Source organism: Bartonella sp. MR110HLJHH, from assembly GCF_042194225.1.
In the GTDB taxonomy this organism is placed as follows: Bacteria; Pseudomonadota; Alphaproteobacteria; order Rhizobiales; family Rhizobiaceae; genus Bartonella; species Bartonella grahamii.
The window spans coordinates 1-57,671 of record NZ_JBHIMQ010000007.1 but is presented as its reverse complement, the minus strand read 5'-3'; the positions used below and the strand labels follow the sequence as shown (position 1 = coordinate 57,671).

Below are 57,671 nucleotides of genomic sequence, written 5' to 3'. Positions count from 1 at the left end.
GTTTTGATGATTTAGGTCTTTCCGCAAAGGTTATTAATGCGGTGAAATCAGCGGGATATACAACTCCAACACCTATTCAAAGTGAAACAATTCCGCATGTCCTTCAAAGAAAAGACGTTTTAGGAATCGCCCAAACGGGAACGGGTAAAACCGCTTCTTTCGTATTGCCTATGCTCACTCTCCTTGAAAAAGGTCGTGCAAGAGCACGAATGCCCCGTACGCTCATCTTAGAACCAACACGGGAAATTGCAGCTCAAGTTGAAGAAAATTTCGATAAATACGGAATAAATCATCGTTTAAATGTTGCTCTTTTGATTGGTGGAGTTTCTTTTGAACTCCAAGATCGCAAACTTGAACGGGGAGCTGATGTTCTTATCGCAACACCAGGGCGCCTTCTTGATCATTGCGAGCGCGGTAAACTGCTCCTGATGGGCGTTGAAATCCTTGTTATTGATGAAGCGGATCGCATGTTGGATATGGGCTTTATTCCTGATATTGAACGCATCTGTAAGCTAACTCCTTTTACGCGTCAAACTTTGTTCTTTTCTGCAACAATGGCGCCAGAAATTACAAAACTAACGAAACAATTTTTACATTCTCCTGTATCTGTTGAAGTTACAAAAGCATCCTCAACCGCAACCACAATTACACAACGGCTCGTCAAATCTGGAAGTAAGTCATGGGATAAAAGAGCTGTTTTGCGAGAACTTATTCATAATGAAGGTGCTGAGCTTCAAAACGCTATTATTTTCTGTAATCGAAAAAGAGATATCTCTGAACTTTTTAGATCTCTCGTCAGGCATAATTTTAGTGTAGGTGCACTTCATGGAGATATGGACCAATACTCGCGCATGAGCACATTGGCCGATTTTAAAGACAATAAACTCACACTTCTTGTTGCATCTGATGTTGCCGCCCGTGGACTTGATATCCCAGCTGTAAGTCATGTATTTAACTATGATGTTCCTACACATGCTGAAGACTATATCCATCGAATTGGTCGTACAGGGCGTGCAAATCGTAGCGGAAAAGCTTTTACAATTGTCACAAAAGCTGATCAAAAATATATCAATGCCATTGAGGAAATGAGTAATGAAAAAATTGAATGGCTCAATGGAGATCTCTCAACTTTAATAGCCGATGATCAAACAGAAGATATTGTTGTAAAGAAAAAATCTTCAAAATCATCAAAGAAAACTGCTCAAAAAGAGCCTGTTGCTCACACTAAAAAATCTGTAGAAGAGAATAAAACAGAATATATCAAAAATGCAAATAATAAAGAGAAGCCATCTGAGCAACAACGCCCACGAAAAAATAAGAATTACACGCCCCTTGGATTTGGTGATGATATTCCTGCTTTCATGCTTATAAAAACGTGTAAATAAACCCGTTCTTTACTCTCTTTAAGAGTAAAATGAACGAAATGCTTTTAAAAAAGCCGCTCTTATTTCCTAGAGAGTCTTTCTGCTACCTTTTCACATCCCAAGAGCGGCAAAATTTTTCCCATTTCAGGTCCATGATCCATCCCAGTAAGTGCCTGACGTAATGGCATAAACAAAGCTTTCCCACTACGTCCTGTTTTTTCTTTTAATTCTGTTGTCCAAATTTTCCAACTTTCCTCATTCAAAGCACCTTCAGGTAAGAAATCGAGTGATTGGCGCACAAAAGCACGATCCTCTAGTGCCACTGTATCAAAATTCTGTTCATCATGAATGATTTTCCACCACAAAACAGCATCATTGACTTTATTAATATTACTTCTTATCGCGTTCCAGAAATATTCCGCCTTATCTCCCCCAATAGAAAGTTTTTTAAGGCGCATTTTTACTTCCTCATAGTTTAACTCATGGACAAGATGACTATTCAAAGCAAGAAGATCAGCAATATCAAATTTTGCAACGGATCTTGACGTATCTTGGAGATTAAAATGCTCTAAAAGCGCTGCTTGATTGGGATAGGGATGCACATTTTGCGATGTCCCAATCAAAACGGCAAGGCATTGAACAGCTATAGATTCAAAACCTTCTTCCCGTAGAGAACGAATAGAAAGATCATTGTTACGTTTTGAAAGTCCTTTTCCTAAAACTGTCGCCAATAAATTGATATGACCAAAAACCGGTAATTCTGCATTAAGAGCTTTAAAAAGAGCAATTTGAGCGCCTGTATTTGTAATATGATCATCCCCACGAATAATATGCGTAATAGCCATATCTACATCATCAACAACAGACGGCAATGTATAAAGATAGCTTCCATCTTCACGAATGAGAACAGGATCTGAAAGAGAAGCCAAATCAATCGTCTGCTTTCCCTTTACTGCATCATTCCAACAAACTGCTGTTCGCTTTGTTTGTAGAGGATCATTTTCAAAATTAGGGAGAAGAAAACGCCAATGGGGTTTACGACCTTGTGATTCAAAGTTTTTTTTCTCTTCTGCTGTCAATTTTAATGCTGCACGGTCATAAATAGGAGGCAATTTGCGTGAAAGCTGGATTTTACGACGCCGTTCTAATTCTTCTGCAGTCTCATAACAGGGATAAAGAAGCCCGCGTTGTTTGAGAATTTCCGCAACTTCATCATATCGATTAAATCGCTTAGATTGGTAATAAATTGCATCTGGTTGAATACCAAGCCATTCAAGGTCAACAGCAATAGCATCGATATATTCTTGTTTAGAACGTTCAACATCTGTATCATCATAGCGCAAGATAAATGCTCCATTATGCGCTTGCGCATAAAGCCAATTGAAAAGCGCAATACGGATATTGCCAATATGAATATAACCTGTTGGAGAGGGAGCAAAACGAACTTTAACCATAAAATAATACTCAATTTTTATCGCGAAAATGATTGACTATGGGATAGCGACGATCGCGTCCGAAACTCTTGTAACTGATTTTTACACCGAGTGCAGATTGTCGTCTTTTATATTCGGCACCATAAAGAAGCTGTTCAACTTTCTCAACAGTTTCCCGTGAATACCCACGTTTAATAATATCACAAATACTCATGTCATTTTCTACAAGAGATTGCAAGATATCATCTAGAATAGGATAAGGCGGTAGAGAATCTTCATCTTTTTGATTTTCCCGCAGCTCTGCAGAAGGCGCTTTTTCTATAATATTGGATGGAATGACAATCCCTTCTGGTCCTCTCAAATTGTGCAAGTGATTTTTATTGCGCCACTCAGCTAATGCATAAACCTGCATTTTATAAATATCTTTAAGAGGATTAAACCCGCCATTCATATCACCATACAGTGTCGCATATCCCACAGCCATTTCCGACTTATTGCCTGTCGTTACCACCAATGAACCGAATTTATTTGAAAGAGCCATTAAAAGTGTACCGCGTATACGACTTTGAAGATTTTCTTCTGTTATATCAGGGGGTAACCCTAGAAAAACTGGCGCCATTGTCTTTAAAAAAGCTTCAACAGGTTGCTCAATCGGTATTATTTCATAATGACATCCTAGAAGTTGTGCACATTCTTTAGCATCTTTTAACGATTCTTGTGAAGTATAGTGATAAGGCATCATAATGGTGCGAACTCTCTCAGAGCCAAGAGCATCCACCGCCATTGCCGCACACAGGGCTGAATCAATTCCTCCTGAAAGACCAAGAATAACATCCTTAAAGCGATTTTTATTAACGTAATCTCTCAAACCTAAAACACAAGCTTGATAATCGGCCGCTAATCCATTGAGAAGACTTTCATTAGGACCTGAAATACAGTGCCATCCCGTCGTTATTTTTTGCCAATGGCTTAAAGCAATATGGCTATCAAAGTGCTTCATTTGAAATATCTTTTTTCCTTCTCCATTCAAGGCAAAAGACCCACCATCAAAAACGAGCTCATCTTGACCTCCAACTTGATTAGCATAAATAATTGGTACCCTAGATCGTAGAGCTTGCGTATGAACAACATCTATACGTTTTAAGGTTTTATTACGATAGTAGGGAGATCCGTTAAGGACAAGAATAATTTCCGCTCCTTTATTACCAAGCTCCGCACAAAGTGAAGAATCATTCCAAATATCTTCACAAATCACTATTCCTAGTCCTACCCCACGATAGATAAGAGGCTCAGGTCGTGGGCCTGAAGAAAATAAACGCTTTTCATCAAATTCAGCATAATTAGGTAAATCAAACTTCAAACTTTCGGCAATGACTCGCCCTTCATCAAGAAGCATGACACCGTTGTAAATATTGCCATTGCGTCTTAATGGAAGACCAATGACAATTCCTGGTCCGCCTACGGTTATCTTTGCTAATTTCTTAACAGTCTCTTCACATGTTTTTGTAAAAGCAGGTTTTAGAACAAGATCTTCCGGCGGATAAGCGCTTATAAAAAGTTCCGTGAATAAAACAAGATCAGCCCCCTCTTCTTTGGCCTTTTGATGTGCCATGACAGCTAAAGAAAAATTCCCCTCAATATCACCAACAATAGGATTTAATTGGGCAATTGATACCCGAAAATCATTTTTCATAAGCCTTTGTATCATTTCATCAGTTTAGCAAACACAACTTTACTCTTCATCATCAGTAAATATCACTTTTTAAAAATTCTCTTCTGCCATAATGACCTAAAAGTATATTAGGAAAAATTTTCCTACCCACCAGCAGCAACTCCTAACGAATCAGTCACACGATTTTTTTTAAGGAGTTCAGCAACAAGAAAAGCCAATTCTAACGCTTGATCTGCATTTAACCGTGGATCACATTGCGTATGATAACGATCAGATAAATCGTCTACAGAAATAGCATGCGCCCCTCCTGTACATTCAGTAACATCACGACCTGTCATCTCAATATGGATACCTCCTGGATAAGTTCCCTCTCCACGATGTACTGCAAAAAAATTCTCTACTTCTTTTAAAACATAATCAAAGGGACGCGTCTTATAACCATTGGCAGTAATCGTATTGCCATGCATTGGATCACATGACCATATAACCGCACGCTTCTCACGTTCAACGGCACGGATGAGTTTAGGCAGATAACTTTTAACTTTATCATACCCAAAACGCGTAATGAGAGTAAGCCGCCCCAGCTCGTTTTCTGGATTTAAAATATCAATTAATTTTAAAAGCTCATTAGACTCAATGGAAGGACCACATTTTAATCCTATAGGATTTTTAACGCCGCGACAATATTCAACGTGAGCATGGTCAATCTGACGTGTACGGTCACCAATCCATAACATATGACCGGATGTTGCATACCAATTTCCTGAAGTTGAATCAATCCGAGTCAAAGCCTCTTCATAACCAAGCAAAAGTGCTTCATGACTGGTATAAAAAGATGTTTCACGCAATGAAGAATGTGTTTTGGATGTAATCCCTATAGAACGCATAAAATCAATTGCTTCAGAAATACGCTCTGCCAATAATTCATAACGTTCCCCCTGCGGACTGTTAGAAACAAAACTCAACATCCATGTGTGTACATTTTCTAAATTAGCATAGCCACCTTGTGAAAAAGCACGCAATAGATTAAGTGTTGCCGCAGATTGGCGGTAAGCCATAGACATCCGTTGCGGATCTGGAATACGAGAATCGGCTTCAAACTCAATGCCATTAATAATATCCCCCCGATAAGCAGGAAATTCAACTCCCTCTTTGCTTTCGATATCAGAAGAGCGGGGCTTTGCAAATTGACCAGCAATACGACCAATTTTAACAACCGGTTTAGAACTACCAAAGGTTAAAACAATTGCCATTTGCAAAAATACACGAAAAAAATCACGGATATTATCAGCTTCATGTTCTGCAAAGCTTTCGGCACAATCACCACCTTGCAATAAAAAAGCTTGTCCTTTTGCAACAGCTGCTAATTCATTTTTTAAATCACGTGCTTCACCGGCAAAAACTAAAGGAGGATAACTTCTCAGTTTTCGTTCAACATCTTCTAACATAGACTTATCCGGATAAGTCGGAACTTGTTTAATTGGCCTTGTTCTCCAAGAGTCAGGTGCCCATTCTTTTATCATTACACTCTCTCTAAAGATTAATCTTACAGATTGGCATATCAAAAGCTTTTTACCGCAATATATGCTGTTTAACTTTCTATTTTCTTCCCATTTTCATATATATAACTTGGTTTATACATCGTTACCAATTCTTCTGCCATCGTTGGATGCACTGCCATCGTTTCATCAAAGATATCCTTCGTCAGCTTTCCTTTGAGAGCTATCCCAATAAGCTGTGCCATCTCACCAGCGTTTTCCCCTAAAATATGAGCGCCCACAACAATACGGCTTTCACCATCAACAATGAGTTTCATAAGCATTTTCTCTGAACTATCAGAAAAAACATTACGCATAGGACGAAAAACTGTACGATAAATTTCAAGACGCTTATAACGACGTACCGCATCTTCTTCTGAAAGACCAACTGTTCCAATCTCTGGCTGAGAAAAAACTGCCGTCGTAATTAAATCATAATCAGGTGTCGTGGGAATATTCTCAAACGCAGTCTTCACGAAACACATTGCATCATGAATCGCAATAGGTGTTAATTGAATATGACCTGTTACATCACCAACAGCCCAAATATGGGGTATATTCGTTGTCATTCTTTCATCAACAACAACTGCACCAAATTCATCCACTTGAACACCTGCCCGCTCAAGTCTTAAACCCGTTGTATTTGGTACACGCCCCGTAGCCAACATAATCTGATCGGCACTAATCGTTTGCCCATTTGATAAAATAACTTCATAACAATTTTCTGCAGCCTGCACTTTAGAAATTGTTGCGCCATAGAGAATAGAAATCCCTTTTTCAGTCATTTCATCGCTGAGCAATTGCCGCAAATCATGATCAAAACCACGAAGGATTAAATCACCACGATGGAGCAGCGTTGTTTTTACACCTAATTCATGAAAAATATTAGCAAATTCAACACCAATATACCCTCCACCAACAATGACTATTGATTTTGGGAGTTGATCAAGGTCAAAAATCTCATTAGAAGTGAGGCAAAATCCACCGCCTTCTATGGAAGTATTTGGTGCAACTTTTGCCCCTGTTGCAATCAAAATTTTTTCTGCACTTACCCGCTCACCCGTGGCAGAAAGCTCTAATGTGTGATCATCTACAAAAGTAGCACGACTTTCATAAATATGCACATTGTTATTCTCTAATCCCTTACGATACAGCCCTTCTAACCTTGATATTTCTTTATTTTTAGCTGCAACCAACTTTTCCCAACTAAAAATTGGATCCGCATATTTCCACCCAAAACCAATACTTTTCTTAAATTCTTTTACATATTGTGATGCATAAACATAAAGTTTTTTCGGAACACAGCCACGAATAACACAAGTGCCCCCTATCCGATATTCCTCTGCTATAGCAACACGCTTACCGAGTCCTCCAGCAAGCCGTGCTGCACGTACTCCACCAGAACCACTTCCAATAACAAATAAATCAAAGTCAAAAGAGCCCACGAATTATTCCTTCTTATGTATCTGCAAGAATAGGCTAAGATCATTTATTATCAAATGAAAGTCTTTTTTTCTTTTGAAGAAGCATTTTTTTATAAAGCCGTATTCTAAAAAGACCTACTCTCATTAAAATATTAAAAACGGCGGAAAAACCGCCGCTATTTAAAAAATCAGAAATTGCCCATTGGTTGTCATGATATCAATCAAGCTATTTTTTATTTTCTGAAGATTCTGATTTTATAGGCATATTTGTAGGCATAGTAGAATTATTCAAATTAACTGTTTCAGACATTTCTTTTTTCACATTTTCTACAAGATCCCGCATAAGCGCAGAACGCCATGCATCAAATGCTGAATAAGAATCACGTGCGATATTGGGGACCTCTGTCAAAAACTTTTTACCGGTATCAGAATTGTAGAATGCCGTTATTGCATCAAGCTCTTTTTGAGTAAAATATTTTGCATATACATGAGCAATCTCTTTTTCTAGATCAGAGCGCCTTTTAATTAAAGCAAACGCCTGCTTATCAACAATATCAGAAATAGTCTCTGCCAAATTTGGATCAGCCCTCATCAGTGCAGTTTTAAGATCATCTACCGCATTTGGTAAAAAACTATCAAACTGATCCGTTGCGTGAATGGCACTTATAGCCTTTCTAGCTGAAGCTAAATGCTGATCGCTCACACCTTGTGCATAAGCCATTCCAATATTCACAACGAAAACGGCAACTACACCTAAATATACGACAAAACGCTGAAAAGAAAATATTGTTTTCATTTAATGATTACCCCGATAATTAATTATAATTCAAATGCGTTATTTATTCAAAATTTCAATACTCTTTGATTTATTGTATTGTGCTAACATATCGTCATGAAACTGTCTTCTCTAAAAATCAAAAGATTCTAAAATTTTTGTTTGACCATCAGCCATAGCTACAATTGCACGTGAAGCCAATCCCAAAAAAAGTCCATGCTCAACAACACCAGGAATGGCAAGAAGTGCATCCGATAATGGTTTTGGTTGCAAAATGCAGCCCCAAAATGCATCAAGAATAAAATGGCCACCATCTGTTTCAAAAGGATTTTTTCCATTCATTCGCAATGCAATTTCTCCAGAAAGCCCTAAATCCTCAGCGACTTTTTCGATGGCTCTGCATGTTGTATGGATACCAAATGGATTAACTTCAATTGGTAGTGCAAAAGCACCAAGTCGTTTTACCACCTTTGTTTCATCAGCAATGACAAGCATTGCACGAGATGCCGATGCTACAATTTTTTCATACAACAATGCTCCCCCTCCACCTTTAATGAGCATCATCTCAGGACCAATTTCATCTGCTCCGTCAATATCAAGATCCAGTTCAGGTATTTGTTCTAAAGTGCTAACAGGCACTCCAAACTTACGACAGAGTTGTTCAGAATATCGTGAAGTAGCAACACCAGTCACTCGCAAACCATCCGCAACACGCCCACCAAGAAGACGAATAAATTCATTGACTGTCGAACCAGATCCAATACCAAGCCGCATATCATCTTCAATAAATTCAAGCGCTTTAATAGCTGCCATTTTTTTTAACTGCTGAACATCCATGAATGACTTTGCCTTTTATCCGTATAAGCAGCATTTATCACCCCTATTACCACCGATAATAATGATAATAAAAGATAACCTCTTGACGCAATCTATTTAAATTTACCATCATCTTTTGCTTGGAGAGATGTTACTCGTTATAGAAATATATGATAAGAATAAAATAGAATAATCAACAATTATCTTTTTTATTTCTTTGAGAAAATTTATTAGCATTTTTCTCATTCAATAAGAATTTTTGATTTATCTTGTGCTATCAATAGGATGCACATATCAATTTTTTTGAAAAATTTAAAATGATCAGATATAAAAATCATCTATTTCTAGAAAACTGTAGATTATTATCTCGTTTCAATAACTTTGATAAACTTACTAATTTAAATACCGCAAAATTTTATCAGAAGAGTCTTCTATTATTTTTTGTTTTGTCATTATCCAAATGTGAAGCAAAATATGATAGATTATATTTTTTATGAATGCTGTCTGTGCATATTCCATGGTCTATGAAACCCTAGCGAAGACCAAATAATATCTCCACCTTTGGTCATCATAACGCTTCCTCGTGATAACAATTGTTGAGGCGTAAATATTATTTTTGCCTTCTTATAACATGTTGGATTACGCATTACAAATGTATGAATGAGAATATCTGCCTCTACACATTGATCTATTTCTCTCTGTAAAACAACCACTTTTAATCCATTCTCTAATAATGACGTACATACATGATAATCACAAATAAATTGTCCGTGCAACGAAGGACCATATTTTGTTGGTTTAATCGTTTCATTCACACGAAATGACTTTTTCCATATGGATGTCGTGAACTTAGAAATATGGTAACGATCAATATATAATTTTTTATCATGGATAACGCCCACGAGACGCATATTATCTGCTATAATCAGTTGTACAGGTGAATGCATTACGCAAATAGAAATACCAGCCAAAATAAACAAACTAAAAAAGAGCCGGATGAGTGTTTTGCAAAAAGTCAGTCCAACCAAGCCTATACTCAATAAAACCAACGCAGATAACGGCATAAAACCAGGATTCAAATCAGGAGAAATAGCCTTGATAACATGCGCAATCTTTATCACAATATCAACACCAAACCCCATAATTTGAAGGGGGAGCCATTCGAATCCTCCTAACATTGCGAGGACTGCAATTAATCCAAAAGGAATGACGAAAATTGAAATGACAGGCAAAGCAAAAGCATTACTGATAATGCTCAAAGATGCCGTATTAGAAAAATGATACGCAGCATAAATTCCACTTGCACTCCCTGCAACAAGGGAAGAAGCACATGTTGAAAGCATCGATAAGAAAGCAAAATTTATCACTCCTCCTCCAACATAAGAGGGTGTTGTTTTTCTTTTACGAAAAAATGATCTTCCACTCCACCAATCAAAAAAAGCGATCAAAGCAGCAGTCGCAGAAAAGGACATTTGAAAGCTAGGACCTAATATTTCATGGGGTGTCATCGCCAGAGTTATCAACCCTGCAATAGAAAAATTACGCATTGTTATAGCAGAGCGATTACACAATATAGCAACCAACATAACAGCAATCATCACAAAACTTCTTTGCGCTGATATTGCTAAGCCCGACAATAACAAATAAAAAGCTGTTATCATAAACGCAACGATAGCAGCAAATTTTTTACTGGAATAATAGGAAGAAAAAACTGGAAAAAATGCTAAAAAACTACGGATACTCAAAAGAACTATGCCGCTTAACAACGCCATATGTAAACCGGATATTGATAAAATATGGGCTAATCCAGCCGTACGTAATGCTTCATTTGTCTCATTTGAAATGCCAGCACGCTGCCCTGTTATAAGAGCAGCAGCAACACTCCCCTTTTCTCCTTCAAGGGCTATACGGATTCTTTGTGTCATCTTCGTGCGTAAATTTTCAATTTTCTGTAGAATGATAGCGAATATTCCATCAGGCTGCGAAACCGATATTTTTCTTGGTTTTCCTAAATAAACGCCTTGTGCCCCAATTCTTTTAAAATAATTATGAAAACTAAAGTCGTAGCCTCCTGGACGCACTGGCCCAGAAAATGCACGAATCTTAACTTTCCCATATAGTCCATCACCAATTGCTAAGCCAGATGGCAAATATCTTGCCGATAAACGAATACGATGAAGACTATGGCATAATATGGGCTTTTCTGTACTCAAAACATCCAAAACTAAACGAAATCCCCCTTTGGTGCCTAACTCAATAGAAACAATTCTTCCCGTCAATGTGGTGACGATGTCACTGCTTAACATGGGTGTTGCAATACGCCACGTTTCTATTTTTGCCGCCAAAACACCCAATATAATACAAAACAAAAATCCCACGGGAATCCATATTTTTCGATAAAAACGTGCAACATAGAATATTCCCAGAAAAATACTGACCAACGCCCCCAATTGTCCCCAACTTGGCTCCCACTCTAAATGAAAATAAAAAATGATTCCTAGAGCAAAAAAGATTAAAATCAGCGAAAAAAGGATACCAAAAGAAACTTCTTTATTGATACAATCTTCTAGCCATTTGCGAAAACGAATGATTACTTCTTTTGAGAGTGTCAATAAAAAAAGTTTTTGTTGGTTATAACTGCCGTTCTTTGCATCATCATATCTAGAAAAAATACTCTGCCCTATTTGACATGGCTTTTTTCTTTCTGTAACAGATTTTTCGGATAAACCCTCTTTAACTTTACTTTGATAAAACATCCGCCCCCCACTTTAACTCGCAATATGGCTATTGCACACCCCATCACCTATGCTAACATGATTTTTCTATAAAGTTCTATAAGTAATATCTCAGTTTAAAGGAAAATATTTCGTGTCTGTTATTACTCGTTTTGCCCCTTCACCCACTGGCTTCCTTCATATTGGTGGCGCTCGTACTGCTCTTTTTAATTGGCTTTATGCAAAACATACCGGTGGAAAAATGCTTTTACGAATTGAAGATACAGACCGAGAGCGCTCAACAGAAGCAGCTGTAAAAGCTATTATAGATGGCTTACACTGGATGGGGCTTAGTTATGATGGCACCCCTATTTCGCAATTTGAACGTGCTGAACGTCACCGACAAATCGCCGAACAGTTGGTCAAAGACGGCAAAGCATATTATTGTTATGCTTCACCTGAGGAGTTAGCTGAAATGCGTGAAAAAGCCCGTGCAGAAGGGCGCCCACCACGTTATGATGGACGTTGGCGGGACCGTGATCGTTCTGAAGCTCCTAAAGGTGTTAAGCCTGTTATTCGCATCAAAGCCCCTGAAGAAGGAGAAACGATTGTACATGATCGTGTTCAAGGTGATGTTCGTTTTCCTAATAAAGATCTCGATGACTTTATTATTTTGCGTTCTGATGGTTCGCCTACTTATATGCATGCTGTTGTCGTTGATGATCATGATATGGGCATCACACATATTATACGTGGGGATGATCATCTTACCAATGCTGCCCGACAAATGATCATCTTTAAGGCAATGGGATGGGATATTCCTGTTATGGCACACATTCCTCTTATCCATGGTGAAAACGGTGCAAAATTATCAAAGCGGCATGGTGCACTCGGTGTTGATGCCTACCGAACAATGGGATATCTTCCTGCTGCTTTGCGCAATTACCTTGTCCGTTTAGGTTGGAGTCATGGTGATGACGAACTGATGTCGCTTAAAGATATGATTTCTTGGTTTGACATTGAGGATATTAACAAAGGTGCTGCTCGTTTTGATCTCAAAAAGCTCGATTCCATCAACGGACATTATATGCGCATGAGTAATGATCAAGAACTTTTTGATGCCGCTCTTAATATTCTACCAGAAACCGATAGGGGAGCACAAATTATTGAAAGACTTGATGAAAAACGCCGTGTTCAATTTTTAAAAGCAATCCCACATTTGAAAGAACGTTCAAAAACACTGTGCGAACTGATTGACAATGCCTCCTTCATTTTTACGCAACGACCTTTACAACTTGATGAAAAAGCACAAATGCTCTTAGATAAAAATGGACGAACCATTTTAAATGATCTTTATCTTGCCCTGAAAGCTTGCCCCTCTTGGGATACAAAAAACCTAGATGAAACACTTCGCTCTTGTGTACAAACACAGAATCTCAAATTTGGATCTATTGCCCAACCACTTCGCGCAGCTCTTACAGGATCTGCAACATCACCAGGTGTTTTGGATGTTCTTATTTTATTAGGACGCGATGAATCCCTTCATCGCATCAAGGACCAACTTATCACAACAATATGCTCATAATGTGTACTGAGTATATTTCCTCAAATAGGGATCTATACAGATATCTCAACGCGCCCTAGAAGAGTTTTTTATGTTATATCATTGAAATACATTTTTTATTGAGTAATAATGATCAATAAGGAAATATTTTTAGATTGCATGTACTCACTTTTAGAGGCAATCTACCATTAAATATAAGTAAGAAAAGCTTCAGTTATACATCCCCCACTCTGATGAAGCAGAGTCTTAATTTTTAGCAGTGAAGGATCTGAAAGGAATACCGAATGTCTGAGAATAACGCATATATTATTGTGAATGATAAAAAAGTAGAGCTTCCCTTGCGTAAAGGCACGAGTGGACCTGAAGTCATTGAAATTGCTTCTCTCTACAAAAAAGCCGATATTTTTACTTATGATCCTGGTTTTACTTCAACAGCTTCTTGTGAATCAAAAATTACTTATATCGACGGTGATAAAGGCATATTGCTTTATCGTGGTTATCCTATTGATCAATTAGCTGAAAAAGGAGACTTTCTCGAAAGTTGTTATCTTTTACTTTATGGTGAACTCCCAACACAGCAAGAAAAAAATGAATTTGATCGATGTATTATGCAGCATACCATGGTACACGAACAGTTTGCACGCTTCTTCCATGGCTTCCGCCGTGATTCTCATCCTATGGCCGTCATGGTTGCCTGCCTTGGCGCTATGTCTGCGTTCTATCACGACTCTATTGATATTACAGATCCTCACCAGAGAATGATTGCTTCTGTTCGTCTTATCTCAAAAGTTCCAACGCTTGCTGCTATGGCCTATAAATACAGTATCGGACAAGCATTTGTTTATCCACGTAATGATCTTAGTTATGCTGCAAATTTCCTCCGTATGTGCTTTGCTGTTCCTTGTGAAGAATATAAAACAAACCCTGTGCTTGCTCGGGCGATGGATCAAATCTTTATCCTTCATGCAGATCATGAACAAAATGCTTCTACATCTACGGTACGTCTTGCTGGATCCTCGGGTGCTAATCCGTTTGCCTGTATTGCAGCAGGTGTTGCATGCCTTTGGGGACCAGCACATGGTGGTGCCAATGAAGCATGTTTAAAAATGCTACAAGAAATAGGTTCTATTGAAAGAATTCCTGAATTTATTGCACGTGCAAAAGATAAAAATGATCCTTTCCGCCTTATGGGCTTTGGGCACCGTGTCTATAAAAATTATGACCCACGTGCAAAAATCATGCAAAAAACCTGTCATGAAGTTTTAAAAGAACTCAACATTCAAGATGACCCGCTTCTTGATATTGCAATAGAACTTGAAAAAATTGCCTTAAGTGATGAATATTTTATTGAGAAAAAGCTTTATCCCAATGTTGATTTCTATTCCGGCATTACATTAAAAGCTCTAGGTTTTCCAACTGAAATGTTTACTGTTCTTTTTGCATTGGCGCGCAGTGTCGGGTGGGTAGCACAATGGAAAGAAATGATTGAGGACCCTGCACAAAAAATTGGTCGTCCTCGACAACTCTACACAGGCCATGCTATGCGTGACTATGTTCCTATAGATGAACGTGCAAATTAAAAAAAGAAATCAATAAAGCTTCAGTTTACTGAAGCTTTATTGAGAATAATCCAAAAATATCCTTTAAGAATTTTTATAAAACGTGATTTTAAAACTCTTTCTACAGAGGTAACATCATCATAAAAATTTACTAAAAAATTCTAAGTTTTAAATTGAGAATACTCTTCTGCAAATTAGCCAAACATTTAGCAAAAAGAAATTGAAAATTTTACCTTATAATTCCCATTATCTTTAATGGAAGTGTATTCCCTGTCATTCCCTCATGTTTAAAAACCTTATTACATATTAAAATCTAGCAATGTCAGAATTTTACTTTCTATCTTCTCCAGATAAAATTGCAAAAGGCTTACATTAAGTGCTTCTTTAAAATGCCAAAAAATTCTTATCCCTTTTCAAGTAGATTAGAATAAAAATACTTTACATTTTATCCTGTTCAGAGCTGAAATTTTCTTTGTATTTAAGTTAATAGTTTTCCTTTTAAATATAACTTATTGATTTTTAAATAAAATTATTAAAAATCATCATATAATCAACAAGAGGTGTACTTCTTTCCTATATTTTTTATCCCCATACTTAATAAGAATAAATCATTTTTTTTGATAATGATATCCAGCATAATGATAGCAAAATGAACCCAGATAAATTTTTTACATTGCTCCAAAAGAGCTTACAGATTATAAAAATGCATGATGGTTTCATATTTGCCAGCTTATCTAATAGGAGAACATAATGAAATTATTAGCAGGAGCTCTTATAATAAGCGCAACACTGTTTACCCTATCGGCCAATTCTCAAACGCTGAAAATTGCAAGCGATGCCTCTTATCCGCCATTTAGTTATATTGACTCAAATAACGAACTTCAAGGGTTTGATATTGATATATCTTATGCGCTTTGTAAAAAAATGAATGTTGAATGTACTATTGTCACACAAGACTTCGAGGGGATGATTCCTGGTCTTCTTGCCAAAAAATACGATGCTATCGTTTCTTCCCTTTCTCCTACAAAAGAGCGCTTACAAAAAATTGATTTTACAGATCCTTACTACAATACTGTACTCGCTGTTATCGTTACCAAAAATTCGGGAATTAAAGAAATCTCAACACAAAACTTTAGAGGTAAAAATCTTGGAGTACAATCGAATACAACACAAGCTGCATATGCGGAAGATCATTATGCCTCTGAAAGAGTGAATATCAAACTTTATCCTACAGCAATAGAAGCTAATCGTGATCTTTTAAGCCATCGGCTTGATATCATTATCTTTGATAAATTAAAAGCATTGAATTGGCTTGAAAATGAAGGAAAAGATTGCTGTATCCTCCTAGGAACTCTAGAAGAAACAAAATTTCCTGTTGCAATTGCACTCCGTCAAAATAATAACGATCTTAAAAACAGTTTTAATAAAGCAATAGAAGAAATCCGCGCCGATGGAACCTATGAAAAAATTATGAAAAAATATTTTACTTTCAATATCGATTAGATATCACTATGAATTAAAATTCAGTTTTTATATTTAAGGAGTATTTTTTAACTCTTTATTGGACATGCAAAGATAATTGGAAATTCGGCAGTTTTATAAGAAAATTTACATTTATCAAAATAGTTTTTAATTGTTCCTCGATATCTAAACATTTTATAGAATATAATGACAACAATAAGGTTGTATTTTTATCGTATCAAAATCTAATTTTTTCTTTATGTTCAAATTGAATAGCCTTACTTTCAAGAAAAATCCTTAGTTTTTACTCATGAAATGATTCAAATCTATCATTTCGTGAAAATTAACCTATCATACAAGCAATAAGATATTTATTCTTTTTTTATCAATAAAAAAGATAATTTTTTTGATAATAATGTCCAACATAATGATCTAAAATAAACATCAATAAATTTTTGAATTGCTCCCAAAAAGCTTACAGATTATAAAAACATAGTGATTTCATATTTGCCCGCTTATCCAATAGGAGAACATCATGAAACTATTAGCAGGAGCTCTTATAATAAGCGCCGCACTATTCACCCAATTGGCTGATGCGAAAACATTAAAAATTGCGAGTGAAGGCACCTACCCTCCCTTTAGTTATATTGACTCAAATAATAAATTGCAGGGACTTGATATTGATATATCTTATGCACTTTGTAAAAAAATGAATGTTGAGTGTACTGTTGTCACACAAGACTTCGAGGGAATGATTCCTGGACTTATTGCAAAAAAATATGATGCTATCATTGCCTCCCTCTCTCTTACACAAGAGCGCTTACAAAAAATTGACTTCACAGATCCTTACTACGATACAGCACTGGCTGTTATTGTTACCAAAGCTTCGGGAATTAAAGAAATCTCAACACAAGACTTTAGAGGTAAAAATCTTGGTGTACAATCAAATACAACACAAGCTTTCTATGCAGAAGATCATTATGCTTCTGAAGAGGTGAAAATTAAACTCTACCCTTCCACAATAGAAGTGAATCGTGACCTTTTAAATCATCGACTTGATGTGATTATTGTTGATAAATTACAAGCATTAAATTGGCTTAAAAATGAAGGAAAAGATTGCTGTCTCCTCCTAGGAACTCTAGAAGAAACAAAATTTCCTGTTGCAATTGCACTGCGTCAAAATAATAATGATCTTAAAAATAAGTTCAATAAGGCGCTAAAAGAAATCCGTTTAGATGGAACTTATGAGAAAATTATGAGAAAATATTTTACAAGTGATATCTATTAAATATCAATATGATGTTTAAATAAAACCCGCTAGTTATTTCTAAAAAATATTATCTAACTCTTTCATGAGGAACACAAGAATGATTGAAAATTTAGCATTGCTATCATTTAGCAATGGTGGATGGGGAGCGGTTATACTTTCTAGTGCAGGAATGACATTGTCATTGGCATTATGTTGTGGACTTCTAGGACTTCCTCTAGGTCTTCTAAATGCAGTGATGATTCGATCCAATATTAAGATGGCCAAAGCGATGGCACGCCTCTTTTCAACGGTATTTCGTGGACTACCAGAGCTTTTAACTTTGTTTTTAGTTTACTACGGGTTACAAAGCCTTATTCAAAATGTCTTGGACTATTTTAATTTTGAAATCATGTTCAGTATCAATGCTTTTGTTGCTGGTGTTCTTGCGCTTAGTATGGTTCTTGCAGCTTTTTCTTGTGAAGTTTGGCTTGGAGCATTTAATATTTTTGATAAAGGCCAATATGAAGCGGCTAAAGCTTTAGGCCTTTCACGGTCAACCACATTTTTTCGTATTGTCTTCCCTCAGCTCATCCGAAATGCCTTGCCAGGACTTTCTAATAATTGGCTTACTTTACTGAAAGATACATCCCTTGTTTCAACCATCGCACTTGTTGACCTCATGCGACAAACGAACTTAGCTGTCGCTGCTACCAATAAACCCATGCTATTTTATCTTGTAGCATGCTTACTCTATTTGTTATTTTCAGCGGTTTTTACTGCAATCTTACGCCATTTGGAAACATACACTCAAATAGGCGATAAAAAGGTGCTACGTCAATGATTCCTGAGTGGCTTTATTTCCTTTTCAATCCTGATCTTTTAAGCCATTATGGACCAAAATTTATTAATGGCTTTATTGTTACTGTTGAGCTTGTTTCTATTTCTTGTTCTCTTGGTTTTTTTCTTGGTATGCTTATCGCTTTTGCACGTTTATCAAAAAATACATTTTTACAGTATTGTGCAAATGCTTATGTCTATTTTTTCCGTGGCTCTCCTTTATTAGTTCAACTCTTCCTTTTTTATTATGGACTTGGTTCAATGAATGACTTCTGGCAGCAGGTTGGTTTGTGGTGGTTTTTTAAAAACGCGTGGTATTGTTGTCTTTTTATTTTTACTCTCAATTCTGCTGCCTATCAATCTGAGATCTTTAAAGGAAGTTTTCTATCCGTAACAACTGGGCAACGTGAAGCATCAAAAGCTTTAGGTCTAAGCAACTCTGTCACATTTTTTAGAGTTATTCTTCCACAAGCAATGATTGTAGCATTACGCCCCCTAGGAAATGAGTTGACTTTAATGATTAAATCCAGTGCTCTTGCCTCACTTATTACTGTTTATGATTTAATGGGGGTTGCTAAACTCACTTATTCACGGACTTTCGATTTTCAAGTTTACGTTTGGGCTGCTCTTATCTATCTCTTTATCGTTGAACTCATTCATCGTTTTATTGTTTTTATCGAACAGCGCCTCACTCGATATTTACGGTAAATAAAATGATCATAAAAAACTTTACAAACAAAAATGTTGAATTAATCAAGTTATTCATCAATGAAAGAATAAAATAAGATGAATTTGAAAAATAATAAATCGATCTCTCCCTGTAAAAACCCTGTGATCTCTATTCGAAATCTAAATAAATGGTATGGAAACTTTCAGGTCCTACATGATATCAACTTTAATGTTCAAGCTGGTGAACATATCGTTATTTGTGGACCATCGGGATCAGGAAAATCAACGTTAATCCGTTGTATTAATCAATTAGAACAAGCACAAAAGGGTTCAATCTGTATCCATAATGTTGATATCCATACCGCTCCTATACAACAGCAAAAAAATGTTCTTCGTAAGATAGGAATGGTCTTTCAGAACTTTAATTTATTTCCCCACATGAGCGTTATACAAAATTGTATTTTAGCACCTATGACAGTTCAAGGACTTTCCAAACAACAAGCACAAGAACGGGCAATTCGCTACTTAACGCATGTTGGTATTGAAAAACACTGTGAAAAATATCCTTTACAACTTTCTGGTGGGCAACAGCAACGTGTTGCAATTGCCCGTGCACTTTGTATGGAACCTGAAGTCATGCTTTTTGATGAACCAACCTCTGCTCTTGATCCAGAAAGTGTGGGAGAAGTTTTAGACGTGATGGCTCGATTGGCCGATACAGGGATCGCAATGCTTTGTGTTACCCATGAAATGGGCTTCGCACGTAAAGTCTCAGAAAGAATACTCTTTCTAGAAAATGGAAAAATTGTTGAAGATACAGCCTCTGAAGAATTTTTTACTAATCCTAAAAGCCAACGTGCTTGTAATTTTCTTGCTAAAATTAAATATTAATCATTAACATATTGCTTTATTTATACAATTTTATTCCTGCTTTTTAAAAGAGTGATAATTATTTGTGCGCCAACAACCCCCGATGGTACTTCAGTTTTCATTTTCTGTTCTACCATCTCAAAGGCATCGAGTTGTGCCTGTCGTATTAAAGGATTAAACAAAAGTTGTTCTACTTGTCTTGCTAACATACCAGGGCGTAAAAATTCATCAAAATATTCCGGTACAATAGGCTTATCAGAAATAATATTGGGAAGAGCTGCACTCCATAAAATTATTTTAGGGAAAATAAAGAATTTAGAAAAACGATCAAGTTTATAGCAAAGGACTGTTGGAATTTTAGCTAATGCTAATTCAAGTGAAACCGTTCCAGATGCTGCAAGTGCAACATCTGCTTGTGCAAAAGCACGCCATTTTGCATCTTCACCAACTATAATTTCCACTTTGCTTTTCCAGCCTTGTACAAAATCACGAATTTTATCCGCTAAACGTGGTAATGTTGGTAAAATAATACGTAAATGAGGAATCCGTTGTACAAGAATCTCTACTGTTTCTCGAAAAATAGGCATTAAAGAACGAATTTCTAAATTGCGTGATCCTGGCAAAATAACTAATGTAGGCGATGATGTTTGTGTATCGCTCAAATTTCTTTGTTCTAATTGGCATTTTTTTTCTGACTGAACTATCAAAAGGGGAGGATATGTCAAAAGACGATGTCCAACATAAGTCGTGGGAGGACCACCCAAATCTTGCATAATCTTTTCTTCAAAAGGAAAAACCGCTAAAACATGGTCAACAAACTTGCGCATAGCTTTAGCGCGCTCTGGACGCCATGCCCAAACGGTTGGTGCAACATATTTAATGATAGGAATAGAAGGCGCTAAAACGCGCACCTTTTTTGCAACACGATGCGTGAAATCAGGACTATCAATAATAATGAGGCAATCAGGTTGTTCTTGTGCAATAAATTTGGATAAATTGCGAATATGTAGCAACAATAATGGTAGTTTTTTCAACACCTCCTTTAAACCTATTAAAGCAATATCATGGGAATCAAAAAAGCTTTTTAAACCTAATGCCTTTAAATGCCTCCCCCCAACACCAATCAAATGAATATTGCATCCTGTTTGTTGTGATAAACAAGAAATTAAATCGGACGCAAGTAAATCACCAGATTCCTCCCCTGAAACCACAGCAATCTTTAAGAAACAATTATTCATGAGCAAACTTTTCAAATGTCTCTATAAATAGAGAATATTTATTGGCTTTTTCTATTGTTGTTTTCACCGATAATATTAGACTTCTATTTGCCTCCACTGCAACACCAGATAAACCACTTTTTGCAATATTCATTATTGTCGCGGGCCCAATTGATGGTAAATCAACGCGATTATCCTGTTGTGGTTTTGCACATTTTACAAGAACGCCACCTTTAAGGGGAATTTGCCCTCTTTCTCGCATTTCACAAACACGCCATAACATATTATCAGTTCCCTCAGCGCCCTCCAGTGCAACCACCCTTCCTTGGACAACAACAACGGCTTGCCCGATATCTAATTGACCTAAAAGCTTTGCTGCTTCTGCTGCTAAAAAAATATCTTTTTTCTCTTTTTGCGTAGCACGCCGCACTGTTAAATCAAACTCCATAGGAGCTAAAAGATCTGCGACTATCTCGTGAGCACCAACAACACGAAAACCATACGTTTCAATAATCCGTATAAAAGCTTTTAATAACGCATCATCCCCTCTCTTCAAAGCTCCGATTAACTTAGGAAGAGCTAAAAATGTTGTCCAGTCCAGTCGCAATTGTTTAAGAAGTGGGCGCTTTTTCACACCACCTGCCAAAACAACATTATAAACTCTAGCCTCTTTTAAGATTTTAATGAGTCGCGCTAACTCTACAATTGATAGCTCGCAATGCTCATAGCGAGAAAGAACAGAATCTGCCTCACCACGCAAAAGCACAAGAAAAGGATTCTCTCCATTCTTCTCAAGAGCCTGCGCAACAGTAATCGGCAGAACACCATTTCCTGCTATAATAGCAGTACGGCCGGAAAGAAAACCTCTGGCTCCCCAAATAGGCATTTTTAATCCTTATATTCTTTTATTCTATCACCTTCAAATTTTGGTGTACAATAAAAACGTTTTCCTTCTTCCTTAATAAAATTAACTATATCAAGAACAGCCTGAGAAAAAGAATAGAAAGAAGCAACATCACTGACACGCTCTTTAAATGGTTTGCTATGATCAAAAAGCATGGCAACCGCATGACGGAGTGCATGAATATCTTGACGCTCAAGTCCTGCACGCTTCATGCCAATAATATTGAGGCCAGCAAGTTTTGCCTGTACCCCAACAGCTGTTCCATAGGGAATGAGATCACCAACCAATGCCGATACACCACCAATAAATGCATGATGCCCAACACGAACAAATTGATGCACAGCAGCACCCCCACCAATAATCACATAATCACCAATAATAACATGACCAGCTATCATCGCATTATTTGCGAATGTTACATGATTCCCTACATGACAATCATGAGCGATATGCGCATAACAAAAAAATTGGCAATTATCACCAACAACTGTCATTCCTACACTCGAATCGGAACCCCTATGCATTGTTACGCCTTCACGAATCGTACAGTTTTTACCAATCGAAAGAGTCGTAGCCTCTCCCTTATGTTTATTATTTTGCGGATCTCCCCCCAAAACTGCATGAGAAAATACTTTACTCTTGGCTCCTAACGTTGTCTTCCCCATTATCACAACATGACTCATCAAACTGCATCCATCACCAATAACAGCATCTGAACTAATATGACAAAACGGTCCAACTTGTACATTCTCACCAAGCTGCGCTCCCTTCTCCACAAGAGCAGTTGGATGGATTTTTGTACCGGACATTTTTAAATTCCCATCAAATATCGTTTATTCTTCTTCGACAATCATCGCAGCAATTTCTGCTTCAGCGACGCGGACATCTTCTACTTTTGCAACGCACGAAAAACGTCTCATACCAGATCTTTTTTTTAAAAGCTGAACATGAATCTTGAGCTGATCACCAGGCATAACCGGCTTACGAAATTTCGCATTATCAACCGTCATAAGGTAAACTAAATTTGTTTGCTTATTGCCTAAATTTAAAAGTGCTATTGCTCCTGCCGTTTGTGCCATAGCTTCTAAAATCAAAACTCCAGGCATAACAGGCTTTGCGGGAAAATGTCCCGTAAAATGCGGCTCATTAATCGTTATATTTTTAATACCAATAGCTCCTTGTTCACCATCAATATCAACTATACGATCGATTAATAAAAACGGATAACGGTGCGGTAATATTGATAATAGTTTTTCAATATCGACAGCCTCTAAGTTTTTAGTCTTTTCACTGCTGATCATATCAGCGTTTCTCCTTTTTAACTTTTCCCATACTGCGCAACGTCGCTACTTCACGAAACCATTGTTTAAATGGTCGCGCTGGACTACCTCCCCATTTTTCGCCATCCGGAATGTCATTCATAACACCACTACGAGCAGCAATCTGAACACATTTACCTATTATGATGTGATCGGCTACTCCAACACCCCCGCCAAGCTGAGACATATCCCCTATCGATGTACTTCCCGCAATGCCACATTGAGCAGCAATAAGACAATAGCGGCCAATTTTTACATTGTGGGCAATTTGTACAAGATTATCAATCTTGCTTCCTTCACCAATAACAGTATCTTGAAATGTCCCACGATCAATTGTCGTGTTCGCACCAACTTCTACACCATCCTCAATAATAACGCGACCAAGCTGTGGAATTTTCTCGATTCCAGAAACGCCCCCAACATAACCAAAACCATCTTGCCCAATACAAACACCAGGATAAAGCTGAACCTTATCACCTATTATAGAACACTGAACTGTTACCTTAGGAGCAATATAGCAGTCACATCCAATACGGCAATTTTCACCGATAACAGCTGTGGATGAAATGAGAGTTCCTGCACCAATCTCAACATTTCTACCAATAACAGCTCCCGCTTCAATACACACATCATGTGCCAACTTAGCCGTTGGATGAATATGCGCATGCGATGAAATCCCCTTCGATCCTAACCAAGGCATTGGCTTGACAGAATCTGGAAACAAAATACGACCAATCTGAGCAAAGTCACGCTGTGGTGTGGATGTTACCAAAATTGCCATAGTTTCGGGAACTTTAAAAACAATCTCATTCGTACAAAAAACAGCAACAGCGGAACTGTCCAGTAAAGCATCAGAAAACTTCCGATGCTCTACAAAAACAAGAGAACCTTCCACAGCACTCTCAAGTGAAGAAAGAGTATTGATAACTTTATGAGAAAACTCTGGATTAAGAAGCTTTGCACCCGTCAACTCAGCAACATTTGCAACTGTCAATTGCCGGGACGGCGTAAAAAAAAATGTATCCGCCATCAAAACACTTTCTCTCCCAGCTTAAGCTATTCTCTTCAAGTTTTTCCTTCTTAAAATCACTCAAATCAGAACTTCGTAGAAATACCAAAATTCAATTGTTGCAAACGATCACCTTCCTGCTTCGTTATTGGCCAAGCATAATCAAAACGCAAAGGACCAAACGGAGAATCCCACATCAAACTCACACCTGCAGATGAACGCCAAGCACTTTTGGTATTGGTAACAGACGGTTCACCCTTAAAAACGGCTTTATAATTATTGCCATAAAGCGTGGCAATATCCGCAAATAAAGCACCGCGCAACCCGAACCCTTCAGGCACAACAGGGATAGGAAACTGTACTTCAGCAGTCGCATTCATATATGTTGTTCCCCCCAAGAAATAAACCTCACCCTTACTGGAAACCTGACGCGGACCTATTCCATTATATTTGAACCCTCGAATCATATCAGTATTCGCTTTAAACATATCGAAAATACGAACACCATCTCGGCCCATTCCGTGGATATAACCACCCCCAAAGGAAAGCAAACCAACAATATCCTTCTGGTCAGAAAGAGTCTTGTACATCATCGCCTTACCCGTGGTCTTCAAGAACTTTGCACTTCCACCAAGCCCTGCATATTCCTGAAGAAGATGCACGTACCATCCATCATGGGGGGATCTCATATCATCAATCGTATTATAGGTGAAACCATAACTAATTGATGAACGTTTCCAAGGGCTTTGTTTTGCAGCTTGAACAATCGCACCAGAATATTTCCCATATAATTCTATTACGTCACTCTCTTTGTCAAAATCGTACTCTCCGCCAAAATCATATTCTTCCTGTACATAAGAATAAGCTACATTAGCAGATAATTGATTATTAATAGGTAATGAAAACCGTAGCGATCCACCTGTCTGTCGTACATCATAGGCCTTATCAGCACGGTAAGTACTACGAAAAACATCAACGCCAGCAGATAAACGATACCCTAAGAAATAAGGATCAACAAATGATAAATTATAATTACGAGATTTTTCTTGCCCCGCACCTAATCCTAAACGAACATATTGACCACGTCCCCCAAGATTACGTTCGGTAACAGAAACTTCAAGTGACATACCAGGACTTGTCCCCCCTGTTGTATATCCTCCAGAAAGAGAGAGATCTCCTGTTGAAGCTTCAACGACATCTATTACCAAAATAACTTGGTCAGATTGATCTGTGGGAACCATTGAAATATTAACGGCTTTGAAGAAACCTAAACTTTCTAGACGACGTTTTGCCCGCTGTAATAAAGTTTGATTGTAAGCATCCCCTTCGTTTAAATCAATCTCACGGCGAATGACGTAATCACGCGTTTTCTCATTGCCACGTATATCAATACGCTGAATATAAGCACGTGTACCCTGTTCAATATTATATAAAATTGAAATTGTATGATTTGCTAAATTACGATTTCCCCGCGGCTCAACTTTAGCAAAAGCATATCCCGAATCAGCAACCTTGTTATTAATAATTGCAACAGACTGTTCAATATCTTCTGCGCTATAAACATCACCTGGCTGGGTTTTAAGCACCCTTTTCACAGATTGAACGTCAATTCCATCAACATCACTTTCAACCTGAATATCACTAATTTTATAGCGCACACCCTCATCAAGAACGAAAGAAATTTTATATGTATTGCTTGCTGCATCAAAAGTCGCTTTAGAAGAGACTACACGAAAATCTGCATAACCACGATTATAATAAAAGCGACGTAAAGCTTCTTCATCAGCAGCGAGACGCTCTTCACTGTAAACATCACCTCCCAATAACTTCGAAAAAATTCCTGAAGTTTTTGTTGAAATCACATCACGCAAACGACGACTTCCAAAGACACTATTCCCCTTAAAAGTGATATCACCAATCTTTGTTTTTTGCCCTTCAACAACATTAAATACTACATTAACCCGCCCTTTTCCAAGGTTAATCGTTTGAACGTTGACAGTGATATTATTACGACCAAGAGTTTTATAAGCTTCACGAATTGTATTTATATCAGCAGAAAGCTTAGCAGAATTAAAAGGCTCATTCGGTTTTAAAGAAATAAACCGCTTAAGATCTGGGTCTTTAAAAGATTTATTTCCCTGAAACAATATCTGATTGACAACCTCATATTCTTTTACGAATACAACCAATTTATCACCTACCGGATTTATTTTAACATCATAAAATAAACCCAATTCGAAAAGATTCTTCACAGCATTATCAACATCAGCACTGGAAACCCCTTGTCCAGCCTTAATCCCCATATTGTCTCGAATCGCCTGAGAACTTACAAACTTATTCCCACGAACCTCAATAGAACGGACTACAGACGCTTGCATTTCTCCAACCGCAGCAATTGACATAAAAACCGTTGCTGGGGCAATCATCCCCATCTTTAACACCAATACAGATGCTGCATTTAAAAACTTTGAATTTGTAGTCATTGGCTTTTTTACCTTACTCTTGTTCCTTGGACATGATGCCTTAAAAAGCTAACTGCCATAACAACCTTTTTACAGCGAGACTTTTCATTCCTTAATTACTCATTATAATGTACGACGCCACAACATTTTGCAGACATGGTAAACAACCTTCAATTTGTTTTCGCTATTATTACTCAATTTATAAAGCGTTTTCCATAATTTAATTAGCTAAACCAACAAAAATAATCATTAAAAAAGACAAAGATCATAAAAAGGAGAAGAATGGAAAAACCTAAACGAAAAATAATTCCCTGAATTTTAGCAGATATTTTCCTCCTAGTAATGACCTCAATGACATGCAATAAAAGATGCCCACCATCAAGCGGTAGAATCGGAAAAAGGTTAATAAGCCCAACACTTATTGAAAGAAAAGCTGCCAAATTCAACAAAGAGACAAAACCTGTCTCGCTCACTTTCCAAGCAATTTTAACGGTTTTAGAAGGTCCACTTAGCCGACAACGGTCCTCTTTTCCTCCTATTAAACGACTCATAAAAAGAACGGTTTGAGTGACGATAAACACAGTACGATCTGACGCTTCTCTTACAGCTGTTACAAAACCATAGCGAATATGTTTTATATAAGTTGGATCTAAATGTGCAGGATTATTTAAATCAATAGGAACACCTACACCTATCATAGCACTTCGTGTTCGATTACCAAATCCATCATCTCGCTCAACGATTTTCGGGGTAATCACCGTTGTAAAGAATCGCCCCATGCGTTCTATTTTAAACTCTATGGGTTCTCTTCCGTGAAAAGCTACATAATTCATCAAATCTTCAAAACTTTCAACCCGTCGTCCATCCATTTCAACAAAACGATCACCTAACTCCAAACCGGACTGAAGAGCAGGGCTATCTTTTACCAAAGAACCAACAACGGGCTCAATGGCTACACGACCATAGATAAAGAAAAAAAATGTTAGAATAACAACAGTAAAAAGGGCATTGAAAAAAGGACCGGCAAAAACAGTTGCTGCTTTTTTCCAAGCATGCGCACTAGCAAATGAACCATCAACAATCAGAGATGATTGGGATGATACCATATCGATTTTTTCCTCATCCCCAACAAACTTTACATACCCTCCTACGGGGATAAGTGCTAAGCGCCACTTCGTGCCATGCTTATCTGTATAACTCGCTATTTCTGGCCCAAATCCAAGCGAAAAAACTAACGCCTTAATACCACACCACCGACCAATGAGATAATGCCCAAATTCGTGCACAAAAATGATAATCATAATGATGAAAAGAATACTCAAACTTCTTAAAAGAAAATCACCCATAGTGACGATATAATTTAAAAGTCCCAAACTACCTTCTCCCAATTAGATCATACTAAAAAGATTAAAAGGTGCATCCATATCAGACATAAATGAACCAATTAAATAAAGAAGAAAAGCTGCCCCTACCAATCCATCTATACGATCCATAAAACCACCATGTCCAGGCAATAAAGAACTAGAATCTTTAACAGAAAACCGTCTTTTGAGCCATGATTGCCCTAAATCACTCAATTGTGAAACAATTGACAAAACAAGTGTAAGAAGTGGCACAAAAAAACTTGCTAAATTTATATCAAAAAATCCAAAAGAAACCCATATACCACCGAAAACTCCGACAAATGTACCACCAAGTGCTCCTGACCATGTTTTATTAGGAGAAAATTGTGGTGCTAATTTAGGTCCCCCTAATGCACGTCCGATAAAATACCCACCAATATCTGTTCCCCACACTATCGTAAATAAGAAAATAACAACTTGGAACCCCAACATTTCATGATCCCGTAGAAAGCATAAAGCAACAACAGGAAAAGATGCATATAAAAAACCACAAAAAACCCAACCACTCTTTTTTATAGATATAATAGCCAACACCGCAGCCAAAACGATTAAAACACAAAAAATCAATGAAGCAGATACACTCAACACTAAAAAAAAGCCAAAGATCAAATAAAAGGTACTTGCTAATATTTTTTGTAAAATACACCATTTCTCTTTAGTAATACTCATCCACTCATAAAGAACAAAACCGCCAATACACCATACAAATAAAAAAAAGAAGATTCCTCCCAACCATGTTAGATACAACGCAATAACGCCAAACACAAAAGCTGTCAGAACACGATAAACCAAATTAGACAAAACAACATCCAAACAATAAAAATAGAAAATACAAGCTCTAAAATTGACGCAAGAAAAACTTCCCTACGCAGTATTTTTATTTCATACTTGTATAAATTTCTCTTATAATTTATCATAAATAATTCAGTCTACAAAGATAGCGCTTTTGAGACCAATAATCAATGAAACCAACTTCAAAAATCTCCGTCAGGATTAATCCTAAAATATTTTTTTTAATATTTTCTCAAATATAAAATGAAAAAGCAGCTATCTATCTCCCATATGAATTAACTAATATAGCTTTCGTATAACAACACTTCTCTATCAACTATTCGTCATTGAAAAACGAATTACGCCACATAACATCTGCTTGATCGATTATACTCACATGTTTTATAATGGGAAAATAAGAGAAAGGTTAGGCTTATTTTTTGCGTTATATTCTTTCCCCAACCCTCATCTTAGAATATTTGAATAATTTCTAATAATACTTTCATTATGTAGTTTAACAAAGACATGCTAAACTAAAAGCCCTCACCATGCTGCTCAATAGTGTCTTCCTGCAAAGAGCTTGATTTACCATGCAGATTAAAAAATAAAAACATCTGCCCTTTCAAATCAATCCCTCCCATATCAAGATGATAAAACGATAAAATACCTTCCTGCATCACACCTTGCTATCACAGAGCACTCTACTTCCTACTATTATCCATAGAAACAATTTACAGGCTGGAAGTATAACATCTTTCTCTAGCGACAAAACCGTCTTAAACGTGCATAATTTCAGATTCTTTTACGGCTAAAATTTTATCAATATCAGCAATCGTTTCATCTGTGAGTTTTTGAACTTTTTCAGACAAACTATGGGCTTCATCTTGTCCAATTTCACCATCTTTTTCTAACTTTTTCAAATTGTCCATACCATCCCGACGAACATGACGTGTAGCAACACGCGCTTGCTCTGCATAGTGATGTGCAATTTTTACAAGTTCTTTACGGCGCTCTTCATTCAACTCAGGCAAAGGAATACGTAAATTCGTACCATCAGTTATGGGATTTAAACCAAGACCAGAATCGCGAATAGCGCGCTCTACAGCTCCTACCATCGTTTTATCCCATACAGAAACAGAAAGCATCCGAGGTTCGGGAACAGAAATATTAGCAACCTGATTTATGTGCACAACAGAACCATAAGATTCAACGGTCAACGGTTCTAATAAACTGGCCGATGCACGTCCAGTCCGCAAACCACCTAATTCATGTTTAAAAGCCGCAATAGCACCATCCATGCGACGTTTCAGATCATCCATAATTGATGTAACATTCATATTTCTGTCTCCTTCAATTGTCCTTTGAAGCTTACCCTTATTCCGATACTATTGTAAAGCGTCCTGTTCCATTCAAGACCTTAGCCAAACCGCCTTTTTCATGAATGGAATACACAATAATCGGTACATTGTTCTCACGTGCTAAAGTGACCGCCGTTGAATCCATAACAGATAACCCCCATTGTAAAACTTCAACATGTGTTAATTGGTCAAAACGCTTAGCCGTAGGGTCTATCTTTGGATCTGCTGAATAAATACCATCAACTTGTGTTCCTTTAAGAAGGACATCCGCACCAATCTCTGCTGCACGTAAAGTAGCAGCAGAATCAGTGGTAAAAAATGGGTTTCCTGTACCACCCGCAAAAATAACAACTTTTCCCTGATTCATATAAGCTATTGCTTTACGTTGCGAGAAACTTTCACAAATTTGTGGCATAGCAATCGCAGAGAGTACAACAGTTTCAACCCCTAATTTTGTCAAAGATGTTCGCAATGCTAAAGAGTTAATAGCAGTTGCAAGCATTCCCATATGATCCCCTGTCACTCGGTCCCCACCACGCGAAGCAACAGCAACGCCACGAAAAATATTTCCCCCACCGATAACAACCGCAACTTCTACCCCCATTGTGCGCACTTCTGCAATATCAGCGGCAATACGGTCTACAACAGAAACATCAATGCCAAAACTCTGCCCCCCCATAAGAGCTTCACCAGAAGCCTTTAAAAGAATACGTTTATACGGAAGTGCTAATGCCATTAATAATCTCCCCAAAAGCACATTGACTTTTTGCTTTTGACATCACGAAGGGCACCACTTTTTTCACGTGACGCCCTCTCAACAATTACATTGCTCCCATCAGAGATTCTACAACCAACGATATGATTTTAAATCTCTGATCAAGAGTTTGCAATAACTAGCCTTTTACAGCAGCAGCAACCTCTGCAGCAAAATCAGACTCCTCTTTTTCCACACCTTCACCCAATGCAAAACGAATAAAGCCTGTAATTTTTGCTGGTGCGCCAATTGATTTTTCAGCATCCTTTAAAGCTGCCTCAACAGTCATATCAGGATTCATAACGAAAGCTTGAGAAAGCAAAACAACCTCTTCAAAAAACTTACGCATACGTCCTTCTACCATTTTTTCAATGATATTTTCAGGCTTTCCAGACTGACGTGCTTGATCTGAAAAAATTGCTTTTTCACGTTCAACAGCAGCAGCATCAACATCTTGTGCTGTAAGCGCTAAGGGATTGGTTGCTGCAATATGCATCGCAACCTGCCGACCAAAAGCAAGAGCAGCCCCTTTATTTCCTGTTGTTTCAATCGCAACCAAAACACCAAGCTTACCAAGACCATCAGCTACACTATTGTGTATATAAGTCGCAACAACACCATTCTCAACAGACAATTTAGCGGAACGACGAAATGTCATATTTTCGCCAATTGTACCAATTGCATCTTTAATCGTAAGCTCTACAGTCTTCTCAGAACCTGGATAAAGAGAAACAGAAACAGATTCAACATCACCTGGCGTATCTAAAGCAGCAGTTGCTACATTGCGCACGATATCTTGGAATCCGGCATTGCGTGCAACAAAATCTGTTTCAGAATTAATCTCAACCAAAACCGCATTTAAATCTTTTGATACGACTCCGATTAATCCTTCAGCCGCTGTACGACCGGCCTTTTTATCTGCTTTAGCTATTCCTTTTTTACGAAGCCAATCAACAGCAGCTTCCATATCACCACTGGTTTCAGCTAGAGCGGCTTTACAGTCCATCATACCAGCGCCAGATAGTTCTCGAAGTTCTTTTACTTGTGCAGCAGTAATGCTCATATTTGCCTCTTTATTCTGTAATAGTGAAAGCGTGCAAAACCCCTCTGCACGCCTATAACTTCTTCTTTAAACAATAAAAGTACCTTAATTAGGCGTTTTATATTATTCAGAAACTTCTGAAACCGCATTTTCTTCCAAAATAGGCTCCACAGGCGCATCAACTTGAGCTCCTAAATCGATACCCATTGCTCCTTGCTGGCGTGCAATACCATCAAGGGCGGCACGAGCAAAAAGATCGCAATAAAGAGAAATTGCACGTGAAGCATCATCATTACCTGGTATCGGATGCGTTACGTCATCAGGATCGCAATTGGTATCAATAATAGCGATAACAGGAATGCCTAAACGTTTTGCTTCTTGAAGGGCAATATTTTCTTTATTCGTATCGATGACAAATATAAGATCTGGAACAGATCCCATATCTTTAATACCACCAAGCGCACGATTAAGCTTTTCACGATCACGTTCAAGATTTAAACGTTCTTTTTTGGTAAAACCTTGCGCCTCAGCAGCAAGAATTTTGTCAAGCTTTCGCAAACGATGTATCGAATTGGAAATCGTTTTCCAGTTTGTGAGCATACCGCCAAGCCAACGTGCATTAACGTAATACTGGGCAGAACGATTCGCCGCATCAGCGATAATATCAGATGCTTGCCGTTTCGTACCAACAAAGAGAATACGACCACCACGCGCAACAGTATCTGAAACAAGTTTAAGCGCTTGGTATAAAAGCGGAACGGTCTGAGCAAGGTCAATAATATGGATATTATTACGCTGACCATAAATATAGGGAGTCATTTTGGGATTCCAACGATGAGTCTGGTGACCAAAATGCACACCTGCTTCTAAAAGCTGGTGCATAGTAAAATCGGGTAGTGCCATAAATCTTATCCTTTCCGGTTCAACCTCCGCGGAAAAAGCAGGAAAACCTACTACCGGCGGATGCTTGCTAGAATTTTCTCACAAATTATTTGCAAACACCCAAACTCCGCGTGTGGAATAGCGCAAACATACTAATATTTGATTCTTTTTCAAGTCATTTTCTTTAATCATTTAATATTTGCATTTTCACATTGATTAAGATCTTTTCCAAGTTCCAAGAATTCGAGACTGTTCAATTTTGCACGCACTGAAAAAGTTCCATAATCTATATGAAGATCACGCATGATACCATTCTCATTTAAGAGAAAACTACTACGATAAACCGGCAAACCATCTTTATTTTCTCCATCATCAAAATAAGAAATTGTAACAGGCCAATATTCGTCTTCATCCAATTTTCTCACTTTTTCCGTTTCGCTATCAGATAAAAGCGCCTTCTTTTCCCCTATGACAATACTTTCTTTTATAACTTTATCTGCTTTATTTGTCCCATCAAATACAGTAACATTGTAAAAATGATGCCCTGCTTTTGCATGGCGGATAATATTTTTTAGTTGCATCATTGGAAATTCAGCCATTGCAAGCTTATACTCTTTTTCCTTTGGCTTTTTTAAGGTAACTGTAATACCATCTTGAGTACGCTCCGCGACCCCCTCAGCACGATGCGCAACCTCTTCTCCCTCTTGATCTGTAATATTAAAACGAAATGTACGGCTATCTCCTGTTTCATAACTCGTCGTCTGTTGATCCGTTAAACGTACCGGCATATCTTCAATGTGAACACGACTAATAAAACGAAAACGTGTGCTATAGCCTTGGCATGCCGAACCAGTAAGCTCGTAAACCATTCGCCCTGACATCGCAGAAATTGTCATGTCATGAGAAACGCTATCGAGATGAAAATCATAAATTGCTCGATGAGGCACAATAAAAATAGGCTCTTCAGCTCTCGCTGTACATAAAAAAACAATATATAAAATTATTATAAATAATGATCTAATCATTCCCAAATTCCAAACTTTATCCCCGTTGCATAACATCATACAATAAGGCAAAAAAGGCTAATTTCTCAATTAACCACACATTTCCTTAAATCAAAAAATAGATTATACAATGAATGTATTATAGAGCAGCTATGGAGTTTAAATTATGACCAATATGATTGAAAAAAACTTAGAGAAATTCGGAATCACTCTTCCTGAAGTAATCTCCCCCCTTGCCAATTACATCACCACTTCACAAAGTGGCAATCAACTCTTTATTTCTGGACAACTCCCTCTTATTAATGGAAAACCAATAGCCATCGGTAAAGTTGGTGCAACTGTGAATACCGAACAAGCCCAAAAAGCATCCGAAGCTTGCGCTCTCAATATTCTCGCTCAACTCAAGGCAACTCTGGGTGACTTAAATAAAATAAAACGTGTGGTAAAAATTACTGTTTTTGTGGCTGTAGATTCTCATTTTACCGATATTCCTTTTGTTGCCAATGGAGCTTCTAATTTATTCGTCAATATTCTTGGTGAAATTGGAAAACACGCCCGTTCTGCTATTGGTGTTGCCTCTCTTCCTATGGATGTTCCTGTAGAAGTTGAAGCCATCATAGAAATCTAAGCCTTTATATAAGACAGTGCACCATCCTAAATATAACTAAAGTCAAAATACTTCTTTGTCTTACACTCTGATAAAATTTGTATTTTTTCGTTTTTAATTAAAATCTTAAACTTACAATAAAAGGAAATATTTGTATGAAACAAGCTTATGATAATAACAATATTTTTGCTAAATTGATTCGCAATGAAATCCCTTCTGTTCGTGTCTACGAAGATGATGATGTTATTGGATTTATGGATATCATGCCACAGGCACCAGGTCATACGCTGGTCATTCCTAAAAAAGGCTCTAGAAACTTACTTGATGCAGATACTGAAACATTATTTCCTGTTATTAAAGCTGTTCAAAAAATTGCAAATGCCGTCAAAAAAGCCTTTCAAGCAGATGGCATAACTGTCATGCAATTTAATGAAGCAGCTAGTCAACAAACCGTTTATCACCTCCATTTCCATATTATACCACGTATGGAGGGAATAGAACTTACCCCTCATAATAATATAATAACGCCTACAGAAATACTTGAAGAGAATGCAAAGAAAATCCGTGCAGCCTTATAACACACTCTTAAGTTGTTGTGCTTTTTTTTCCTACACGTTTTTTTGTAAAATTTTCCGTTTTACTTTTCTTTGAACTTGCAGATATATCGGAAGATGAAATTTCTAACTGTAAGCTTTCTTTTTTGCCATTTGATTTTTGTGTCAATACGCGAACAATGCCACCGTTGCGTAACTTTCCAAATAAAATTTCATCAGCTAATGGCTTTTTAATATATTCTTGTATAACACGCCCTAATGGGCGTGCTCCCATCTGAGAATCGTATCCCTTATTGGAAAGCCATAAAGTTGCAGAAGGGCTTAATTCAAAACAAATTCCCCTATCAGCTAATTGTGCTTCAAGCTGAAAAATAAATTTTTGCACTATCTGCTTGATGATTAAATGAGATAAAGGTGCAAACGGAATAATTGCATCTAACCGATTACGAAACTCTGGTGTAAATAACCGATTGATTGCTTCTATATCCTCACCATCACGATGTACCTTCCCAAATCCAATAGCTGACTTTGCCATATCTGAAGCACCAGCATTGGTTGTCATAATCAAAATAACATTGCGGAAATCAATTTTCTTACCATTATGATCTGTTAATCTACCATAATCCATTACCTGCAATAAAATATTAAATAACTCTGGATGTGCTTTCTCAATCTCATCTAGCAATAGGACTGCGTGAGGCTTCTGATCAACAGCATCTGTAAGAAGACCTCCTTGATCAAACCCTATATAACCTGGAGGAGCTCCGATTAAACGTGCTACCGTATGCCGTTCCATATATTCTGACATATCAAAACGCAATAATTCAATGCCTAAAGATGATGCAAGCTGTTTTGCAACTTCAGTTTTTCCTACACCTGTTGGTCCTGAAAATAAATAACTTCCTATTGGTTTATCCGGTTCGCGTAAACCTGCTCGCGCCAATTTTATGGATGAAACTAAGACGGAAATTGCCTGATCTTGCCCATAAACAACATGTTTGAGTTCTCTTTCAAGCTTACTCAATATCTTCTGATCATTCCGAGAAACTGTTTTTGGTGGAATTCTTGCAATTGTAGCAACAGTAGCCTCAATTTCTTTAACACCTATACTCTTCTTGCGTTGTTTTTGTGGCAAAAGCTTTTGCGCTGCGCCACTTTCATCAATAATATCAATTGCTTTGTCAGGTAACCTACGGTCAATTATATAACGTGAAGATAATTCTACGGATGCCTTCATCGCCTGATCTGTATATTTAATCTGATGAAAATCTTCAAAGTAAGGCTTCATCCCCTGCAAAATCTTAATCGCATCTGTAACAGAAGGTTCATTAATATCAATCTTCTGAAAACGACGCTCTAAAGCACGATCTTGTTCAAAGAATTTGCGATATTCTCTGTAAGTCGTCGAACCAATACATCGCATAGTTCCAGAAGATAATACAGGTTTTAAAAGATTTGCTGCATCCATATTTCCCCCTAATGTCGCTCCTGCTCCAATTAAGGTATGAATTTCATCAATAAATAAAATAGCATCTGGATACAGCTCAAACTCTTTAATAACTTGCTTTAAGCGTTCTTCAAAATCACCGCGATAACGTGTACCAGCAACAAGTCCCCCCATATCAAGAGAAAATATTGTTGCATTTGATAAAACTTCAGGCACTTGCCCATCAACAATGCGCTTTGCTAATCCCTCAATTATAGCGGTTTTCCCCACTCCAGGATCACCAACCAAAAGCGGATTGTTTTTTGACCTTCGACATAAAATCTGAATCATGCGTGAAATTTCTATTTCACGGCCAATTAATAAATCAATTTTTCCATTAAGTGCTTTACAATTGAGGTCAACACAATAATTCGTTAAAGCACTTGTTCCTCTTTCACCATTATCCGAAATCTGCTGATCTAATTGCTCTTCAAGTCCTTCAAGTAACATGGATAACCCATCATCACGTGTGATACCATGCGAAATAAAACGTACAGCATCATAGCGTGTCATTCCCATTTCTTGAAGAAAATATGCTGCATGGCTTTCACGTTCAGAAAAAATTGCAACAAGAACATTTGCCCCCGACACTTCATCTTTTCCAGCTGATTGTGCATGAATCACCGCACGTTGGATAACACGCTGGAAAAAAGCTGTAGGCTTTGTATCCTCATCAGCTCTAATCTGTTCATCTAACTCTGAGCGAAGATAATTGGTTAAGCGCTCTCGCAATTCCTCTACATCTACCTGGCAAGCCTGAATAACGGAATTTGCATCGGCATCATCTAATAGCGCAAGTAGAAGATGCTCTAATGTTGCGTATTCATGCCGTGCTTGAGTAGCAATTGTTAATGCACGATGCAAAACCTCTTCAAGACTAGGTGTAAAAGATGGCATAATTCCTCACTTCCATTCCATTACACATTGTAACGGATGTTCATTTTGACGTGCACATTCCCTCACTTGTAATATTTTCATTTCAGCCACTTCATAAGTATAAGTTCCACATTCTCCTATCCCACTGTGATGAACATTTAACATTATTCGCGTTGCCTCTTCGAAACTTTTTTTAAAAAAGTTCTTCAAAACGAAAACAACAAAATCCATAGGTGTGTAATCATCATTAAGCAAAAAAACTCGACATAATTTAGGTTTTTCGAGTTTTGCTCTAGCCTTAGGTATTATAACCGCACCATGCCTAACTTCGTCCCAATTCTTGCCCTTTTCATTATGCATAATATGAGCTATAGAGTTTATTATGAGGATCTGTCCCATTATCGTTTTCCATGCAGCACATTTTTTATTAATTTTAAATTCTTTCATGACTATTGCAATACCTGTATGTATTAGAAAAAGATTCCCTCTATGGTTAGACTTCAATCACTCACTCATAAAATAACTTCTGTAAACAAATTAGTAATACCATTCGTCTAAACTGCATCAACAAATTACAGAAAAGGAAGCTTTATAGAAGTTTTTCAGGATAAATGGAGAAATAGGATACTGCAAGTGTATATTAATTATCAAAAAATTATGCGCTACTGTAAAACAATAGCAATTTCTTTTGTTGTGTTAGCTTTTTCTTACTGTTGGGCATCAGCTACACCTCAAGGAGCCTATCCTGATAAGTATGCGGCTATTGTTATAGATGCTACTACGGGAAAAACTCTATTTCAAGCCAATGCAACACTGAAACGTTATCCTGCTTCTTTAACAAAGATGATGACATTGTACTTACTCTTTGAAGCTATGCAGATGCGTCGTGTGACACCAAATACACCAATTCCTGTTTCACATTATGCAGCAATGCGTCCACCGACAAAAATTGGGTTTAAAGCAGGCCAAACAATTTCTGCAGAATCAGCAGCTAAAGCACTCATTACAAGATCCGCAAATGATGTTGCTGCTGCCATTGCAGAATATCTTGGAGGTAGTGAAAAAAAATTCGCTCAAATGATGACAGTAAAAGCTCGTAAACTTGGCATGAAACATACACATTTCGCAAATGCTTCAGGACTTCCGGATGTGCACAATTATTCTACAGCACGAGATATAGCAACTTTGTCATTAGCTTTACGTAAACATTTTCCAAAACAATATAAATTGTTCAAAACAAAAAGTTTTAATTTCCGTGGACATAAAATTAACAGCCACAATAAACTCGTTAAAATAATGAAAGGTGTCGATGGAATTAAAACAGGATACACACAAATGTCAGGTTCTAATTTAGCAACTTCAATGCGTCTTGATGGGCGCTCTGTTGTCGCTGTTGTTATGGGAGGTAAATCATCTACTGCACGTGACGAGCATATGGCTAGCCTATTGAATCAATATTTGCCCAAAGCAAGCCAAATGAAAAGTGGTAAACATTTAATGGCTTCTGTACGCTATCACTTACCGACTGGCGCCAATACTCCTATACCGACTATTAAAGCTGATTCAAGTAATTTTGATGATGAAATTTCGACTATGTTGACAGCATTTGCAGAACAACCTAAAAACTCCAATATCGCAATAACGGCTGTAAATAAGGTAATTATACCAATACCAAACCCTCAAAAAACTATACCGGTTGAGACTCATAAAATTGTAACAGCCTCTTTGTCCACAAATGCCGGATGGGCTATCCAAATTGGTTCTCTTCCTAGTGAAGAACAAGCAAAAACTTTACTTTTAAAAGCAAAAAATATAGCTTTTTCTACTTTAAAGCACGCATCTTCACACATGCAACTGTTTGAAAAAAATGGGCAGCGTTATTACCGAGCGCGCTTTACAGGGTTTCAATCAAAAAAAGCTGCATTTGATGCTTGCTCTACATTAAAGAAAGCAAATTTTAACTGCTATACTGTAGCCTACTAAAAATTTTTGAATTCTGCGTTAAGGATAGTATTATGACAGATAATGCTTTTGCTTCATTCCATAAAAAAGAAATTTTATTGAAGCAATCATCCCTCCTTTCATTGCGTTCTCTTCACGATGCTGCCGCAAAACTTACTGGTTTAAAATATAATTCGACTGCATTAGATACACAATCTCTTGTTAACCTTCTCATTTGCCAAACAATACGCAACCGTCGTCTCATAATGCCTCCTGTACGCATTCATTTACGCGTTGCTAGCCAAACTGGTAATGTGCCTATTAAAATCCGTTTAGGAGCAACAAATATTTAATTCTACAGACCATCTCTAAAAAATTATTTTATTATTAACCATTATCTACAGCCTTAGAAAACCCTTTGATAAACATACTTTTTTCTTAAATTATGGAATTGTACTGATAGCTTTTCCAACTATCCAATACCTCCAAGTTTTCAATAAAACCATTATTAAGGACATAAAAAAACACCCAATATTTTTCCACTTTTGGATTTAATATAAAAATTATCCTTGATATCTTTTTGGAAAAAATGAATAGCTTCATTGGATGAAAGCTTACCATTTTAGGGATTATTGTAAAAGTTCAATAAAGAAACTCCCTCTTAATAACGGTTCCCCCTACAACATAAACGCTGTAAAAAATAACCTAACTCCTCTTACTTTTATTTCTTTCAACAGACAAAGCAAATTGGAAAATACAAATACTATCGATGAAAAAACGTAAAAGAAATTATCAGATTAAATATCATGATAACGATTTCCATAAGATTTTAATTTATAATTTATTTTTTGCATATTGAATAAGAGTTTTTCGTAAAATTCTCTTATTTTCCTTCTTATATTCAATCAGTCAAAATCGTTCGCTTGCTCATCACGAGCAAGATTGGCATTAAACTATTAAAAAAAGAAATCAAAATATCTCTTATGAATCATTTCAAGTACTCTAGAATCTTTTGTAACATTGAAAGTTGAAAAAAAAGGATGATAGTGCTAGTTTTCTCCCTCTATAAATAAAGATGCTAATACTCTATAGGTTTTATACCATTCATGGAAAACTTACATTATACTATTCATATGTAAGATACTGATTTATAAAGATAGTTCATTATTTTGCATGTTAGATAAAAATCTCGAATATCGTAAGATTCTCTCATTTGAAATTTGTTTATGTTGAATCAATCCAAACCGTTCTCTTGCATATTACGAGCGAGATTAGTGTGTGGCGTGAGACCGCACCAAAAAAACTCAAAATGCCTATAATGAACCGTTTCAAATGCCAAGGGCTTTGGTCCCCATACAAGGGGGGCTGGTAAAGTGTATAATCGTGCCAGCATACTCTTTTTATTAAGCATAAAGATGGGGACAGCTCAATGGATTTACCGTTATACCATTCACAAACGCCGTCGCGAAATGAGTTTGGGAGCGTTGAGAGATATTTTTTTAAAAAACTCATGAATGAGTAACACGATAATGTTCCATCGTGTGCATTCTATTCTTATGAGAATTTTGATAAATATTTTTAAATGTATCCGTTATTATTTATTTTAGTTTTTTTGACGGTACAGAATTTATAAATAAAAAAGATATTTCCAATATATCTCTTAATTATTGTAAATTAACATTTCTTTTCAAGGTATTTTTTACCATACTAGGTATCAAAAGATCTTCACTTCTAAAAATTAAAATCTTTAAAACTCTCTCTCCTCATCATAATTATTCAGATTTAAAACAAATTTTCCTTGGATACTCAGGCACAATCTTCCATTACTTCAAAGATATGGCTATGGAAACTTTTAAAAGTCACAAAATCCAGCTAAAAATAATGGCAGATTGATCACTAATTTTACTTTACGCTTTTTTGTTTTTTCCAAATAAGCTTTATCAGGAAATAGGATCCCTCTCCAAAAAGTCCAGTTATGGATTGAAAAATGTTTCAGCTCCTAACAAGATATTGTATTGACTGCAAGACCACCTTTACTTGTCTCTTTATAGCGTTCACTCATATCATGACCAGTCTGGCGCATTGTTTCTATACAAGCATCAAGAGAAACAAAATGATCTCCATTACCATATAATGCAAGAGAAGAAGCCGTTACCGCCTTAACAGCTCCCATTGCATTACGCTCAATACAAGGAACTTGTACAAGACCTGCAACAGGATCACATGTCATTCCCAAATGATGTTCAAGCGCAATTTCTGCCGCATTTTCAATTTGAGCTGGCGTTCCACCTAACGCTGCGGTCAACCCTGCTGCGGCCATTGAAGATGCCGTTCCAACTTCACCTTGACACCCAACTTCTGCACCAGAAATAGAGGCATTATGTTTGATAACACCGCCTATAGCTGCTGCCGTTAATAGAAAATTATGTATTCCCTCTCGATCTGAATCATCATTAAATTGAAGATAATAACGCAAAACTGCTGGGACAACACCAGCTGCCCCATTTGTTGGGGCTGTAACAACACGACCACCTGCTGCATTTTCCTCATTGACTGCTATGGCATATACCGAAAGCCAATCATTTGCCCAAAGTGGATAATTGCGATTTATCTTTTGATTTTCCAAAAGCGTTTCATGCAGCTTTTTAGCACGCCTTAGAACACGCAATCCACCAGGCAACTCACCTTCTTGTGAAAGACCTCTATCAATGCAATTTGTCATCGCTGAAAAAATTTCATCAAGCCCTGTATCAAGAGAAGAACGCTCTATCTTTGTTTCTTCATTTAAGCGCTTCATTTCAGCAATTGAAAGTCCTGATTTTTCTGCCATTGATAACATTGCACCAGCAGAATCAAATGGATATGGCACCTCAAATGTTTCTGGTTGTATATTATCATTCATATGGCTTAATTCATCCTCAGTCACAACAAAGCCACCACCGATAGAATAATAAATCTGCCGCAACAGAACATTCCCATCAGTATTAAGTCCTTCAAAGGCTAGTCCGTTTGTATGTCCAGGGAGAATTTTCTTTCGTTCAAAAATAAGATCACGCTGCACATCAAACTGATAAGCGGGATGGCCTTCTGGTTGCACTTTTTTTTCACGTATAACTTTTTCTAACAAAATCCCCATGCTATCAGGATCAACAGTAGAAGCTTTTTCTCCTAAAAGTCCTAATATGATAGCCCTATCTGTTGCATGACCAATACCCGTGAAAGCTAAAGAACCATAAAGATAAACACGTATACGAGAAACTTGAATATCAGACGACTGAGAAAAATCTCCTATCTTTTGCAAAAACATATTAGCAGCTGTCATCGGTCCCATCGTATGTGAGCTAGAAGGACCAATCCCAATTTTAAAAAGTTCAAAAACAGATAGAAACACGTATCACCTCAAAACTATAGTACAGCTTGAGCATATATGCTTTTTCATAACGTTTGTCCCGTTTAAAATCAAATTGCGAGATAAACTAAAAAAATGACAGCAATAAACACGAATGTCGCTCGTCTTGCTACCACCCAACACTTTCTCTCTATAGTGTTTTCCATTAGACTCACCTTCAAAAAACGGACAATGCCCCTAGAGCCACCGCTCTTAATGTTTCAAACGTAGTAAAATAAGTGTTAATATGCAATATTAAAATTCAATAAGGATGCGAAATTCTTATCGGAAATATTTTGCATAATGCACCAAGTTCTTCAAAACGTATGCTTAATTATATAAAATATTTTATGGGTATGTTTCAATGAAACGTACAAAGTTTTCTAACGATTCTCGTTCTGTCTCAAAATTGTTTTCTGGAGCACTCATATCGCGATAACCAAGTGCCATACCACAGATAATATGGCGATCAGAAGGAATAGATAAAAGCGTACGAATCTCTTTATGATAATCAGCAAAAGCAGCTTGAGGGCAGGTATCTAATCCAAATCCACGTGCAGCTAACATAATGGTCTGCATAAACATACCCAAATCAAGCCAACTCCCCATTTCCATGTCGTGATCCATTGTAAATAAGAGTCCTACAGGTGCATCAAAAAATAAAAAATTTCGCGCCTTTTGATGAAGTATTTTTTCTTCATCACCTTTTTGAATTCCAAGACTCTGATAAAGATCCAAACCAACTTTTCGACGCCTTGAAATATAAGGCTCACGCCACTGACGTGGATAATAACTATATTCACGCTCTCCTTTTACACCTGAAAGCACAAGTTGTGAAAGCTCTTGCCCTACTTTCTGTAATACACTTCCTGTAAGCACAATCACTTGCCATGGCTGAATATTTGTTCCAGATGGTGCACGTGCTGCAAGTTTTAAGATTTCTTTGATTGTTTCCAACCTAACTGGCTGATCCGTAAAAGCACGAATTGACTTTCGTGATAAAATAGATTGAAAAACACTCATAGGAGAAACTGCCATTGTTTTTTACTTTCTTTATGAAAAATAATTTTTTTACTTATCAAGGACAATATACTGCGAAAATACCTTCGCAGCTTTTTTCGAACACTCTATTTCTTTAAATGACTTACACATTTCATGTAGTGTTAAAGATTCCCCTTAGAGATAGTGTAACCTATCTCTTTTAATAAAAAGAAAATTGTCTAAAAGCAGATGAAATAAATTTTATAATCAATGATTAACCCCCAACTCCGCTAAGCTCTCAAAAAAACTCTCCTCAATTCGTTCTAAATCCTGTAGAAGATCATCAATATCATTCTGCATCTGCTTTAAATCAGCTCGTTTTTTATGAATTCCTGCAATTAATTTCTTAAGCTTCTTCTCATCATCAGGTAGTTTTCCAACCATTGTCAACATATCAGATATTTCAGACAACGAAAATTTAACTCTTTTAGCACGCAGTATTTGTTTTAACTTATGATGATCCGTTTGTGTATAAAGCCGTGTATTTCCACGCCGAAAAGGAATAAGAAGTCCCTCTTCTTCATAATAACGCAAAGTCCGAGCTGTTATTGAAAACTCACGTGTTAATTTTCCAATTGAATAATATTCGTACATTTTTTCATTCTGTCTTCATAGATCACATTGTGATAAGAAATATGTCTATTTTTTATAATACTTAGTGAGCACCCTAATCTCTACTTCCCTGCATTCTAATTTAGAAGAAGATACATTCTTGTCATACAAGTATTGTATAGTAGAGAATCAATTATTTTTTAGATTACAGAAAAGACTATCGATCTTTCATTATAAGTCCTTTAAAATCTTTATAGAAGATATCAATCAACAATTTTCCTAAAATTCAAAATCAATCATTATTTAATTTGTAGAGAATCAACTCTTTTCCTTGAATATGACTTTTGAGTTTCACATAATTACAAAACAATAAGCTACTAAAGATGTTTAAAATAACTATTGCCTTATAATTTTTGATATTTTTCAGGAAAATATGCAACTTCTGCATTTCGAAATAAAAAAACGTCTGAATAGAAAGTTCAGACGTTTTTTTATTATGTGATGTTATATTTAAATTATTCAGCAACTGCTTGGGTTGTCATATTTGTCAACATAGCCTTAGCCACTTCGTTATTACTAGACTTACGCTGCTCATCTACAATCAAATCATCACGAACTGCAGCAATACGACGGATTTGAGAAATCGTACCCCCCGTACCTGCTGGAATAAGACGACCGACAATAACGTTCTCTTTAAGTCCTTGCAAAGTATCAATTTTACCAGAAACTGCTGCTTCAGTAAGAACACGTGTTGTTTCCTGAAACGATGCCGCCGAAATGAAAGAAGGCGTTTGAAGAGAAGCTTTTGTAATTCCAAGAAGAATGGGATTACCAGAGGCAGGTTTCTTCCCTTCTGCAATCAAATTATCATTGATTTCATCAAGTTCAATACGATCAACATTATCACCTGGAATATAACCAGAATCTCCAGATTCAGTAATTTCAACTTTTTGCAACATTTGACGAACAATCACTTCAATGTGCTTGTCATTAATAAGAACTCCCTGCAAACGATAAACCTCCTGAATCTCATTAACAAGATAAGATGCCAAAGCTTCAACCCCCTTAATCGCCAAGATATCATGAGGTGCTGGATTACCATCAAGGATATAATCTCCCTTTTCAATTTGATCACCTTCTTGGAAGTGAAACAACTTACCTTTTGGAATCAAATATTCTACTGCCTCAAGAGTTTCATCATTTGGTTCAATAATGATACGACGTTTATTCTTATAACCACGGCCGAATCGAATCGTACCACTTACTTCAGCAATAATCGCATGATCCTTTGGACGACGCGCTTCAAAAAGCTCAGCCACACGTGGTAAACCACCCGTAATATCTTTCGTCTTGGCACTTTCCATTGGCAAACGAGCAATAACATCACCAGCCTTAACATGAGCACCAAGCTCAACAGAAAGAATAGTTTCCACTGACATCATATAACGCGCTTCACCTCCCTTATACAATTTAGCAATGGATTCACCTTCTTTATCTGCATGGATAATAATGGCTGGTTTAAGATCCGCACCACGTGGATTAGCGCGCCAATCAATCACCAAACGCTTCGTAATACCCGTAGATTCATCAGCTGTTTCAGTGACAGATAAACCATCAATCATATCTTCAAAACCCACATAGCCTTCAACTTCCGTTAAAATTGGACGTGTGTAAGGATCCCATTCTGCTATACGTTGGCCACGTTTAACCATATCACCATCATCAACAAAAATATGGGCACCATAGCTAACACGATGTACAACGCGCTCTTTTCCTAACTCATCCTTGATAAGGATAGCCATATTACGCCCCATCACCACCAAATGTCCTTCAGAGTTACGAACCACATTACGATTACGAATCTCCACCTTACCTTCATAAGATGCCTCTAAATAAGATGAATCAACAACCTGCGCAGTTCCTCCTAAGTGGAAAGTACGCATAGTAAGCTGTGTTCCCGGTTCACCAATGGATTGAGCAGCAATAACACCAACGGCTTCTCCCTGATTAACAGGTGTTCCACGCGCCAAATCACGACCATAGCATTTTGCACAAACACCAAGACGTGTTTCACATGTTAAAGCAGAACGAATTTGAACAGATTGAATTCCAGCTTCTTCAATCTTCGCGACATCAGCTTCCTCAATCATCGCTCCACCTTCAAGGATAACCTCTCCAGAGACAGGATGTAGAATATCAACAAGCGCTGTACGACCAAGAATCCTTTGCCCAAGGGAGGCAACAATTTGTCCTGCATCAACAATTGGCTGCATGGTAAGCCCTTTTGCGGTACCACAATCAACTGCTGAAATAATAGCATCCTGTGCAACATCAACAAGACGCCGTGTTAAATAACCAGAGTTCGCCGTCTTTAACGCAGTGTCAGCAAGTCCTTTGCGTGCACCATGCGTGGAATTGAAGTATTCATTAACAGTTAGACCTTCTTTAAAATTTGAAATAATGGGGGTTTCAATAATTTCACCCGATGGTTTTGCCATTAATCCACGCATACCGGCCAATTGTCTCATCTGGTTAGCAGAACCACGTGCCCCAGAATGCGACATCATATAGATCGAATTCATCGGCCGTTGACGACCTGTTTTAGGATCAAAATCGACGGCTTGAATACGTTTCATCATTTCATCTGCAACGCGATCTGTACATTTACCCCAAGCATCTACAACCTTATTGTATTTTTCACCTTGTGTAATCAAACCATCATTATATTGCTGTTCATACTCCTTAGCCAAAGCTTCTGTCTCTGCAACTAAACGCGGCTTACTATCAGGAATAACCATATCATCCTTACCGAATGAAATTCCTGCACGACAAGCATAAGAAAAGCCAAGCTGCATAATACGGTCGCAAAAAATAACCGTCTCTTTTTGTCCACAGTGCCGATAAACATGATCAATCATTTTAGAAATATTCTTTTTCGTCATTTCTTGATTGACAATATCAAATGAGATATCCGAATTTCTTGGCAAAAGCTCACCGATAATCAAACGACCAGGTGTCGTATCATAAAGTTTAGAAACTTCTTTTCCATCCTTCCCCATATTCTTAACACGGCCTTTAATCTTCGTATGAAGCGTTACAACCTTATTTTCCAAGGCATAATGAAGCTCACCTATGTCAGAAAAAGCCATTCCTTCACCTGGTTCTTTTTCAGAAACAATTGAAAGATAATAAAGACCAAGGACCATATCCTGTGAGGGAACAATAATTGGGGCACCATTGGCCGGATGAAGAATATTATTGGTCGACATCATCAAAACACGAGCTTCAAGCTGTGCTTCAAGAGAAAGCGGAACGTGAACCGCCATCTGATCTCCATCAAAATCCGCATTAAAAGCAGTACACACCAGTGGATGAAGTTGAATAGCTTTGCCTTCAATTAAGATAGGTTCAAAAGCCTGAATCCCCAAACGGTGCAATGTTGGCGCACGGTTGAGTAAAACAGGGTGTTCACGAATAACCTCATCCAAGATATCCCAAACTTCTGGATGTTCTTTTTCAACAAGCTTCTTTGCCTGCTTTACCGTTGATGAATAGCCTTTTGCATCAAGCCGCGCATAAATAAAAGGCTTAAACAATTCAAGAGCCATTTTTTTGGGAAGACCACATTGATGCAATTTTAATTCAGGACCCGTCACGATAACAGAACGCCCCGAGTAATCAACACGCTTCCCAAGTAAGTTCTGACGAAAACGTCCTTGCTTACCCTTCAACATATCTGATAGGGACTTGAGAGGACGTTTATTGGCTCCAGTAATCACACGCCCACGCCGTCCATTATCAAACAATGCATCAACAGCTTCTTGTACCATACGCTTTTCATTGCGCACGATAATTCCAGGAGCACGCAATTCAATCAGCCGTTTCAATCGGTTATTACGATTAATAACCCGCCGATAAAGATCATTCAGATCTGATGTCGCAAAACGCCCACCATCAAGCGGAACCAATGGACGCAAATCCGGTGGAATAACCGGAATTGTTTTCATAATCATCCACTCTGGTTTATTTCCAGATTCAAGAAAATTTTCAACGATTTTAAGTCGTTTAATCAGTTTTTTCTGCTTTAACTCTGAAGTTGTTTCAGCTAATTCGAGACGCAAATCATTGGCGATTTTATTTAACTCCATACCAGCTAAAAGCTCGTAAATAGCTTCAGCGCCAATCATAGCTGTAAACTGATCTTCTCCAAACTCATCAATAGCAAGCATATATTCTTCTTCAGAAAGAAGCTGATGGAGCTTAAGAGATGTCAATCCTGGTTCGGTTACAATATAATTCTCAAAATAAAGAACCCGCTCAATATCTTTTAAAGTTAAATCTAAAAGTGTAGAAATACGACCTGGTAATGATTTAAGAAACCATATATGCGCAACAGGTGCCGCAAGTTCAATATGCCCCATACGCTCACGACGTACGCGCGAAAGAGTAACCTCTACACCGCATTTTTCACAAATAATGCCCTTATACTTCATGCGTTTATATTTGCCACATAGACATTCATAGTCTTTAATAGGGCCAAATATACGTGCACAAAAAAGACCATCACGCTCTGGTTTAAAAGTCCTATAATTAATAGTCTCAGGCTTCTTAATCTCACCATACGACCAGGACAAAATTTTCTCAGGACTCGCAATAGAAATGCGAATAGAGTCAAATGTCTGCGCTGGCGCTTGAGGATTGAAAAGATTCATGACCTCGTGGTTCATGCTGTTCTCCTTCAAAGATTCTTAGAACCTGTTGTAATATCTCATTTTTTTATAACAGATCTTCTTTAAAATACATTTACTTTTAAAAATGACCTGTATAACCTTAATAAGGTTATTGAAACTCTTAAAGCAATCAGAGCGCAGTCTTTTTCTACTGCGCTCCTTGAATTATTATTCTGCTGTATCAGACAATGCCCGCTGTGCAATAAATTCGCGCGCATCATCAAGCTCCACATTAAGAGCAAGTGAGCGCATTTCTTTTACCAACACATTAAAGCTTTCGGGTATACCCGCCTCAAATGTATCATCACCACGCACAATTGCCTCATAGACTTTCGTTCGACCAGCCACATCATCTGATTTTACTGTTAGCATCTCCTGCAAAGTATATGCAGCACCATAAGCTTCAAGTGCCCAAACCTCCATTTCACCAAAACGCTGACCACCAAACTGTGCCTTACCTCCTAATGGCTGCTGCGTAACAAGTGAATAGGGACCAATAGAACGTGCATGAATCTTATCATCAACAAGGTGATGCAATTTCAACATGTAAATATATCCTACCGTTACTGGACGATCAAAAGGCTCTCCAGTACGACCATCATAAAGCGTAACCTGCCCTGAACTATCTAAGCCTGCGTCCTCCAGCATCATGTTAATATCAGACTCATGTGCTCCATCAAAAACAGGCGTTGCAATTGAAACCCCTTTCTTCATCTGTAATGCCAATTTGTAAAGGCTTTCATTATCATACTGACGGACTGGTTCATTTTGATTATCATCAGGCATAAGATTTTCAATACGCTGACGCAACGGCAATATATCCCCAGTCTCTTGATACAATTCTAACAAATCACCAATCTTCTTGCCCATCCCCGCACATGCCCAACCAAGATGCGTCTCAAGAATTTGTCCAACATTCATACGACTAGGCACACCAAGCGGATTCAAGACGATATCAGCATGAGTCCCATCTTCAAGAAATGGCATATCTTCTACGGGAAGAATACGTGAAACAACACCCTTATTCCCGTGACGTCCTGCCATCTTATCACCTGGTTGGATTTTGCGCTTCACAGCCACAAAAACCTTCACCATTTTCATGACACCAGGAGGCATTTCATCACCTCTTTGGACCTTTTCAACTTTATCCATAAAGCGACGTTGTAATGCTTCTTTTGATTCATCATATTGCTTGCGCAAAGCTTCAATTTCATTTTGAAGCTTTTCATCCTCAACAGCAAATTGCCACCACTGGGATCGTGGATAATGCCCCATTACTGTACTATCAAGCTTTTTGCTGCCCGAAAAGCCTTTCGGACCTTCTACAGCAACTTTACCTGTCAACATATCAGTAAGGCGCGCATAAACATTGCGATCAAGAATAGACTGCTCATCATCACGGTCTTTTGCTAAACGCTCAATTTCTTCACGCTCAATTGCCATCGCACGTTCATCTTTTTCCACGCCATGGCGATTAAAAACGCGAACTTCAACAACAGTACCAAAAGTTCCAGGAGGCATACGCATAGAAGTATCACGAACATCGGATGCCTTTTCCCCAAAAATTGCACGCAGAAGCTTTTCTTCCGGCGTCATGGGACTTTCACCTTTTGGGGTAATCTTTCCAACTAAAATATCACCTGGTTGAACTTCAGCACCAATATAAATAATGCCAGCTTCATCAAGATTTCTTAACGCTTCTTCCGCAACATTAGGAATGTCGCGCGTAATTTCCTCAGGCCCAAGTTTTGTATCGCGTGCTGCAACTTCAAATTCCTCAATATGAATTGAAGTAAAAACATCATCAGCAACAATGCGCTCGGATAACAAAATAGAATCTTCATAATTGTATCCATTCCAAGGCATAAAGGCTACGAGAACATTCCGCCCAAGAGCTAAATCACCAAGATCCGTGGATGGACCATCTGCAATGATATCACCTTTCTCTACCCTATCACCGACATGTACAAGAGGACGCTGATTAATACAAGTGGACTGATTAGAACGCTGAAATTTCTGTAGGCGGTAAATATCAACGCCTGATTTTGAAGGATCTAAATCTTCTGTTGCACGGATAACAATACGGGTAGCATCGACTTGATCAACAACACCACTACGTTTTGCACTCACAGCAGCTCCTGAATCGCGCGCAACAATGGCTTCCATTCCCGTCCCAACAAATGGCGCTTCAGCACGTACAAGAGGAACTGCCTGACGCTGCATGTTCGATCCCATAAGCGCACGATTCGCATCATCATTTTCCAAAAAAGGAATAAGCGCTGCTGCAACTGAAACCAACTGTTTTGGTGAAACATCCATCAAATCAACATGATCACGCGGCGCCATTAAAACTTCACCAGCATGACGGCAAACAACAAACTCTTCTGTAAAACGACCTTCACTATCTAATGACGAATTAGCTTGAGCGACATAATGCTTTGCTTCTTCCATCGCTGAAAGATAAATAACTTCTTTTGTGACTTTTCCATCAACAATTTTTCGATATGGGCTTTCAATAAAGCCATATTTGTTAACTCGCGCAAATGTTGCTAAGGAGTTAATCAGACCAATATTGGGGCCTTCTGGTGTTTCAATGGGACAAATACGACCATAATGCGTAGGATGTACGTCACGGACTTCAAAACCCGCACGTTCACGAGTCAAACCACCTGGACCAAGAGCAGAAAGACGGCGCTTATGGGTAATCTCCGACAATGGATTAGTTTGATCCATAAACTGCGACAATTGCGAAGACCCAAAAAACTCACGAACTGCTGCTGCAGCAGGCTTTGCATTGATCAAATCCTGTGGCATAACTGTATCAATTTCAACCGATGACATACGCTCTTTTATCGCACGCTCCATACGAAGAAGACCAATGCGATATTGATTTTCCATTAACTCCCCAACGGAACGAACGCGACGGTTGCCAAGATTATCAATATCATCAATTTCGCCACGACCATCACGCAATTCAACCAACATCTTAACAACAGCGAGAATATCCTCTTGGCGTAAAATGCGAACTGTATCTGGACAATCAAGATCCATACGCAAATTCATCTTAACACGCCCAACGGCTGAAAGATCATAACGCTCTGGATCAAAAAACAATGAATGGAACATTGCTTCTGCTGTATCGATTGTTGGGGGCTCACCTGGACGCATCACTCGGTAAATATCAAATAACGCATCCTGCCGACTTTCATTTTTATCCACCTTTAAAGTATTGCGGATATAAGCGCCAATATTCATGTGATCAATATCAAGGATATTGATTTGATCAGCACTAACATCAAGCAAAACTTTTAATACTTTTTCGTCAATTTCATCACCAGCTTCAAGGTAAATTTCACCTGTTTCGTAATTGACGATATCTTCGGCTAGATAACAACCTAATAAATCATCTTCACTAACTTTAACCGCTTTAAGTCCTTTTTCTGCCAAAGACTTCGCAGTACGAACTGTTAATTTTTTACCAGCCTCCGCGACGACTTCACCACTATCTGCATCTATAAGGTCAGAAATGAGCTTCATTCCTTTAAAGCGATCAACAGAATAAGGAACTCGCCATCCTTCTCCATCACGCTCATAAGGCACTTTATCATAAAACGTCGATAAAATATCTGACGCATCCATACCCAGTGCCATCAAAAGACTAGTAACAGGAATCTTGCGCCGTCGATCAATACGTGCATAAATGATGTCCTTAGCATCAAACTCAATATCAAGCCAAGAACCACGATACGGAATAACACGAGCAGCAAAAAGAAGCTTTCCTGATGAATGGGACTTTCCTTTATCATGGTCAAAAAAGACACCAGGAGAACGATGCATCTGCGAAACAATAACACGTTCCGTACCATTAACAATAAAGGTACCATTCGTCGTCATTAAAGGCATATCACCCATATAAACGCCTTGCTCTTTAATGTCTTTGATATCTTTGGAGCCAGTATCCTCATCAACATCAAAAACAATCAAACGTAATATGACCTTTAATGGGGCAGCATAAGTTAAATCACGTTGACGGCACTCCTCAACATCAAATTTCGGTAAATCAAATTCATAACCAACAAACTCAAGCATAGCTGTACCGGAAAAATCTGAAATAGGAAAAACCGATTTAAAAACAGCTTGCAAACCTTCATCTGGTCGTCCACCTTTCGGTTCCTCAACCATGAGAAACTGATCGTATGACGCTTTTTGAACCTCAATAAGATTCGGCATTTCTGCTACTTCAGGAATCTTACCAAAAAATTTGCGTACGCGCTTACGACCATTGAATTGAGACATCATTGCGTGAGTCTGAGCCATCGTCGCTCCTTGATCTTTACTCTTCAAGGTAGACCAACCTTGAAAGCCTTATATCATTAACCTGCATATGCAGACCAGTTCACTTGATACTCAATAATGAGCATCTTTAACTTTCCCCATCAACATAAGCCATTTATCTTTTTGACTCTATGATGAAGGGACGGATAGTGCAAACCTATCCCATTATTGTTACGAAACCGTTGGGAAAAGTTTTTTTTACTCATTATTTTTCCTCTTTGTATTAAGAGAAAGAAAATCGGCGAACATAAATGCCCGCCGATAAAATTAAATTTACTTAAGTTCTACTTTAGCACCAGCAGCTTCAAGTTGAGATTTAATTTTTTCTGCTTCTTCTTTAGAAGCACCCTCTTTAATAGGCTTAGGTGCCCCTTCAACCAGATCTTTAGCTTCTTTAAGACCAAGTCCAGTAAGAGCACGAACTTCCTTAATAACATTAATTTTTTGCGCGCCACCTTCAACAAGAATAACATCAAATTCTGTTTTTTCTTCAGCAGCTGGAGCAGCAGCACCAGCAACAGCAGCGACAGCTACAGGAGCAGCAGCCGAAACTCCCCACTTCTCTTCAAGTAACTTAGAAAGCTCAGCGGCTTCCAAAAGGGTTAGATTAGAAAGGTCTTCTACGATCTTCTCTAGATCAGCCATTTTTAAATTCCTTCAATTAAAAGATTTGAACCATTATTAAATCTTATCCAAAAAAACAGAAAAGCATTAAAGCCCTTCCATAAACGTGAATACAAACAGCCTTAAGCCGCCTTATCCTTCTGGGCATATGCTCCAATGACACGTGCAACCTGACCAGCAGGAGCATTAACAACCTGTGCAATACGGGTCGCAGGGGTAGAAATCATACCCACAAGTTTTGCACGCAACTCGTTTAATGAAGGCAATGAAGCCAATGACTTCACAGCATCTACAGTTAAACTTGTTGCACCCATTGAACCGCCAAGGATGACAAATTTGTCATTGCTTTTCGCAAAATCAACAGCAACTTTCGGTGCTGTGATTGGATCTTCTGAATAAGCAATAAGTGTTTGTCCAGTAAACAAACCCACTATCGATTCAGATTCCGTGCCCTGAAGAGCGATTTTAGCAAGACGGTTTTTGGCGACTTTAACGGCACCGCCAGCTTCACCCATTTTCGAACGTAGATCATTCATCTGTGAAACTGTCAGACCGGAATAATGTGCAACAACAACAGAACCAGACTTTCGAAAAGCCTCGTTAAGCCATGTAACAAATTCGCGTTTCTCCGCTCTATTCACTGTCTCTCTCCATTTAACAGATTTGCTTAAAACAAACCTGTTGGTTACCTTTGATAACATAAAATACTTCATGTCACCGATGAGGATCCTGTCCCCTTTTTCACGCATAACGATCAAAGGCAACCTTGGCTCAAACCCTTTAAGTCTTTTAACTCTCAGTTTTTACCCCAGTCTCATGCAGGTTTTTTTTGATTAAGATACTTAAAAGCATCACCTACAATCTCGGACAGGATATTCCGGAATTTCTTCCGGTATAACCTAAGCCCTATAAAGCTTAGATAGCTAAATGCTGATCAAAACCAGCATTTTAAATACAATTTTGATATTCACATACCCCAAAATAAAATTATAAATCAGCTTACACTAGCTCTGAACGAACCGTTGCTGGATCAACTTTAACACCAATTCCCATAGTCGAAGAAACAGCAACGCGCTTAATATACTCACCTTTTGCACCTTGCGGTTTGGCTTTAATAACTGCACTTGCAAAGGCCTTTATATTTTCTACGATTTTTTCAACACCAAAAGAAGCCTTACCAATACCAGCATGCACAATACCAGCTTTTTCCACACGAAACTCAACAGCACCACCTTTAGAAGCTTTGACAGCACCGGCAACATCAAGTGTTACAGTACCAACTTTCGGATTCGGCATCAAACTCCGCGGACCAAGAATCTTACCAAGACGACCAACAAGAGGCATCATGTCTGGTGTTGCAATACAACGATCGAAGTCTATAGTCCCTCCATTAATGCTTTCAAACAAATCTTCAGCCCCTACAATATCAGCTCCTGCCGCCTTAGCTTCCTCAGCCTTATCCCCACGAGCAAAAACGGCAACACGAATATTTCTTCCTGTTCCATTAGGCAAATGAGCAACTCCTCGAACCATTTGATCAGCATGACGAGGATCAACACCCAAGTTCATTGAAATTTCGATTGTTTCATCAAACTTAGCAACCGCACGCTCCTTAACCATTGAAACGGCATCTTTTAAAGCGTAAAGTTCATTAAAATCAATATCTTTTCGGATATTTTTTATTCTTTTTGCTACTTTTGCCATAATATTAGCCCACCACTTCCAAGCCCATCGAGCGAGCAGAACCTTCAACCATACGCATTGCTGCCTCAATGTCATTCGCATTAAGATCTTTCATTTTTGATTCCGCAATCGAACGAATTTTATCGCGAGAAATGCTTCCTACAGACACTTTACCAGGCTCTTTTGAACCAGATTTCAGGTTTGCTTCCTTCTTTAAAAAGAATGATACAGGAGGCGTCTTGAGAGAAAATGTGAAAGACTTATCTTGGTAATACGTAATAACAACTGGAATCGGTGCTCCCTTTTCCATTTCTTGTGTAGCTGCATTAAACGCCTTACAAAATTCCATGATATTAATACCGCGTTGCCCAAGAGCTGGACCAATCGGTGGAGATGGAGTAGCAGCTCCTGCAGGAACCTGCAACTTAAGCTGACCTATACTTTTTTTTGCCATAACAATCTGCCTTTAATTTCACTGGTATACTGACAATTTATCTTGCCCATTACCCGCCGCAGTCACGTGGTTCGGATCATTAAGCCGACAAAAGCCATAAATCACCTCCCACTCCTTCCTTAAAGTAATTAAAACTACTCTAAGTTTAATCAGAGTTTTTCAACCTGACCAAATTCCAAATCAACAGGCGTAGGACGCCCAAAAATAAGCACTTCAACCTTAAGACGAGAGCGCTCTTCTTCAACCTCTTGAACAATTCCATTAAACGAAACAAAAGGACCATCAGCAACACGAACCTGCTCTCCAACCTCAAACAATACAGAAGACTTTGGAGACTCAACCCTTTCTTGAACTTGTTTGAGAATTTGCTCAACCTCTCGATCAGAAATGGGAACAGGACGCGCATCCGATCCTAAAAAACCTGTCACTTTAGGCGTATTCTTAATAAGATGATAAACTTCATCTGTTAACTCAGCACGAACAAGAACATAACCAGGAAAAAATTTCCGCTCAGCATCAACTTTACGTCCACGACGAACCTCTACAACACGCTCTGTTGGAACAAAAATCTTTTCAAAAAGATGATCAAGTCCTTTTTGCTTTGCTTCCTTATCAATAGCTTCCGCTACTTTCTTTTCAAAATTTGAATATGCCTGAACAATATACCAACGAGCTGCCACAGTCACACTTCCTTACATTCTCAACTAAAAAGATATTTCAGAAGATCAATAACCCGCCAAACACCAAAATTCATAACCTGATCCACAATAAAAAAGAAAGCTGAAGCCAACGCAGTTACCAACAAAACCATAACAGTAGAAATAACCGTCTCACGACGTGTAGGCCATTTCACTTTAATTGTTTCTGCATAAACCTGCTTCAAAAAGGTAATCGGATTGGTTTTAGATGCCATCGTCACACTATACTCTCTCTAGCCCTATTGTGTTTTATACAAAAAAATAAACAGAAAGAAATGCAAAAGCCAACTTTCAGACTTATGCAATTTCCTCACTTTTTATTCAATACCGTTTCATACACAAAAAAACAAGCCCTATATCAAAAAAAGCGAAAAAGGCAGCAAAATCCACTCCCTTATATGTAAAATTCTATTCCCCTTTGGCAGGGGCAGCAGGACTTGAACCCGCGACCTGCGGTTTTGGAGACCGCCGCTCTACCAACTGAGCTATACCCCTAACTCTCAAAACTAAAACACTTTTAACATCCCTTTAACAAGCATTATTTATTCAATGATCTTAGAGACGATACCGGCACCAACAGTACGACCACCTTCACGAATAGCAAAACGAAGCTTCTCTTCCATCGCTATCGG

At 37.9% G+C, this 57,671-nt stretch carries 46 protein-coding genes, 1 tRNA gene and 1 pseudogene (1 of these 48 running past the window's edge); 12 read left to right on the top strand and 36 right to left on the bottom strand.

Translation table 11 applies throughout. The annotated features are described in order from the left end of the window. Positions 1-1,385 carry the 3' portion of a DEAD/DEAH box helicase gene (locus tag ACFIKB_RS05510; protein WP_375636301.1) on the top strand. Its footprint begins 19 nt before the window's first position, so the window shows 1,385 of its 1,404 coding nt (coding positions 20-1,404); the start codon falls outside the window, past its left edge; it ends in the stop codon at positions 1,383-1,385. A gap of 59 nt (positions 1,386-1,444) precedes the next feature. Here ACFIKB_RS05510 and gltX (ACFIKB_RS05505) read toward each other — a convergent pair whose 3' ends face one another. The 7 genes from gltX (ACFIKB_RS05505) to ACFIKB_RS05475 form a co-directional block, all read right to left on the bottom strand. Further along, the gene (gene gltX / locus ACFIKB_RS05505; RefSeq protein WP_375652993.1) at positions 1,445-2,818 is read right to left on the bottom strand and encodes a glutamate--tRNA ligase; all 1,374 of its coding nucleotides are present in this window, start codon (positions 2,816-2,818) and stop codon (positions 1,445-1,447) included. Positions 2,819-2,828: 10 nt separating this feature from the next. Then, entirely contained in the window at positions 2,829-4,490 is a 1,662-nt protein-coding gene (locus ACFIKB_RS05500; RefSeq protein WP_375636298.1) for an NAD+ synthase, read from the bottom strand. A gap of 122 nt (positions 4,491-4,612) precedes the next feature. Beyond that, positions 4,613-5,992, bottom strand: coding sequence for a class II 3-deoxy-7-phosphoheptulonate synthase (locus ACFIKB_RS05495; protein ID WP_375652992.1), 1,380 nt, complete (start codon positions 5,990-5,992; stop codon positions 4,613-4,615). A 68-nt stretch (positions 5,993-6,060) separates the two neighbouring features. Further along, the gene (gene gor, locus ACFIKB_RS05490) at positions 6,061-7,452 is read right to left on the bottom strand and encodes a glutathione-disulfide reductase (RefSeq protein WP_375652990.1); all 1,392 of its coding nucleotides are present in this window, start codon (positions 7,450-7,452) and stop codon (positions 6,061-6,063) included. 205 nt (positions 7,453-7,657) lie between these two features. Further along, the gene (locus ACFIKB_RS05485; RefSeq protein ID WP_375652989.1) at positions 7,658-8,227 is read right to left on the bottom strand and encodes a DUF2059 domain-containing protein; all 570 of its coding nucleotides are present in this window, start codon (positions 8,225-8,227) and stop codon (positions 7,658-7,660) included. A 111-nt stretch (positions 8,228-8,338) separates the two neighbouring features. Then, positions 8,339-9,043, bottom strand: coding sequence for a ribose-5-phosphate isomerase RpiA (rpiA, locus tag ACFIKB_RS05480; RefSeq protein ID WP_375636290.1), 705 nt, complete (start codon positions 9,041-9,043; stop codon positions 8,339-8,341). Between the two features lie 470 nt (positions 9,044-9,513). Beyond that, a complete protein-coding gene (locus ACFIKB_RS05475) occupies positions 9,514-11,778 on the bottom strand; it encodes a ComEC/Rec2 family competence protein (protein ID WP_375636288.1) in 2,265 nt (754 codons plus the stop codon). A 112-nt stretch (positions 11,779-11,890) separates the two neighbouring features. Between ACFIKB_RS05475 and gltX (ACFIKB_RS05470) the strand changes: the two genes are divergently transcribed. From gltX (ACFIKB_RS05470) to ACFIKB_RS05440, 7 genes are all read left to right on the top strand, one after another. Beyond that, the gene (gltX, locus tag ACFIKB_RS05470; protein ID WP_375636287.1) at positions 11,891-13,321 is read left to right on the top strand and encodes a glutamate--tRNA ligase; all 1,431 of its coding nucleotides are present in this window, start codon (positions 11,891-11,893) and stop codon (positions 13,319-13,321) included. A 263-nt stretch (positions 13,322-13,584) separates the two neighbouring features. Continuing rightward, the gene (gltA, locus tag ACFIKB_RS05465) at positions 13,585-14,880 is read left to right on the top strand and encodes a citrate synthase (protein ID WP_375636285.1); all 1,296 of its coding nucleotides are present in this window, start codon (positions 13,585-13,587) and stop codon (positions 14,878-14,880) included. A gap of 729 nt (positions 14,881-15,609) precedes the next feature. Beyond that, positions 15,610-16,362, top strand: coding sequence for a transporter substrate-binding domain-containing protein (locus ACFIKB_RS05460; protein ID WP_012755057.1), 753 nt, complete (start codon positions 15,610-15,612; stop codon positions 16,360-16,362). A 493-nt stretch (positions 16,363-16,855) separates the two neighbouring features. Beyond that, positions 16,856-17,608 carry a transporter substrate-binding domain-containing protein gene (locus tag ACFIKB_RS05455; RefSeq protein ID WP_012755056.1) on the top strand — a complete coding sequence of 251 codons (753 nt, stop codon included), beginning with the start codon at positions 16,856-16,858 and terminating at the stop codon, positions 17,606-17,608. A gap of 79 nt (positions 17,609-17,687) precedes the next feature. Continuing rightward, positions 17,688-18,410, top strand: a complete 723-nt coding sequence (locus ACFIKB_RS05450; protein ID WP_375636283.1) for an ABC transporter permease — start codon at positions 17,688-17,690, stop codon at positions 18,408-18,410. After that, positions 18,407-19,114, top strand: coding sequence for an ABC transporter permease (locus tag ACFIKB_RS05445; RefSeq protein WP_375636281.1), 708 nt, complete (start codon positions 18,407-18,409; stop codon positions 19,112-19,114). The genes ACFIKB_RS05450 and ACFIKB_RS05445 overlap by 4 nt, the downstream gene beginning before the upstream one ends. Before the next feature lie 78 nt (positions 19,115-19,192). After that, a complete protein-coding gene (locus ACFIKB_RS05440) occupies positions 19,193-19,966 on the top strand; it encodes an amino acid ABC transporter ATP-binding protein (RefSeq protein WP_375636280.1) in 774 nt (257 codons plus the stop codon). A gap of 20 nt (positions 19,967-19,986) precedes the next feature. On the opposite strand, the gene lpxB is transcribed toward ACFIKB_RS05440, so the two are convergent. The 14 genes from lpxB to ACFIKB_RS05370 all read right to left on the bottom strand — a co-directional run bounded on the left by lpxB (position 19,987) and on the right by ACFIKB_RS05370 (position 34,091). After that, positions 19,987-21,183, bottom strand: a complete 1,197-nt coding sequence (gene lpxB / locus ACFIKB_RS05435) for a lipid-A-disaccharide synthase (RefSeq protein ID WP_375652988.1) — start codon at positions 21,181-21,183, stop codon at positions 19,987-19,989. Then, positions 21,176-22,048: an LpxI family protein gene (locus ACFIKB_RS05430; RefSeq protein WP_375652986.1), complete on the bottom strand. Its 873-nt coding sequence runs from the start codon at positions 22,046-22,048 to the stop codon at positions 21,176-21,178. The genes lpxB and ACFIKB_RS05430 overlap by 8 nt, the downstream gene beginning before the upstream one ends. 2 nt (positions 22,049-22,050) lie before the next feature. Further along, entirely contained in the window at positions 22,051-22,875 is an 825-nt protein-coding gene (lpxA, locus tag ACFIKB_RS05425; RefSeq protein ID WP_375647394.1) for an acyl-ACP--UDP-N-acetylglucosamine O-acyltransferase, read from the bottom strand. Between the two features lie 24 nt (positions 22,876-22,899). After that, on the bottom strand, positions 22,900-23,367 hold the full coding sequence (gene fabZ / locus ACFIKB_RS05420) for a 3-hydroxyacyl-ACP dehydratase FabZ (RefSeq protein WP_375626256.1): 468 nt from the start codon (positions 23,365-23,367) through the stop codon (positions 22,900-22,902). Between the two features lies 1 nt (position 23,368). Further along, positions 23,369-24,415: a UDP-3-O-(3-hydroxymyristoyl)glucosamine N-acyltransferase gene (lpxD, locus tag ACFIKB_RS05415; protein ID WP_375636272.1), complete on the bottom strand. Its 1,047-nt coding sequence runs from the start codon at positions 24,413-24,415 to the stop codon at positions 23,369-23,371. Between the two features lie 65 nt (positions 24,416-24,480). Further along, a complete protein-coding gene (gene bamA, locus ACFIKB_RS05410; protein ID WP_375636271.1) occupies positions 24,481-26,877 on the bottom strand; it encodes an outer membrane protein assembly factor BamA in 2,397 nt (798 codons plus the stop codon). A gap of 203 nt (positions 26,878-27,080) precedes the next feature. Further along, a complete protein-coding gene (locus ACFIKB_RS05405) occupies positions 27,081-28,229 on the bottom strand; it encodes an RIP metalloprotease (protein ID WP_375647390.1) in 1,149 nt (382 codons plus the stop codon). A gap of 15 nt (positions 28,230-28,244) precedes the next feature. After that, entirely contained in the window at positions 28,245-29,060 is an 816-nt protein-coding gene (locus tag ACFIKB_RS05400; RefSeq protein WP_375636267.1) for a phosphatidate cytidylyltransferase, read from the bottom strand. A 503-nt stretch (positions 29,061-29,563) separates the two neighbouring features. Continuing rightward, on the bottom strand, positions 29,564-29,707 hold the full coding sequence (locus tag ACFIKB_RS05395; protein ID WP_375636266.1) for a hypothetical protein: 144 nt from the start codon (positions 29,705-29,707) through the stop codon (positions 29,564-29,566). 99 nt (positions 29,708-29,806) lie between these two features. Then, positions 29,807-30,367 carry a ribosome recycling factor gene (frr, locus tag ACFIKB_RS05390; RefSeq protein WP_375636264.1) on the bottom strand — a complete coding sequence of 187 codons (561 nt, stop codon included), beginning with the start codon at positions 30,365-30,367 and terminating at the stop codon, positions 29,807-29,809. A 37-nt stretch (positions 30,368-30,404) separates the two neighbouring features. Further along, a complete protein-coding gene (pyrH, locus tag ACFIKB_RS05385) occupies positions 30,405-31,124 on the bottom strand; it encodes a UMP kinase (RefSeq protein WP_375636262.1) in 720 nt (239 codons plus the stop codon). A gap of 157 nt (positions 31,125-31,281) precedes the next feature. Then, positions 31,282-32,205, bottom strand: a complete 924-nt coding sequence (tsf, locus tag ACFIKB_RS05380) for a translation elongation factor Ts (protein WP_375636260.1) — start codon at positions 32,203-32,205, stop codon at positions 31,282-31,284. Between the two features lie 102 nt (positions 32,206-32,307). After that, positions 32,308-33,087, bottom strand: coding sequence for a 30S ribosomal protein S2 (gene rpsB / locus ACFIKB_RS05375; RefSeq protein WP_375644672.1), 780 nt, complete (start codon positions 33,085-33,087; stop codon positions 32,308-32,310). Between the two features lie 167 nt (positions 33,088-33,254). Further along, positions 33,255-34,091 carry a cell envelope integrity EipB family protein gene (locus tag ACFIKB_RS05370; RefSeq protein WP_375652985.1) on the bottom strand — a complete coding sequence of 279 codons (837 nt, stop codon included), beginning with the start codon at positions 34,089-34,091 and terminating at the stop codon, positions 33,255-33,257. 145 nt (positions 34,092-34,236) lie between these two features. Between ACFIKB_RS05370 and ACFIKB_RS05365 the strand changes: the two genes are divergently transcribed. Further along, entirely contained in the window at positions 34,237-34,698 is a 462-nt protein-coding gene (locus ACFIKB_RS05365; protein WP_375607219.1) for a RidA family protein, read from the top strand. Between the two features lie 134 nt (positions 34,699-34,832). Further along, positions 34,833-35,255, top strand: coding sequence for an HIT family protein (locus ACFIKB_RS05360; protein WP_012755038.1), 423 nt, complete (start codon positions 34,833-34,835; stop codon positions 35,253-35,255). A 7-nt stretch (positions 35,256-35,262) separates the two neighbouring features. Here the strand turns inward: ACFIKB_RS05360 and clpA are convergent, their stop codons facing one another. Beyond that, complete coding sequence (clpA, locus tag ACFIKB_RS05355) at positions 35,263-37,614, bottom strand: ATP-dependent Clp protease ATP-binding subunit ClpA (protein ID WP_375652984.1); 2,352 nt, start codon at positions 37,612-37,614, stop codon at positions 35,263-35,265. 6 nt (positions 37,615-37,620) lie between these two features. Then, positions 37,621-37,992: an ATP-dependent Clp protease adapter ClpS gene (gene clpS, locus ACFIKB_RS05350; RefSeq protein ID WP_375636340.1), complete on the bottom strand. Its 372-nt coding sequence runs from the start codon at positions 37,990-37,992 to the stop codon at positions 37,621-37,623. Positions 37,993-38,226: 234 nt separating this feature from the next. Between clpS and ACFIKB_RS05345 the strand changes: the two genes are divergently transcribed. Beyond that, positions 38,227-39,576, top strand: coding sequence for a D-alanyl-D-alanine carboxypeptidase (locus ACFIKB_RS05345; RefSeq protein WP_375644669.1), 1,350 nt, complete (start codon positions 38,227-38,229; stop codon positions 39,574-39,576). A gap of 32 nt (positions 39,577-39,608) precedes the next feature. Continuing rightward, entirely contained in the window at positions 39,609-39,887 is a 279-nt protein-coding gene (locus tag ACFIKB_RS05340) for a hypothetical protein (RefSeq protein ID WP_375626277.1), read from the top strand. A gap of 1,646 nt (positions 39,888-41,533) precedes the next feature. Here ACFIKB_RS05340 and ACFIKB_RS05335 read toward each other — a convergent pair. From ACFIKB_RS05335 to ACFIKB_RS05275, 13 genes and pseudogenes are all read right to left on the bottom strand, one after another. Further along, entirely contained in the window at positions 41,534-42,925 is a 1,392-nt protein-coding gene (locus tag ACFIKB_RS05335) for an L-serine ammonia-lyase (RefSeq protein WP_375652983.1), read from the bottom strand. 345 nt (positions 42,926-43,270) lie between these two features. After that, a complete protein-coding gene (locus ACFIKB_RS05330; RefSeq protein ID WP_375644668.1) occupies positions 43,271-43,960 on the bottom strand; it encodes a nitroreductase in 690 nt (229 codons plus the stop codon). Between the two features lie 210 nt (positions 43,961-44,170). Further along, positions 44,171-44,557 (bottom strand): MerR family DNA-binding transcriptional regulator, encoded by a 387-nt coding sequence (locus ACFIKB_RS05325; RefSeq protein WP_375644667.1) that lies wholly within the window; start codon positions 44,555-44,557, stop codon positions 44,171-44,173. 473 nt (positions 44,558-45,030) lie between these two features. Continuing rightward, the gene (rpoC, locus tag ACFIKB_RS05320) at positions 45,031-49,242 is read right to left on the bottom strand and encodes a DNA-directed RNA polymerase subunit beta' (RefSeq protein WP_375652981.1); all 4,212 of its coding nucleotides are present in this window, start codon (positions 49,240-49,242) and stop codon (positions 45,031-45,033) included. Between the two features lie 171 nt (positions 49,243-49,413). Continuing rightward, positions 49,414-53,562, bottom strand: coding sequence for a DNA-directed RNA polymerase subunit beta (gene rpoB / locus ACFIKB_RS05315; protein ID WP_375636245.1), 4,149 nt, complete (start codon positions 53,560-53,562; stop codon positions 49,414-49,416). Positions 53,563-53,853: 291 nt separating this feature from the next. Next, on the bottom strand, positions 53,854-54,225 hold the full coding sequence (rplL, locus tag ACFIKB_RS05310) for a 50S ribosomal protein L7/L12 (RefSeq protein WP_012755028.1): 372 nt from the start codon (positions 54,223-54,225) through the stop codon (positions 53,854-53,856). A gap of 101 nt (positions 54,226-54,326) precedes the next feature. Next, positions 54,327-54,845, bottom strand: coding sequence for a 50S ribosomal protein L10 (gene rplJ, locus ACFIKB_RS05305; RefSeq protein WP_375636243.1), 519 nt, complete (start codon positions 54,843-54,845; stop codon positions 54,327-54,329). Positions 54,846-55,203: 358 nt separating this feature from the next. Further along, on the bottom strand, positions 55,204-55,908 hold the full coding sequence (gene rplA, locus ACFIKB_RS05300; RefSeq protein WP_375636241.1) for a 50S ribosomal protein L1: 705 nt from the start codon (positions 55,906-55,908) through the stop codon (positions 55,204-55,206). A 4-nt stretch (positions 55,909-55,912) separates the two neighbouring features. Further along, entirely contained in the window at positions 55,913-56,341 is a 429-nt protein-coding gene (gene rplK, locus ACFIKB_RS05295) for a 50S ribosomal protein L11 (RefSeq protein WP_273723157.1), read from the bottom strand. Positions 56,342-56,490: 149 nt separating this feature from the next. Continuing rightward, a complete protein-coding gene (nusG, locus tag ACFIKB_RS05290) occupies positions 56,491-57,021 on the bottom strand; it encodes a transcription termination/antitermination protein NusG (RefSeq protein WP_012755024.1) in 531 nt (176 codons plus the stop codon). A 20-nt stretch (positions 57,022-57,041) separates the two neighbouring features. Further along, a complete protein-coding gene (gene secE, locus ACFIKB_RS05285; RefSeq protein ID WP_375636240.1) occupies positions 57,042-57,254 on the bottom strand; it encodes a preprotein translocase subunit SecE in 213 nt (70 codons plus the stop codon). A gap of 204 nt (positions 57,255-57,458) precedes the next feature. Continuing rightward, positions 57,459-57,534 (bottom strand) — tRNA-Trp (locus ACFIKB_RS05280). Between the two features lie 47 nt (positions 57,535-57,581). Continuing rightward, positions 57,582-57,671 (bottom strand): annotated as a pseudogene (locus ACFIKB_RS05275) (elongation factor Tu); the annotation flags it as partial.

Coding starts and splice junctions, on each gene's coding strand:
- ACFIKB_RS05455 (WP_012755056.1), top strand. CDS start 16,856: ATGAAACTATTAGCAGGAGCTCTTATAATAAGCGCCGCACTATTCACC.
- gltA (WP_375636285.1), top strand. CDS start 13,585: ATGTCTGAGAATAACGCATATATTATTGTGAATGATAAAAAAGTAGAG.
- lpxB (WP_375652988.1), bottom strand. CDS start 21,183: ATGAATAATTGTTTCTTAAAGATTGCTGTGGTTTCAGGGGAGGAATCT.
- ACFIKB_RS05500 (WP_375636298.1), bottom strand. CDS start 4,490: ATGAAAAATGATTTTCGGGTATCAATTGCCCAATTAAATCCTATTGTT.
- bamA (WP_375636271.1), bottom strand. CDS start 26,877: ATGACTACAAATTCAAAGTTTTTAAATGCAGCATCTGTATTGGTGTTA.
- ACFIKB_RS05365 (WP_375607219.1), top strand. CDS start 34,237: ATGACCAATATGATTGAAAAAAACTTAGAGAAATTCGGAATCACTCTT.
- gltX (WP_375652993.1), bottom strand. CDS start 2,818: ATGGTTAAAGTTCGTTTTGCTCCCTCTCCAACAGGTTATATTCATATT.
- rplK (WP_273723157.1), bottom strand. CDS start 56,341: ATGGCAAAAAAAAGTATAGGTCAGCTTAAGTTGCAGGTTCCTGCAGGA.
- ACFIKB_RS05430 (WP_375652986.1), bottom strand. CDS start 22,048: ATGCCTATTTGGGGAGCCAGAGGTTTTCTTTCCGGCCGTACTGCTATT.
- ACFIKB_RS05495 (WP_375652992.1), bottom strand. CDS start 5,992: ATGATAAAAGAATGGGCACCTGACTCTTGGAGAACAAGGCCAATTAAA.
- ACFIKB_RS05450 (WP_375636283.1), top strand. CDS start 17,688: ATGATTGAAAATTTAGCATTGCTATCATTTAGCAATGGTGGATGGGGA.
- rpsB (WP_375644672.1), bottom strand. CDS start 33,087: ATGGCACTACCCGATTTTACTATGCACCAGCTTTTAGAAGCAGGTGTG.
- ACFIKB_RS05445 (WP_375636281.1), top strand. CDS start 18,407: ATGATTCCTGAGTGGCTTTATTTCCTTTTCAATCCTGATCTTTTAAGC.
- lpxA (WP_375647394.1), bottom strand. CDS start 22,875: ATGTCCGGTACAAAAATCCATCCAACTGCTCTTGTGGAGAAGGGAGCG.
- clpA (WP_375652984.1), bottom strand. CDS start 37,614: ATGCCATCTTTTACACCTAGTCTTGAAGAGGTTTTGCATCGTGCATTA.
- ACFIKB_RS05325 (WP_375644667.1), bottom strand. CDS start 44,557: ATGTACGAATATTATTCAATTGGAAAATTAACACGTGAGTTTTCAATA.
- ACFIKB_RS05440 (WP_375636280.1), top strand. CDS start 19,193: ATGAATTTGAAAAATAATAAATCGATCTCTCCCTGTAAAAACCCTGTG.
- lpxD (WP_375636272.1), bottom strand. CDS start 24,415: ATGGCGGATACATTTTTTTTTACGCCGTCCCGGCAATTGACAGTTGCA.
- ACFIKB_RS05485 (WP_375652989.1), bottom strand. CDS start 8,227: ATGAAAACAATATTTTCTTTTCAGCGTTTTGTCGTATATTTAGGTGTA.
- ACFIKB_RS05370 (WP_375652985.1), bottom strand. CDS start 34,091: ATGATTAGATCATTATTTATAATAATTTTATATATTGTTTTTTTATGT.
- ACFIKB_RS05475 (WP_375636288.1), bottom strand. CDS start 11,778: ATGTTTTATCAAAGTAAAGTTAAAGAGGGTTTATCCGAAAAATCTGTT.
- ACFIKB_RS05340 (WP_375626277.1), top strand. CDS start 39,609: ATGACAGATAATGCTTTTGCTTCATTCCATAAAAAAGAAATTTTATTG.
- frr (WP_375636264.1), bottom strand. CDS start 30,367: ATGAATGTTACATCAATTATGGATGATCTGAAACGTCGCATGGATGGT.
- rpoB (WP_375636245.1), bottom strand. CDS start 53,562: ATGGCTCAGACTCACGCAATGATGTCTCAATTCAATGGTCGTAAGCGC.
- rplA (WP_375636241.1), bottom strand. CDS start 55,908: ATGGCAAAAGTAGCAAAAAGAATAAAAAATATCCGAAAAGATATTGAT.
- clpS (WP_375636340.1), bottom strand. CDS start 37,992: ATGGGACAGATCCTCATAATAAACTCTATAGCTCATATTATGCATAAT.
- rpiA (WP_375636290.1), bottom strand. CDS start 9,043: ATGGATGTTCAGCAGTTAAAAAAAATGGCAGCTATTAAAGCGCTTGAA.
- rpoC (WP_375652981.1), bottom strand. CDS start 49,242: ATGAACCACGAGGTCATGAATCTTTTCAATCCTCAAGCGCCAGCGCAG.
- rplL (WP_012755028.1), bottom strand. CDS start 54,225: ATGGCTGATCTAGAGAAGATCGTAGAAGACCTTTCTAATCTAACCCTT.
- fabZ (WP_375626256.1), bottom strand. CDS start 23,367: ATGATCAGCAGTGAAAAGACTAAAAACTTAGAGGCTGTCGATATTGAA.
- ACFIKB_RS05330 (WP_375644668.1), bottom strand. CDS start 43,960: ATGGCAGTTTCTCCTATGAGTGTTTTTCAATCTATTTTATCACGAAAG.
- pyrH (WP_375636262.1), bottom strand. CDS start 31,124: ATGGCATTAGCACTTCCGTATAAACGTATTCTTTTAAAGGCTTCTGGT.
- tsf (WP_375636260.1), bottom strand. CDS start 32,205: ATGAGCATTACTGCTGCACAAGTAAAAGAACTTCGAGAACTATCTGGC.
- ACFIKB_RS05395 (WP_375636266.1), bottom strand. CDS start 29,707: ATGCAGGAAGGTATTTTATCGTTTTATCATCTTGATATGGGAGGGATT.
- ACFIKB_RS05460 (WP_012755057.1), top strand. CDS start 15,610: ATGAAATTATTAGCAGGAGCTCTTATAATAAGCGCAACACTGTTTACC.
- ACFIKB_RS05360 (WP_012755038.1), top strand. CDS start 34,833: ATGAAACAAGCTTATGATAATAACAATATTTTTGCTAAATTGATTCGC.
- secE (WP_375636240.1), bottom strand. CDS start 57,254: ATGGCATCTAAAACCAATCCGATTACCTTTTTGAAGCAGGTTTATGCA.